General features: G+C 59.3%; 64 protein-coding genes and 1 tRNA gene. 47 read left to right on the top strand and 18 right to left on the bottom strand.

What is annotated here, in order from left to right:
• Positions 1–74 precede the first annotated feature (74 nt).
• Positions 75–1,739, bottom strand: a complete 1,665-nt coding sequence (locus tag SNL23_RS09835) for an electron transfer flavoprotein-ubiquinone oxidoreductase (protein WP_318302139.1) — start codon at positions 1,737–1,739, stop codon at positions 75–77.
• A 554-nt stretch (positions 1,740–2,293) separates the two neighbouring features.
• Here SNL23_RS09835 and SNL23_RS09840 point away from each other — a divergent pair.
• The 14 genes from SNL23_RS09840 to SNL23_RS09905 all read left to right on the top strand — a co-directional run bounded on the left by SNL23_RS09840 (position 2,294) and on the right by SNL23_RS09905 (position 13,976).
• The gene (locus tag SNL23_RS09840) at positions 2,294–3,043 is read left to right on the top strand and encodes an electron transfer flavoprotein subunit beta/FixA family protein (protein ID WP_004371224.1); all 750 of its coding nucleotides are present in this window, start codon (positions 2,294–2,296) and stop codon (positions 3,041–3,043) included.
• Between the two features lie 2 nt (positions 3,044–3,045).
• The gene (locus SNL23_RS09845) at positions 3,046–3,975 is read left to right on the top strand and encodes an electron transfer flavoprotein subunit alpha/FixB family protein (RefSeq protein ID WP_004371223.1); all 930 of its coding nucleotides are present in this window, start codon (positions 3,046–3,048) and stop codon (positions 3,973–3,975) included.
• A gap of 83 nt (positions 3,976–4,058) precedes the next feature.
• Positions 4,059–4,874 (top strand): substrate-binding periplasmic protein, encoded by an 816-nt coding sequence (locus SNL23_RS09850; protein ID WP_076015097.1) that lies wholly within the window; start codon positions 4,059–4,061, stop codon positions 4,872–4,874.
• A 9-nt stretch (positions 4,875–4,883) separates the two neighbouring features.
• Positions 4,884–5,246 carry a DUF4398 domain-containing protein gene (locus SNL23_RS09855; protein WP_076015098.1) on the top strand — a complete coding sequence of 121 codons (363 nt, stop codon included), beginning with the start codon at positions 4,884–4,886 and terminating at the stop codon, positions 5,244–5,246.
• Positions 5,243–6,055, top strand: a complete 813-nt coding sequence (locus SNL23_RS09860; RefSeq protein WP_076015099.1) for an OmpA family protein — start codon at positions 5,243–5,245, stop codon at positions 6,053–6,055. Before SNL23_RS09855 ends, SNL23_RS09860 begins: the two co-directional genes overlap by 4 nt.
• Before the next feature lie 313 nt (positions 6,056–6,368).
• On the top strand, positions 6,369–7,808 hold the full coding sequence (locus SNL23_RS09865; protein ID WP_076015100.1) for an aminotransferase-like domain-containing protein: 1,440 nt from the start codon (positions 6,369–6,371) through the stop codon (positions 7,806–7,808).
• Between the two features lie 104 nt (positions 7,809–7,912).
• A complete protein-coding gene (locus SNL23_RS09870) occupies positions 7,913–8,413 on the top strand; it encodes a translation initiation factor 2 (protein ID WP_318302189.1) in 501 nt (166 codons plus the stop codon).
• Between the two features lie 162 nt (positions 8,414–8,575).
• Positions 8,576–8,830, top strand: a complete 255-nt coding sequence (locus SNL23_RS09875; protein WP_076015102.1) for a YkgJ family cysteine cluster protein — start codon at positions 8,576–8,578, stop codon at positions 8,828–8,830.
• A 44-nt stretch (positions 8,831–8,874) separates the two neighbouring features.
• Positions 8,875–9,480, top strand: a complete 606-nt coding sequence (locus tag SNL23_RS09880) for an START domain-containing protein (protein WP_167663677.1) — start codon at positions 8,875–8,877, stop codon at positions 9,478–9,480.
• Between the two features lie 79 nt (positions 9,481–9,559).
• Positions 9,560–9,820 (top strand): hypothetical protein, encoded by a 261-nt coding sequence (locus SNL23_RS09885; protein WP_167663676.1) that lies wholly within the window; start codon positions 9,560–9,562, stop codon positions 9,818–9,820.
• Positions 9,821–10,033: 213 nt separating this feature from the next.
• Positions 10,034–10,375, top strand: coding sequence for a ribonuclease E inhibitor RraB (locus SNL23_RS09890; RefSeq protein ID WP_003193463.1), 342 nt, complete (start codon positions 10,034–10,036; stop codon positions 10,373–10,375).
• Between the two features lie 437 nt (positions 10,376–10,812).
• The gene (locus tag SNL23_RS09895; RefSeq protein WP_076015106.1) at positions 10,813–12,222 is read left to right on the top strand and encodes a circularly permuted type 2 ATP-grasp protein; all 1,410 of its coding nucleotides are present in this window, start codon (positions 10,813–10,815) and stop codon (positions 12,220–12,222) included.
• A gap of 3 nt (positions 12,223–12,225) precedes the next feature.
• Positions 12,226–13,176 (top strand): alpha-E domain-containing protein, encoded by a 951-nt coding sequence (locus SNL23_RS09900; protein ID WP_063027996.1) that lies wholly within the window; start codon positions 12,226–12,228, stop codon positions 13,174–13,176.
• On the top strand, positions 13,173–13,976 hold the full coding sequence (locus tag SNL23_RS09905) for a transglutaminase family protein (RefSeq protein ID WP_318302142.1): 804 nt from the start codon (positions 13,173–13,175) through the stop codon (positions 13,974–13,976). The genes SNL23_RS09900 and SNL23_RS09905 overlap by 4 nt, the downstream gene beginning before the upstream one ends.
• A 203-nt stretch (positions 13,977–14,179) precedes the next feature.
• Here the strand turns inward: SNL23_RS09905 and SNL23_RS09910 are convergent, their stop codons facing one another.
• On the bottom strand, positions 14,180–14,983 hold the full coding sequence (locus tag SNL23_RS09910) for a c-type cytochrome (protein ID WP_318302144.1): 804 nt from the start codon (positions 14,981–14,983) through the stop codon (positions 14,180–14,182).
• A 681-nt stretch (positions 14,984–15,664) separates the two neighbouring features.
• Here SNL23_RS09910 and SNL23_RS09915 point away from each other — a divergent pair.
• The 3 genes from SNL23_RS09915 to SNL23_RS09925 all read left to right on the top strand — a co-directional run bounded on the left by SNL23_RS09915 (position 15,665) and on the right by SNL23_RS09925 (position 19,855).
• Positions 15,665–16,870: an acetyl-CoA C-acetyltransferase gene (locus SNL23_RS09915; protein WP_318302145.1), complete on the top strand. Its 1,206-nt coding sequence runs from the start codon at positions 15,665–15,667 to the stop codon at positions 16,868–16,870.
• 16 nt (positions 16,871–16,886) lie between these two features.
• Positions 16,887–19,034 carry a 3-hydroxyacyl-CoA dehydrogenase NAD-binding domain-containing protein gene (locus SNL23_RS09920; protein WP_318302146.1) on the top strand — a complete coding sequence of 716 codons (2,148 nt, stop codon included), beginning with the start codon at positions 16,887–16,889 and terminating at the stop codon, positions 19,032–19,034.
• 92 nt (positions 19,035–19,126) lie between these two features.
• Complete coding sequence (locus SNL23_RS09925; RefSeq protein ID WP_318302147.1) at positions 19,127–19,855, top strand: amidotransferase; 729 nt, start codon at positions 19,127–19,129, stop codon at positions 19,853–19,855.
• Positions 19,856–19,985: 130 nt separating this feature from the next.
• Here the strand turns inward: SNL23_RS09925 and SNL23_RS09930 are convergent, their stop codons facing one another.
• The 3 genes from SNL23_RS09930 to SNL23_RS09940 form a co-directional block, all read right to left on the bottom strand.
• Complete coding sequence (locus tag SNL23_RS09930) at positions 19,986–20,957, bottom strand: magnesium and cobalt transport protein CorA (protein ID WP_017475769.1); 972 nt, start codon at positions 20,955–20,957, stop codon at positions 19,986–19,988.
• A gap of 128 nt (positions 20,958–21,085) precedes the next feature.
• Positions 21,086–21,841: a lysophospholipid acyltransferase family protein gene (locus tag SNL23_RS09935; RefSeq protein WP_318302148.1), complete on the bottom strand. Its 756-nt coding sequence runs from the start codon at positions 21,839–21,841 to the stop codon at positions 21,086–21,088.
• A 215-nt stretch (positions 21,842–22,056) separates the two neighbouring features.
• On the bottom strand, positions 22,057–22,746 hold the full coding sequence (locus SNL23_RS09940) for a crotonase/enoyl-CoA hydratase family protein (RefSeq protein ID WP_076015114.1): 690 nt from the start codon (positions 22,744–22,746) through the stop codon (positions 22,057–22,059).
• Between the two features lie 333 nt (positions 22,747–23,079).
• Here SNL23_RS09940 and SNL23_RS09945 point away from each other — a divergent pair.
• The 4 genes from SNL23_RS09945 (at position 23,080) to SNL23_RS09960 (ending at position 24,945) form a co-directional block, all read left to right on the top strand.
• A tRNA-Ser gene (locus tag SNL23_RS09945) sits at positions 23,080–23,169 on the top strand.
• Positions 23,170–24,153: 984 nt separating this feature from the next.
• Positions 24,154–24,465 carry a hypothetical protein gene (locus SNL23_RS09950; RefSeq protein ID WP_318302149.1) on the top strand — a complete coding sequence of 104 codons (312 nt, stop codon included), beginning with the start codon at positions 24,154–24,156 and terminating at the stop codon, positions 24,463–24,465.
• The gene (locus SNL23_RS09955) at positions 24,452–24,697 is read left to right on the top strand and encodes a hypothetical protein (RefSeq protein ID WP_318302150.1); all 246 of its coding nucleotides are present in this window, start codon (positions 24,452–24,454) and stop codon (positions 24,695–24,697) included. Before SNL23_RS09950 ends, SNL23_RS09955 begins: the two co-directional genes overlap by 14 nt.
• The gene (locus SNL23_RS09960) at positions 24,694–24,945 is read left to right on the top strand and encodes a hypothetical protein (RefSeq protein WP_318302151.1); all 252 of its coding nucleotides are present in this window, start codon (positions 24,694–24,696) and stop codon (positions 24,943–24,945) included. The genes SNL23_RS09955 and SNL23_RS09960 overlap by 4 nt, the downstream gene beginning before the upstream one ends.
• On the opposite strand, the gene SNL23_RS09965 is transcribed toward SNL23_RS09960, so the two are convergent.
• The 9 genes from SNL23_RS09965 to SNL23_RS10005 form a co-directional block, all read right to left on the bottom strand.
• The gene (locus tag SNL23_RS09965; protein WP_318302152.1) at positions 24,929–26,113 is read right to left on the bottom strand and encodes an Arm DNA-binding domain-containing protein; all 1,185 of its coding nucleotides are present in this window, start codon (positions 26,111–26,113) and stop codon (positions 24,929–24,931) included. The genes SNL23_RS09960 and SNL23_RS09965 overlap by 17 nt on opposite strands.
• A 106-nt stretch (positions 26,114–26,219) precedes the next feature.
• Positions 26,220–26,390: a hypothetical protein gene (locus SNL23_RS09970; RefSeq protein ID WP_318302153.1), complete on the bottom strand. Its 171-nt coding sequence runs from the start codon at positions 26,388–26,390 to the stop codon at positions 26,220–26,222.
• A complete protein-coding gene (locus SNL23_RS09975; RefSeq protein WP_318302154.1) occupies positions 26,383–26,631 on the bottom strand; it encodes a hypothetical protein in 249 nt (82 codons plus the stop codon). The genes SNL23_RS09970 and SNL23_RS09975 overlap by 8 nt, the downstream gene beginning before the upstream one ends.
• 64 nt (positions 26,632–26,695) lie before the next feature.
• Complete coding sequence (locus SNL23_RS09980; RefSeq protein ID WP_318302155.1) at positions 26,696–26,989, bottom strand: hypothetical protein; 294 nt, start codon at positions 26,987–26,989, stop codon at positions 26,696–26,698.
• A gap of 15 nt (positions 26,990–27,004) precedes the next feature.
• Positions 27,005–29,803, bottom strand: coding sequence for a toprim domain-containing protein (locus SNL23_RS09985; RefSeq protein ID WP_318302156.1), 2,799 nt, complete (start codon positions 29,801–29,803; stop codon positions 27,005–27,007).
• A 4-nt stretch (positions 29,804–29,807) separates the two neighbouring features.
• Entirely contained in the window at positions 29,808–30,041 is a 234-nt protein-coding gene (locus SNL23_RS09990) for a hypothetical protein (protein ID WP_122456916.1), read from the bottom strand.
• A gap of 74 nt (positions 30,042–30,115) precedes the next feature.
• Complete coding sequence (locus SNL23_RS09995; RefSeq protein WP_318302157.1) at positions 30,116–30,352, bottom strand: hypothetical protein; 237 nt, start codon at positions 30,350–30,352, stop codon at positions 30,116–30,118.
• Entirely contained in the window at positions 30,349–30,828 is a 480-nt protein-coding gene (locus SNL23_RS10000; RefSeq protein WP_275263648.1) for a YmfL family putative regulatory protein, read from the bottom strand. Before SNL23_RS10000 ends, SNL23_RS09995 begins: the two co-directional genes overlap by 4 nt.
• Before the next feature lie 29 nt (positions 30,829–30,857).
• Positions 30,858–31,070 (bottom strand): DNA-binding protein, encoded by a 213-nt coding sequence (locus tag SNL23_RS10005; RefSeq protein WP_318302158.1) that lies wholly within the window; start codon positions 31,068–31,070, stop codon positions 30,858–30,860.
• Positions 31,071–31,154: 84 nt separating this feature from the next.
• Between SNL23_RS10005 and SNL23_RS10010 the strand changes: the two genes are divergently transcribed.
• Entirely contained in the window at positions 31,155–31,505 is a 351-nt protein-coding gene (locus SNL23_RS10010; protein ID WP_318302159.1) for a helix-turn-helix domain-containing protein, read from the top strand.
• A 75-nt stretch (positions 31,506–31,580) separates the two neighbouring features.
• On the top strand, positions 31,581–31,766 hold the full coding sequence (locus tag SNL23_RS10015) for a hypothetical protein (protein ID WP_318302160.1): 186 nt from the start codon (positions 31,581–31,583) through the stop codon (positions 31,764–31,766).
• 38 nt (positions 31,767–31,804) lie between these two features.
• On the opposite strand, the gene SNL23_RS10020 is transcribed toward SNL23_RS10015, so the two are convergent.
• The 3 genes from SNL23_RS10020 to SNL23_RS10030 form a co-directional block, all read right to left on the bottom strand.
• The gene (locus tag SNL23_RS10020) at positions 31,805–32,062 is read right to left on the bottom strand and encodes an ogr/Delta-like zinc finger family protein (protein ID WP_318302161.1); all 258 of its coding nucleotides are present in this window, start codon (positions 32,060–32,062) and stop codon (positions 31,805–31,807) included.
• Between the two features lie 74 nt (positions 32,063–32,136).
• Positions 32,137–32,979: a phage portal protein gene (locus SNL23_RS10025; protein WP_318302190.1), complete on the bottom strand. Its 843-nt coding sequence runs from the start codon at positions 32,977–32,979 to the stop codon at positions 32,137–32,139.
• Positions 32,918–34,969, bottom strand: a complete 2,052-nt coding sequence (locus SNL23_RS10030) for a terminase large subunit domain-containing protein (RefSeq protein ID WP_318302162.1) — start codon at positions 34,967–34,969, stop codon at positions 32,918–32,920. Before SNL23_RS10030 ends, SNL23_RS10025 begins: the two co-directional genes overlap by 62 nt.
• Before the next feature lie 162 nt (positions 34,970–35,131).
• Between SNL23_RS10030 and SNL23_RS10035 the strand changes: the two genes are divergently transcribed.
• The 24 genes from SNL23_RS10035 (at position 35,132) to SNL23_RS10145 (ending at position 53,638) form a co-directional block, all read left to right on the top strand.
• Positions 35,132–36,055, top strand: a complete 924-nt coding sequence (locus SNL23_RS10035; RefSeq protein ID WP_318302163.1) for a GPO family capsid scaffolding protein — start codon at positions 35,132–35,134, stop codon at positions 36,053–36,055.
• Position 36,056: 1 nt separating this feature from the next.
• On the top strand, positions 36,057–37,076 hold the full coding sequence (locus tag SNL23_RS10040) for a phage major capsid protein, P2 family (RefSeq protein ID WP_318302164.1): 1,020 nt from the start codon (positions 36,057–36,059) through the stop codon (positions 37,074–37,076).
• Positions 37,073–37,798 (top strand): phage terminase small subunit, encoded by a 726-nt coding sequence (gene gpM / locus SNL23_RS10045; protein WP_318302165.1) that lies wholly within the window; start codon positions 37,073–37,075, stop codon positions 37,796–37,798. Before SNL23_RS10040 ends, gpM begins: the two co-directional genes overlap by 4 nt.
• Positions 37,799–37,895: 97 nt before the next feature.
• Complete coding sequence (locus SNL23_RS10050) at positions 37,896–38,357, top strand: head completion/stabilization protein (protein WP_275967941.1); 462 nt, start codon at positions 37,896–37,898, stop codon at positions 38,355–38,357.
• The gene (locus SNL23_RS10055; protein ID WP_318302166.1) at positions 38,354–38,803 is read left to right on the top strand and encodes a phage tail protein; all 450 of its coding nucleotides are present in this window, start codon (positions 38,354–38,356) and stop codon (positions 38,801–38,803) included. The genes SNL23_RS10050 and SNL23_RS10055 overlap by 4 nt, the downstream gene beginning before the upstream one ends.
• The gene (locus tag SNL23_RS10060) at positions 38,793–39,473 is read left to right on the top strand and encodes a phage virion morphogenesis protein (RefSeq protein WP_318302167.1); all 681 of its coding nucleotides are present in this window, start codon (positions 38,793–38,795) and stop codon (positions 39,471–39,473) included. The genes SNL23_RS10055 and SNL23_RS10060 overlap by 11 nt, the downstream gene beginning before the upstream one ends.
• Before the next feature lie 11 nt (positions 39,474–39,484).
• Positions 39,485–40,606: a DUF2586 domain-containing protein gene (locus tag SNL23_RS10065; protein ID WP_318302168.1), complete on the top strand. Its 1,122-nt coding sequence runs from the start codon at positions 39,485–39,487 to the stop codon at positions 40,604–40,606.
• Between the two features lie 6 nt (positions 40,607–40,612).
• Positions 40,613–41,062, top strand: coding sequence for a phage protein (locus SNL23_RS10070; protein ID WP_099312207.1), 450 nt, complete (start codon positions 40,613–40,615; stop codon positions 41,060–41,062).
• Complete coding sequence (locus tag SNL23_RS10075; RefSeq protein ID WP_099312209.1) at positions 41,062–41,280, top strand: TraR/DksA family transcriptional regulator; 219 nt, start codon at positions 41,062–41,064, stop codon at positions 41,278–41,280. The genes SNL23_RS10070 and SNL23_RS10075 overlap by 1 nt, the downstream gene beginning before the upstream one ends.
• Entirely contained in the window at positions 41,277–41,483 is a 207-nt protein-coding gene (locus tag SNL23_RS10080) for a hypothetical protein (protein WP_063033543.1), read from the top strand. Before SNL23_RS10075 ends, SNL23_RS10080 begins: the two co-directional genes overlap by 4 nt.
• Entirely contained in the window at positions 41,480–42,013 is a 534-nt protein-coding gene (locus SNL23_RS10085; protein ID WP_318302169.1) for a lysozyme, read from the top strand. Before SNL23_RS10080 ends, SNL23_RS10085 begins: the two co-directional genes overlap by 4 nt.
• A complete protein-coding gene (locus tag SNL23_RS10090) occupies positions 42,013–42,465 on the top strand; it encodes a lysis protein (protein ID WP_099312213.1) in 453 nt (150 codons plus the stop codon). The genes SNL23_RS10085 and SNL23_RS10090 overlap by 1 nt, the downstream gene beginning before the upstream one ends.
• A 38-nt stretch (positions 42,466–42,503) precedes the next feature.
• Complete coding sequence (locus tag SNL23_RS10095; protein WP_094949951.1) at positions 42,504–42,791, top strand: putative phage tail assembly chaperone; 288 nt, start codon at positions 42,504–42,506, stop codon at positions 42,789–42,791.
• A 20-nt stretch (positions 42,792–42,811) separates the two neighbouring features.
• Positions 42,812–42,955 (top strand): DUF6890 family protein, encoded by a 144-nt coding sequence (locus SNL23_RS31495; RefSeq protein WP_371132008.1) that lies wholly within the window; start codon positions 42,812–42,814, stop codon positions 42,953–42,955.
• A gap of 6 nt (positions 42,956–42,961) precedes the next feature.
• The gene (locus SNL23_RS10100; RefSeq protein ID WP_318302170.1) at positions 42,962–45,274 is read left to right on the top strand and encodes a phage tail tape measure protein; all 2,313 of its coding nucleotides are present in this window, start codon (positions 42,962–42,964) and stop codon (positions 45,272–45,274) included.
• Positions 45,271–45,588, top strand: coding sequence for a DUF2590 family protein (locus SNL23_RS10105; RefSeq protein ID WP_318302171.1), 318 nt, complete (start codon positions 45,271–45,273; stop codon positions 45,586–45,588). The genes SNL23_RS10100 and SNL23_RS10105 overlap by 4 nt, the downstream gene beginning before the upstream one ends.
• Positions 45,585–46,757, top strand: a complete 1,173-nt coding sequence (locus SNL23_RS10110) for a baseplate J/gp47 family protein (RefSeq protein WP_318302172.1) — start codon at positions 45,585–45,587, stop codon at positions 46,755–46,757. The genes SNL23_RS10105 and SNL23_RS10110 overlap by 4 nt, the downstream gene beginning before the upstream one ends.
• Positions 46,754–47,278: a phage tail protein gene (locus SNL23_RS10115; protein WP_318302173.1), complete on the top strand. Its 525-nt coding sequence runs from the start codon at positions 46,754–46,756 to the stop codon at positions 47,276–47,278. The genes SNL23_RS10110 and SNL23_RS10115 overlap by 4 nt, the downstream gene beginning before the upstream one ends.
• Before the next feature lie 9 nt (positions 47,279–47,287).
• Positions 47,288–49,867, top strand: coding sequence for a phage tail protein (locus SNL23_RS10120; protein ID WP_318302174.1), 2,580 nt, complete (start codon positions 47,288–47,290; stop codon positions 49,865–49,867).
• Between the two features lie 2 nt (positions 49,868–49,869).
• Positions 49,870–50,508 carry a hypothetical protein gene (locus SNL23_RS10125; RefSeq protein WP_318302175.1) on the top strand — a complete coding sequence of 213 codons (639 nt, stop codon included), beginning with the start codon at positions 49,870–49,872 and terminating at the stop codon, positions 50,506–50,508.
• Positions 50,501–51,433, top strand: coding sequence for a hypothetical protein (locus tag SNL23_RS10130; RefSeq protein WP_318302176.1), 933 nt, complete (start codon positions 50,501–50,503; stop codon positions 51,431–51,433). The genes SNL23_RS10125 and SNL23_RS10130 overlap by 8 nt, the downstream gene beginning before the upstream one ends.
• Positions 51,430–51,987 (top strand): baseplate complex protein, encoded by a 558-nt coding sequence (locus SNL23_RS10135; RefSeq protein ID WP_318302177.1) that lies wholly within the window; start codon positions 51,430–51,432, stop codon positions 51,985–51,987. Before SNL23_RS10130 ends, SNL23_RS10135 begins: the two co-directional genes overlap by 4 nt.
• Complete coding sequence (locus tag SNL23_RS10140) at positions 51,984–52,688, top strand: hypothetical protein (RefSeq protein ID WP_318302178.1); 705 nt, start codon at positions 51,984–51,986, stop codon at positions 52,686–52,688. The genes SNL23_RS10135 and SNL23_RS10140 overlap by 4 nt, the downstream gene beginning before the upstream one ends.
• Complete coding sequence (locus SNL23_RS10145) at positions 52,661–53,638, top strand: hypothetical protein (RefSeq protein ID WP_318302179.1); 978 nt, start codon at positions 52,661–52,663, stop codon at positions 53,636–53,638. Before SNL23_RS10140 ends, SNL23_RS10145 begins: the two co-directional genes overlap by 28 nt.
• Here the strand turns inward: SNL23_RS10145 and SNL23_RS10150 are convergent.
• On the bottom strand, positions 53,635–54,585 hold the full coding sequence (locus SNL23_RS10150) for a DUF4238 domain-containing protein (protein ID WP_318302180.1): 951 nt from the start codon (positions 54,583–54,585) through the stop codon (positions 53,635–53,637). The two genes, SNL23_RS10145 and SNL23_RS10150, sit on opposite strands and share 4 nt — an antisense overlap.
• Positions 54,586–54,603: the final 18 nt, after the last annotated feature.

Below are 54,603 nucleotides of genomic sequence, written 5' to 3' on the forward strand. Positions count from 1 at the left end.
CCGAGCCGACTGGTCTTTTTCCGGGCCACAAAAAAAGGCCCCCATTTGGGAGCCTCGTTTTTCAAGCCAATGCATTACATGTTCGGGTAAGTCGGCCCGCCCGCACCTTCCGGTGTCACCCAGGTGATGTTCTGCGAAGGGTCCTTGATGTCACAGGTCTTGCAGTGCACGCAGTTCTGGGCGTTGATCTGGAAGCGCTTCTCGCCGTCTTCCTTGGTGATCACTTCATACACGCCGGCCGGGCAGTAGCGCTGCGCCGGTTCATCGTAGAGCGGCAGGTTGGTGCCGATCGGGATGCTCGGGTCTTTCAGCTTCAGGTGGCAAGGCTGTTCTTCTTCGTGGTTGGTACCGGAGATGAACACCGAGCTCAGCTTGTCGAAGCTCAGCTTGCCGTCGGGTTTCGGGTAGTCGATTTTCTTGCTGTCCTTGGCCAGCTTGAGGCAGGCGTAGTCCGGCTTGGTGTCGTGCAGGGTGAACGGCATTTTGCCGCCGAGGATGTTCTGGTCGAACCAGTTGAAGCCGGCACCCAGGATCGGGCCGAACTTGTGCATCGCCGGGCCGAAGTTGCGGCTGGCGAACAGCTCTTCGTAGAGCCAGCTGTTCTTGAAGCTGTCGACGTAGTTGGTCAACTCGTCGCCGCCTTCGGATTCGGCGAACAGGCGCTCGGCCACGGCGTCAGCGGCGAGCATGCCCGACTTCATGGCAGTGTGGCTGCCCTTGATCTTGGCCACGTTCATGGTGCCCAGGTCGCAGCCGATCAAGGCGCCACCCTTGAATACCATTTTAGGCAGCGAGTTGATGCCACCTTTGGCCAGCGCGCGCGCGCCGTAGCTGATGCGCTTGCCGCCTTCCAGGTACTGGGCCAGCACCGGGTGATGCTTGAGGCGCTGGAACTCGTCGAACGGCGACAGGAAAGTGTTGCTGTAGGACAGGTCGACGATCAGGCCGACCACCACTTGGTTGTTTTCCAGGTGATAGAGGAACGAGCCGCCGGTGTTCTCGTTGCTCATGATGTCCAGCGGCCAACCGGCGGTGTGCACCACCAGGCCAGGCTGATGTTTGGCCGGGTCGATTTCCCAGATTTCTTTCAGGCCGATGCCGTAGTGCTGGGCATCAGCGTCGCTGTCCAGGTTGAAGCGCTGGATCAGTTGCTTGCCGATGTGGCCACGGCAACCTTCGGCGAACAGCGTGTACTTGCCACGCAGTTCCATGCCTGGGGTGTAGACGCCTTCTTTTGGATGGCCTTCACGGTCGACGCCGAGGTCACCGGTGATGATCCCGCGCACCACGCCGTTTTCGTCGAACAGTGCTTCCTGGGCGGCGAAGCCCGGGTAGACTTCCACACCTAGGTTCTCGGCCTGCTGGGCGAGCCAACGGCACAGGTTGCCCAGGGAGATAATGTAGTTGCCTTCGTTGTGCATGGTCTTGGGCACAAAGAAGTCAGGCACCTTGGTGGCCGCTTCGCTGGAGCGCAGTACATAGATGTCATCACGCACAACAGGGGTGTTGAGCGGTGCACCGAGTTCTTTCCAGTCCGGGAACAATTCGTTCAGGGCACGGGGTTCAAACACGGCACCGGACAGGATGTGAGCGCCGACTTCGGAGCCTTTTTCGACCACGCAGACGCTGATTTCCTTACCGGCTTCGGCGGCCTTCTGCTTCAATCGGCAGGCGGCAGACAGGCCTGCCGGGCCAGCGCCGACGATGACCACGTCGAATTCCATGTATTCGCGTTCCACAGGCTATCTCCTACTCAAGGCTCAACGGCTTTTTTTTCTAATGGGTGGAGGTTCGGTAGTCCGTCCCACAATGCCTGCACAAATCTCATGCAAGGGGCAGGGGACGACCCACCTTTCTCTCTAGGTGGCGCATTATATCTACACCACTCTCAGCGTCCAATACAAACGTTTGTTTGAATTGCCCGCAAGCTAGGTAAATCAAAGCAACGCGGCTTATAACTGACCATTTTGCCGTATTGACCGGAATAGGCGTTCCGGTCAATATACGGTCGGTTTTGCGCATCCCGTAGGCAGACTGTGGGTTTCAAGGCCACCTCGAAAAACAGGCTGAAGGCAAATAAGGGTGACGCGCGAGCCACGATGGCGCGCAGTTTACACGCCACGATAATGAATGACCTCTCAGTCACCGCTGACGAACGGTCATCACTCCCGTGAGCAAGGTCCCCCGCCGACGATTGCCGGTGTTTTTGGAGGTGCCCTTGTGTGCCGATGAGCATCAAACCGCCAGGTTCGCCTAGGCGACTTTCTTTTCACCGGAGAGTAACGAGGAATCCATGAAGGTTCTTGTAGCTGTCAAACGCGTTGTCGATTACAACGTGAAAGTTCGCGTCAAGGCGGACAATTCCGGCGTCGACCTCGCTAACGTCAAGATGTCGATGAACCCTTTCTGCGAAATCGCCGTGGAAGAAGCCGTACGCCTGAAAGAGAAAGGCGTTGCGACTGAAATCGTCGTCGTTTCCATCGGTCCGACCACTGCTCAAGAGCAGCTGCGTACCGCCCTGGCGCTGGGTGCCGATCGCGCCATCCTCGTCGAATCCGCTGAAGAGCTGACTTCCCTGGCCGTTGCCAAGTTGTTGAAAGCTGTTGTCGACAAGGAACAGCCATCGCTGGTGATCCTCGGCAAACAAGCCATCGACAGCGACAACAACCAGACTGGCCAGATGCTGGCTGCACTGACCGGTTACGGCCAGGGCACCTTCGCCTCGAAAGTCGAAGTGAGCGGCGACAAGGTTGCCGTGACCCGCGAAATCGACGGCGGCGCGCAAACCGTTTCCCTGAAACTGCCCGCCATCGTCACCACCGACCTGCGTTTGAACGAGCCGCGCTACGCGTCCCTGCCAAACATCATGAAAGCCAAGAAGAAGCCTCTCGAAGTGCTGACTCCGGATGCTTTGGGCGTTTCCACCGCCTCCACCAACAAGACCGTCAAAGTCGAAGCGCCGGCTGCACGCAGCGCGGGCATCAAGGTCAAGTCGGTGGCTGAACTGGTCGAGAAACTGAAAAACGAAGCGAAGGTAATCTAACCATGACTATCTTGGTAATCGCAGAACACGACAACAAGGTCGTGGCTCCGGCCACCCTGAACACTGTCGCCGCCGCCGCCAAAATCGGTGGTGATATCCACGTCCTGGTCGCTGGCCAAAACGTTGGTGCCGTGGCTGAGGCCGCTGCCAAAATCGCTGGCGTGAGCAAAGTACTGGTTGCCGACAACGCAGCCTACGCTCACCAGTTGCCGGAAAACGTTGCCCCGCTGGTTGCAGAGCTGGGCGCTGGTTACAGCCACATCCTGGCTGCCGCCACTTCCAACGGCAAAAACATCCTGCCGCGCGTTGCCGCGCAGCTGGACGTTGACCAGATCTCCGAGATCGTTTCGGTTGAAAGCGCCGACACCTTCAAGCGTCCGATCTATGCCGGTAACGCCATCGCTACCGTGCAGTCCACTGCCTCGGTTAAAGTCATCACCGTGCGTGCCACCGGTTTCGACCCGGTTGCTGCTGAAGGTGGTTCGGCTGCGGTTGAAGCGGTCGCTGCTGCTCACGACGCTGGCACTTCCAGCTTCGTAGGCGAAGAGCTGGCCAAGTCCGATCGTCCGGAACTGACCGCTGCCAAGATCGTCGTTTCCGGCGGTCGTGGCATGCAGAACGGTGACAACTTCAAGCACCTGTACGCCCTGGCTGACAAGCTGGGCGCTGCGGTCGGCGCTTCCCGCGCTGCCGTCGACGCAGGTTTTGTACCGAACGACATGCAGGTCGGCCAGACCGGCAAAATCGTTGCGCCACAGCTGTACATCGCCGTCGGTATCTCCGGCGCGATCCAGCATTTGGCCGGTATGAAAGATTCCAAGGTGATCGTTGCGATCAACAAGGACGAAGAAGCGCCGATCTTCCAGGTGGCTGATTATGGCCTGGTGGCAGACTTGTTCGAAGCCGTACCCGAGTTGGAGAAGCTGGTCTAATCCAGCCGCTTCACTTATAAAGAGCCCGGTCTTTTGACCGGGCTTTTTTTTGCCCGGTAATTTTTGAATGGGAGAACCCTGCCATGGAATTGCGTCCCTGGACTGTACTGCTGGCCCTGTCACTGCTGCCGACGGTGTCGCTGGCGGCTGGCAAATGTGATCGCCTGGTGATCACCGGCAGCCCGGACGCACCGCCTTATCTGTGGCGTGATCCCCAAGACCCCACGCACTTGATCGGCGCCACCGCCGACATGTTGCAGCAAGTGGCCAAAGACATCGGGGTGAAAATCGACCTGCTGTACGGCGGCAAGCGCTCCGTGGCTCTGGACGAAGTGCGCAGTGGGCGCATGGACATCCTCGCCGACGCACCGTTGACCCTCGACGCCTTGGACGCCTTCGATTACATCCACCCGGCACTGGTGCAAACCGATTATCTGGTCTGGACCCGCAAGGATTCGACCCTGGAATATAAACAGCCCGGCGACCTGCATGGCCACAAGGGCGCGGTGTCGGAAAGGGCACGCCTGAGCCGCGACTTTGAAACCTTGGCTGCCGAGCAACTGACCTTGCAACGCTTGCCCAGCCTGACCCCGGCGTTCCAGAAACTGCTGCTGGGGGAAGTGGACTACGTACTCGCCGGACGGTATTCCGGCATGGCCATGGCCCAGACCCTGGGCATGAGCAACGACCTGGTGGCGCGGGAAATACCCATCGACCAACCGGGCCTGTACCTGGCAATTTCCCACAACTCCGCCTGCAACGATCCGTGGTTGCGCGGACAGCTCGCCAAAAAGATGACAGAATTGCCCGCGTCCGGTCTGGCGGAAACCGCGCTGCAGAGCAATCTCGAGCGCTGGAAAGCGCAGTTGCAGCAACCCGTCGGCACCCCAACAAAGTAGGGATTTTCAGTGACTATTCGACCTCTTTTCGCGGCCCTCGCCGTTGTAGCTTTGGCGGGATGTGCAGCCGATCCTGCGCCGAATGAACAAATGCGCCTGACCCAGCAAGCCCTGGAGCAAGCCAATGCCGTGGGCGCCGTGGCCGATGACTCGCCCGAGCTGAAGCTGGCTGAAGGCAAGTTCACCCAGGCCAAGGCCGACATGGCCGATGAATCCTACAAGGACGCCCGCATGCAGGCTGAAGAAGCCGAGCTGGACGCCCGCCTGGCGGAAGCCCGGGTGCTGACCCGCAAAAGCCAGGAGCAACTGAACGTGCTCAACACCCGTATCACCCGCCTGCGCAAGCAGTTGCAGTTGGGAGACGCCCAATGAGCCCGTTGATTCGTGGGTTGAGCTGTGTGGTGTTGCTGGGCAGTGCGCTCGGTGGTTGCGCGACCCATCCCGACAGTAACCTCGCCTTGCAACAGGCGAGCAGTGACTTCCAGAAGGTCAAGGAAGACTCGAATGTGCTGCGTATCGCGCCCAAGGATGTGATTCGCGCGGGTGAGTCCCTGGCCCGTGCCGACCGTTTCTCCAGCTTCTGGGGCAGCGGCGCCGATGTGGCGCATTACGCCTACCTGAGCCAGCGCTACAGCGCGATCGCCCGGGAACACACCGAGCAGGCACTTAACCAGGAGCGCGGGGTCAAGCTGGAGCTGGAACGCCAGCGCCTGCAGCTGGCCCTGCGTGAAGCCAAGCTGGCCAGCGTGCAGCAACAGGGCAAATGGATTGAGGCGCAGATTTCCAGCCTGACCACCGTCCAGCCTGATCGCGGGTTGGTGATGACGCTGGGTGACGTGCTGTTCGACACTGGCGAGGCAGAGCTGCAAAACTCGGCCAACCGCACGGTGCTCAAAGTCGTACAGTTCCTGCAGTTGAACCCCAAGCGCGTGGTGCGCATCGAGGGTTACACCGACAATACCGGTGGCGAGCAGGAAAACCTCAAACTGTCCCGGGACCGCGCCCAAGCGGTGGCGGATCTGCTGAGCGACCTGGGCATTGATGAAAAACGCATCCAGGTCGAAGGCTACGGCGATCAGTACCCGGTTGACGTCAACGCTTCGGAGCGTGGTCGGGCGCAGAACCGTCGGGTAGAGATTGTGTTCTCCGACGAGAAAGGCCAGCTGGGCGCTGCTCGCTAAACCTGTTGTTCAAGATGAAGGGGTGATTCCTGTGGGAGCTGTCGAGCCCCAGCGAGGCTGCGATAGGATCGCCTCGGTGAACCTGCGAGACCTCAGTGCCTGCATCGCAGCCTCGCTGGGGCTCGACAGCTCCCACAAAAGCCCGATCAGTGATCGGGTTTTTTGTGCCCGCGATTCAGTTAGCGACCCTTACAGTTTTTTCTATCACTGCCGCCCGCGCTCGACTATTGTGGCAACTGTCCCCGTACACTTCTAAACTGTGCCGGTATGTTTCACACAAAAATAAAATACCCGTGAAATCGAGTGCTGCGTCATGACCAATCTGTTGCTCTACCAACGTATCGCCCAGCAACTGGCTGAGGATATCCGCCGCGGTGTCTATCAACCGGGCGAGCGCGTGCCTTCGGTGCGCAAAATGAGCTCCCAGCTCAACGTCAGCCACGCCACCGTGTTGCAGGCCTACGCGAACCTGGAAGACCAGGGTTTGATTCGCGCGCGGCCGCAGTCCGGGTATTACGTGCACCAGACACCTGCGCTCACCGCGCCGACGCCGGACATCGCCCGGGTCGAGCGTCCAGGGTTGGTCACCCGCAGCAGCATCATTCAACAGGTGTTGGTCGAATCCCGCCGCGAAGGTGTGTTCCCGCTGGGTGCTGCCGTGCCGAGTGTCGACTACCTGCCGGTGCGTGCGTTGCATCAGCAACTGGCCAAGGTCACGCGCTTCCAGAGCCCGCGGGCGTTCAGCTACATGTTCAGCCCGGGTTTTGAACCGCTGCGGCGCCAAGTGGCAATCCGTATGCGGGATGCCGGGGTGGTGGTCGATCCGTCCGAAGTGGTGATCACCCACGGGTGTGTCGACGCATTGCAAATGTCGCTACGGGTCCTGACCCGTCCCGGCGACTTGATCGCAGCCGAGTCGCCGACGTACTACGGCTTGCTGCAACTGGCGGATTTGCTCGGCCTGAAGGTCATCGAAATCCCCAGCGACCCGGCTACCGGCATGAGCCTGGAAGCCCTGCAACTGGCCGCCAACCAATGGTCGATCAAGGCTCTGGTGCTGACCACGCGCCTGAGCAATCCCCTGGGCGGCACCATGCCCGAAGAGCGGCAGAAACAGTTGCTGCGCCTGGCCTCGGATTTCGACATCCAAGTGGTGGAAGACGATATCTACGGCGAACTGATGTTCGAACTGGGCCGCACCAAGGCGCTCAAAGCCTACGACCGCCTGGACCGGGTCATCTATTGCTCGAGTTTCTCCAAGACCTTGTCACCGGGCATCCGCATCGGCTGGATGATTGCCGGCAAGTACCAGCAGGAAATCCAGCGCCTGCAGATGTTCAGCACCCATTCGGCCTGCAGCGTGACCCAGATGGGCACGGCGGCGTACCTGGAAAACGGCGGTTACGACCGGCATTTGCGCTATATCCGCCAGGAATACCGCAAGAACCTCAGCGCCTTCCAGCTGGCCGTGCAGCAATATTTCCCCGAAGGCACCCAGATGACCCGGCCGACAGGCGGCTTTATCCTGTGGGTCAGTTTGCCGGGACGGGTCAATACCCAGGAACTGCACGTGCGCGCATTGCAGCAGGGCATCAGCATTGCACCGGGGCTGATCTTCAGTAATACGGAACAGTTCAACCACTGTATTCGCCTGAACTGCGGCACGCCGTGGAACCGCGAGGCCGAGCGCGCGCTGATGACCCTTGGCATGCTGGCAAGCCAGTTATGCCAGGAGACTGCAGCGGGTTTATGAGGCGTGGAAAGGGGACACGAAGGGTAGCTGGCTAATTACCATGCTTGTCATACCGTCCTCAACAAGCGAGCATATGGCCTTCTGCCGTTAATGCTGCTGGCGATATGACTTATACCTTTCCTGCTGCGCTGCTGATTTGCCTGTTAAGCCTGGGGAACACGGGTGTTGTACTGGCGGCTCCCGCCAGTGAAACGGCGCCTGCTGCCAGCACCCAGCAAAAAGTAACAGCAAAAAAAGCCGCTCCCGTAAAGAAGGCACCGGTGGCAAAGAAAGCTCCGGCAAAGAAAGCCGCGCCTACTAAAAAACGTGCGCCTATCGCCAGCAAATCAAAATCGGCCCACGAAGTGGCCAAAACTAAGTTGCCGCCGGCAGAGCTGGATTTGAGCCTGCCGTCCAATATGGTCCGGCATCTGCAACCCCTCGGCACCATGCCGCAGCCAAAGAACGTGCCGCTGCTGCCGCCGATGTTTGCCGAGAAGCCCACGGATAACAGCGCGTTCCAGATCAACGGGCGCCTGCTCAGCAATGAAATGCAGTTGCAATTGCGCAACGAAGAACGCCGCGAAGTAGAAGGTGCGGCGCTGGATTTTGAATTCAAGCAATAAACCCGACGAGTAAAAGTGACGCGCACTCCTGACCTTCTGTCGCAGACTGGTCAGTCACTTTTGTTTTCGGTGAAAATCCCCTGTTAAGCCAATTTAAAACGTCTGTTTAAGGGCGTAGTCTTACGTGGCTATCAACACTGAGTTGTCGAGGATCTGTTCGTCATGAAATGCCGTGAAGGCTGTGGCGCTTGCTGCATTGCTCCATCCATCAGTTCTCCGTTGCCGGGAATGCCTGCCGGCAAACCTGCGGGCGAACGCTGCCTGCATCTTTCGGTCGAACAACTGTGCCAGTTGTTTGGTCAGCCAGAGCGGCCGGCGGTGTGCAGTTCGTTCCAGGCGGATATCGAGGTCTGTGGCAACAGCCAGGCAGAAGCGATCAAGTTGATCGGCTGGTGGGAACAGATGACCGCGGCTTAGTGGGCTGTTCAAAGTACTGAACTTCAACAATAAGGAATAAGACCATGGGTTCACTGAAACGAATTGCTGTGTTGTGCGGTTTTACCGTGATGTTTGCTGGCGCAGCGCAGGCTGAAGACTGGCAGACTGCCAAGGATGAAGACGGCATCAAAGTGTCGTTGAGTGAAATTGCCGGCTCCAAATACAAGGCTTATCGCGGTGTGACTACCATCAAGGCGCCGCTGGCCAAGATCCAGGCGTTGCAGGAAGACGTGGCCGGGGCCTGTTCCTGGATCCACGAATGCAAATCGCAAAAACTGCTTAAGCAAGAAGGTGACAAGAGCTGGACCTACACCCAGTTCAAGGCGCCGTTCCCGGTCACCGACCGTGACTCGATCCTGGAAATCACCACCACCAAGGCCGCTGACGGCAGCGTGACCCGCAAGCTATTGGAAGTGCCGACTTACCAGCCCGAAGTCAAAGGCTATGTGCGCGTAGCCCAGGTTGACGGTTATTGGAAGCTGGTACCTAAAGGCGACAACCTGACCGAAGTGACCTACCAGGTGCACACCGAGCCAGGTGGCAGCGTGCCGTCGTGGTTGGCCAACAAGTTTGTGGTGGACGCACCGTTCAACACCTTGAAAGCTTTGAAAGAACACGCTGAAAAATAACTGCAGCTGATCAGTTGCCTCCTGCCTTGAGTGGAACGATCTCCAAGCCCTCAAGGTCCAGATAGAGGTAAGCCCACTCTTGGGTTTTATCGAGGAGGCACTGATGCCAAAGTGGAATGTTTCCTTCACTGATGATGACGGTCAGATAAAGGTCGTGCAGTTCGACTGTGAGCACGAGCCTTCGTTGGAAGAGGCCGCGCACTTGCTTCGCAACCGCGTCGCGCCAGCGTTGAAAGAGCTGGATCTCAACGACCTTGAGGGGCGTACCGAGAAGCCCACGGTCAAGAGTTTGAAGGACCTGAACAGCATCGAAATCCTCACTGTCACCAAAGACGCCTGAACATTTCCTGTACGTCATTCATGACCCTCTGGTGGAGCTGAAAGCTTCGCGTTACTCTGCAATCGAGATCAGCGAATGAATCGCTAAGGTCTGGTCTTGTCAGCTACATGCTTGTCTCCCAGCGGCGACGTCATTGCCGTAACACCCGCGCCGTTACAGCGCGGGCCTTGGGAAGCACGGAAAGTCTATCCATCGGTTTGAGGAGGACGTTTCATGAGCACAGCCTATCAAGAAGACATCAGCACCAACGTGTTGCGCCGCATGAAAGAGGGCGGCTTTGACTTCTCACGTTTCCACCCCATCGAGTTCTACGCCATTTTCCCGGATGAGGAACGTGCGCGCCGGGCTGCGGGTCGGTTTCGTGGGGAATCCCTGAATGCCCAGGTCAGCGCGCGGGATGACGGCGCCTGGTACCTGGAACTGAGCAAAATCATGTTCGCCACCTACGACGGCATAGGAGACTTCGAGCAGGACTTTGAGGCGGTGGTCGAGCCCTTGGGCGGGATCATTGAGGGATGGGGCGTCAAACAGGAGGTGCGTGGGTTACCCATGTAGCGGCATGAGCAATAACACAGCGTATCGGCTGACCTTTGGGTCGGCCGTTTTTGTTTCTGGCTTGGGAAAAATCCTGCACAAAAAAAAGCCACCCGAGCAGGGTGGCCAAAGGGAAGATCGGAGCGAAGGGGAACCGATCGGTACATGCCGTATCACGTTACCCATCAAGCAAAGGGTGAGGCTGTAGGACATGTCCTGTTCAGCCGATGGTGGTGATTATCCCCAGGGTTTGCCGGGCAGTGAAATCAACTCTGACTATGCTGGTGATAGTCATGGCCTGCATTGCAATGAGGCGCCGCCCATGACAGCGGGCATTTGCTGCACCGGGACGGTGCGGTGAGACCTGCGCCTATATCCAACTGATTGATACTTAAGTGTTTATGCCGCTGGCACGGGCCTTGCGATGGTTCTGGCGTCCGGGTGACAAGGAGTACGGCATGATCCGCACTTATTATGATGAGATGTACGATGGGGCAGGGCTTGTGCGCCCCCATTACCGCGAATTCGCCCGCTGGTTGGCCGAGACGCCTGCGGAACTGCTGGCCCAGCGCCGGCGTGAAGCCGATTTGCTGTTTCACCGGGCCGGTATCACCTTCACGCTGTACGGCGATGAGCAAGGCACCGAACGCCTGATTCCCTTCGACACGATTCCCCGCAGCATCCCGGCCAGTGAGTGGCGGATCGTCGAGCGCGGCTGTATCCAACGGGTTAAGGCGCTGAACATGTTCCTCGCCGACCTGTACCACGAACAACGGATCATCAAGGCCGGGATCATCCCTGCCGAGCAAGTGCTGGCCAACGAGCAATACCAGTTGGCGATGCAGGGCCTGGACCTGCACCGCGATATCTATTCCCACATCTCCGGCGTCGACCTCGTACGCGATGGCGACGGTACTTACTACGTCCTCGAAGACAACCTGCGCACCCCCAGCGGTGTCAGCTACATGCTCGAAGACCGCAAGATGATGATGCGCCTGTTCCCCGAGCTGTTTGCTGCCCAGCGCATCGCACCCATCGATCACTACCCCAACCTGTTGCTCGACACCCTGAAAAGCTCCAGCCCGTTGGATAACCCCAGCGTGGTGGTACTCACTCCGGGGCGTTTCAACAGTGCGTTCTTCGAACATGCGTTCCTGGCCCGTGAAATGGGCGTGGAACTGGTGGAAGGCGCCGACCTGTTTGTACGTGATGACCGTGTGTTCATGCGCACCACCGACGGCCCCAAGGCTGTGGATGTCATTTACCGCCGCCTTGACGACGCCTTCCTCGACCCGCTGGCCTTCAACCCGGACTCCATGCTCGGCGTGCCGGGCCTGCTGGCGGCTTACCGCTCGGGCAATGTGGTGCTGGCGAATGCCATCGGCACCGGGGTGGCGGATGACAAGTCGGTGTACCCCTTCGTCACCGAGATGATCCGTTTTTACCTGGATGAAGAGCCGATCCTGAAGAATGTTCCGACGTTCCAGTGCCGTAATCCCAGTGAACTGTCCCACGTGCTGGCCAACCTTCCGGAACTGGTGGTGAAGGAAACCCAGGGCTCCGGCGGCTACGGCATGTTGGTCGGCCCGGCCGCCTCGGCGGCGGAAATCGAAGCCTTCCGCGCACGCATCAAGGCCAAGCCCCACGCCTATATCGCGCAGCCAACCCTGTGCCTGTCGACCTGCCCGACCTTCGTCGAAAACGGCATCGCCCCGCGCCACATCGACCTGCGCCCGTTCGTGTTGCAAGGCAAGGAAACTCGCGTGGTGCCGGGCGGCCTGACCCGCGTGGCGCTGCGGGAAGGTTCGCTGGTGGTCAACTCGTCCCAGGGCGGCGGCACCAAAGACACCTGGGTGGTCGAGGATTGAAATATGTTGAGTAGAACTGCCTCGGATTTGTATTGGATGTCGCGCTATCTGGAGCGTGCGGAAAACCTCGCGCGGATGCTCGACGTCAGTTATTCGCTGTCGCTGATGCCCCAGGACGGGCGCGGCGATGGCTTGCATGAACTGGCAATGCCGCTGCTGATCACCGGCACCCTCGACGATTACCGCGAGCGTCACGGCGAGCTGCACGCCGAGCGCCTGCTGCACTTCTTCGCTCTGGATGCGGCCAATCCGGCGAGCATCTACAGCTGCCTCGGTGCGGCGCGGGCCAGTGCTCACGCCGTGCGTGGGCGAATTACCGCCGACATGTGGGAAAACATCAACGCCACCTGGCTGGAAATTCGCGACATCGCCCAGCAAGGCTTGAGTCGTTACGGCATGAGTCGGTTCTGCGAGTGGGTCAAGGAACGTTCCCACCTGTTCCGTGGCGCCACCTACGGCACGATCATGCGTAACGACGCTTTTCGTTTTATCCGCCTCGGCACCTTTATCGAACGCGCCGACAACACGCTGCGCCTGCTGGATGCCCGCTATGAAATGGCCGGCGACCAGGCCGAAGCGGTCACCGATGGCACCGCCCACGCCTACTATCAGTGGAGTGCGCTATTAAGGGCCTTGTCCTCTTTCGAGGCCTACACCGAGATCTACCGCGACGCCCCCGGCGCCCGGCAAGTCGCCGAGCTGTTGCTACTACGCGCCGACGTCCCGCGCTCGCTGCGGGCGTGCAGTGAAGAGATCGACCAGATCCTTGGCAGCCTGCCCGGCATCAACGGTCGCCCGGCCCAACGCCTGGCGGCCGAAATGGATGCGCGCCTGCGCTTTACCGCGATCGACGAAATTCTCGAGGAAGGCCTGCACGCTTGGCTGACCGACTTCATCCCGCTCGTGCGCGAGCTGGGCGATGCTATTTACAGTTCCTACCTGGAGGCGGCATGAGACTTTCCATCAGCCACGAAACCACCTACCACTACGAAGACCAGGTGCGCGCCAGCATCCAGTACCTGCGGCTCACGCCCCACGACAGCGAGCGCCAGCACGTCCTTAGCTGGCAACTGGACTTGCCCCGGCCGGTACGGGCGCAACTGGACCCGTTCGGCAATATCCTGCACGTGCTAACCATGGACGAGCCCCACGAAGCCATCATCATCGGCGCCCGTGGCCAGGTGGATATCGACGAATTGCGCGAAGCCGAACATGAGAGCCAGTCGGCGTTTCCGTTCCTGCGCTGCACCCGTTTGACCGAGCCGGACGATGCCTTGCGCAGCTTTGCCGAAAAGCATTGCCACCAGCGCCGCGACCGCAGTGCGTTGATTGATTTAATGCATGCGCTGAACCAGTACATGACCTACTCGCCCGGCTCTACCGAAGTCGACACCTGTGCGGCCAAGGCGTTTGCCGGGCGCGCCGGGGTGTGCCAGGACCACACCCACGCCTTCCTCGCCTGTGCTCGCAGCCTGGGTATTCCGGCGCGGTATGTGTCGGGGTATTTGTACAGCGAAGACTGCGAGCACCTGGCCAGTCATGCCTGGGCCGAAGCCTGGCTGGATGACGCCTGGTACAGCTTTGATGTGACCAACCAACTGGCCCGGCCGGAACGGCATTTGAAGCTGGCGGTGGGCCTGGATTACCTGGACGCCTGCCCGGTGCGGGGCATGCGTCGTGGGGGAGGGCATGAGCAGATGCATGCCAAGGTATTTGTGGCGCCGACACCGGTGATTTCGGTGCAGCAGCAGTAGGATTCCGGGAGAGGGAGCTTTGTGTAGCAGGAAAGCTCTCTGTGCCAGGAAAACTTTTGTGGCGAGGGAGCTTGCTCCCGCTGGGCTGCGAAGCGGCCCCAAAGCATGCCCCCCGAGTTCTGTCTGGAGAAATGTGATTGTCTGATTGGGGCTGCTGCGCAGCCAGCGGGAGCAAGCTCCCTCGCCACAGATTTACCCGAGCCTTAAGGCTGCTTTCTGCCTGCCATATACTTCAAGTACCCCACCAGCAGATCCAGGTCCGCATCCGGCAGCACACTGGCCGAAAACGCCGGCATCTTCGCCTGTGGCCAATGCCGCATGCCTTGCGGGTCGCGGATATAACGCTTGAGGAAATCCCCGGCGAAATATTCAGTAGGGTTGTAGGGAATATTCAAATCCGGTCCCACCTGCGCATCGCCGGCCCCGTTGAGGCGATGACACGCCAGGCAGTTCTTCTGGAACAACGCGAAGCCTTGATTTACCGGATCATTCGCCGCCAGCTTCGGGTCCGGTAACAACGCCGGGAAGCGCTCCGCAACCGTTGTCATTTGCTTGATTCCGGAGATCTGAAACGGCCATTGTTCAGGGCTGATATGCCCGGCCTGCGGGTCCGTCCACACCAGATAAAACGGCCCGGCACTGGGTTTGCCGTCCGCCAGCGGCGGCCAGGGATGCGCCGGGTCTTCTACCGCCAACCAGGCCTGCGAGCCGCTTTTTGACAGCAGCGGCGCCGCCGTCAGTTCCGCGGCAAAGCCGTCAAGCGCCACCGCCTGCAGATGATTTTCCGGCTTGATGCCGGGCAACAGTGCGGCCAGCGGTACCGCGCGATACGTCATGTTGCGCTTGTAGGAAACGTCATCAACGATCTGCACCGTCTGCGCATCCGGGCGCTTGAGCAGCTCGGCGGTTTCCCAGGTTTTGCTGGTGTGGTCCAGCTCGATGGTCAGTTGTGCGGCAGACGCCGGCAGGGCCAGCAGCAGGGTTATAACGACGATGATCTGTTTCAAGGATGGGCCCGTGTTTGAGTGACGATGCGGGTATCACGATACCGCAAAACCACCTGAAACCGGCGCGCAAAACGGCAGCCCCTGACGGGATCGCTATGCGCAATATCCCGAAAGGCGCTGCCAAAGGCTGCGATCCTGGCGCTGTGTCTGCGCAGAATGTGGGGTGTGAGAGGTCACCCAATAACCTTGGTTAGATTGGGCAATATCAGAATCAGTGTGGTGGCGAAAAGAATAAGTCCCGCCTGACGTACTTTCGATTGTTTGAACATGGCTGACTGCCTTTTGTTGTTATTCCTGAGCGTCAAATGCGTGCCGGTCGATTTCACTATGACGGTGCTACATGACTCTTTTCTTACAGTTCTTACAGGTGCTCCAGCAAAACCCGGCAGCAACCTTTTACTTCTCCTACAGATTCAACCTTAGAGCCCTCGTTCTGCTTGGCTTAGATCCATTTCATCTCATTACCTGAATAAATCTTATTAAAAAGGCATGAGGCCAATTGCCAGCCAGACGCCAGCCCTAGGGCTAGACAGCTAAAACGATTAATCAGCCGATTCCCGTAGCCTCCTACCGTTCGTCTGAGCGTGAGCGTCAAGGTCAATGAGCGGTTCGGTCATTGAATCCGGCGCCGCGGCGCCTAAGGTAGGAGCACGATTCGTTGCCCAGTGATTCGAGGACGTCATGACCGAAGCTTTGATCTTTGATGCGATACGCACGCCCCGTGGCAAAGGCAAGGCCGATGGCGCCTTGCACAGCGTCAAGCCGGTGAACCTGGTGGCCGGGTTGCTGACCGCGCTGCAACAGCGCACCGACCTCGATACCCGGCAAGTGGATGACATCGTCCTGGGATGCGTCACGCCGGTGGGCGACCAGGGCGCCGACATCGCCAAGACCGCCGCCCTGGTGGCGGACTGGGACGTCAGCGTCGCCGGTGTGCAGATCAACCGGTTTTGCGCGTCGGGTCTGGAAGCCGTGAACCTTGGCGCGATGAAAGTGCGCTCCGGCTTTGAAGACCTGGTGGTGGTCGGCGGCGTCGAGTCCATGTCCCGCGTGCCCATGGGCAGCGACGGCGGTGCCTGGGTACTCGACCCGCAAACCAATCTGCACAGCCACTTCACCCCGCAGGGCATCGGCGCCGACCTGATTGCCACGCTGGAAGGCTTCACCCGCCAGGACGTCGATGCCTTTGCCTTGCACTCACAGCAGAAAGCGGCGCGGGCAAGATCAGACGGTTCCTTCAACAAATCGCTGATCGCAGTGCAGGACCAGAATGGCATTGTGCTGCTGGACCAGGACGAATTCATCCGTGGCGATTCCACCCTCGAAGGCCTGGGCAAACTCAAGCCCAGCTTCGAAATGATGGGCCAGATGGGCTTCGATGCCACGGCCTTGCGGGTCTACAGCCACGTCGAGCGTATTAACCACGTGCACACGCCGGGCAACAGTTCCGGGATCGTCGATGGCGCGGCGCTGATGCTGATCGGCTCTGAATCCAAAGGCCGCGAACTCGGCCTGCAACCCCGGGCGCGCATCGTCGCCACGGCGGTCACCAGCACTGACCCCACCATCATGCTCACCGGCCCCGCACCGGCCACCCGCAAGGCCCTGGCCAAGGCTGGCCTGCGGGTTGAAGACATCGACCTGTTCGAGGTTAACGAAGCGTTTGCGTCGGTGGTGCTCAAGTTCATCAAGGACATGGGTATCGACGCCGCCCGGGTCAACGTCAACGGTGGCTCCATCGCCATGGGCCATCCGCTGGGCGCCACGGGCTGCGCGATTCTCGGCACCTTGCTCGACGAACTGGAAGTGCGCCAGCAGCGGTATGGCCTGGCCACTCTGTGTGTCGGCGGCGGCATGGGTATCGCCACCATCATCGAACGCCTCTGAGCCTAAGGAATCAGTCATGACCGATGCCATTCGTTACGAAAAAGGCCAGGACCAGATCGTGGTGCTGACCATCGACATGCCCGGCCAGAGCGCCAACACCATGAACGGGGTGTACCGCGAGGCCATGGCGGCCACCGTTGCCCGCCTGGAGGCCGAGAAGGATTCGATTGCGGGCGTGATCATCACCTCGGCGAAAAAGACCTTCTTTGCCGGCGGTGACCTCAATGAACTGATCAAGGTCGACAAGCCCCACGCCAAGGATTTCTACGCCAGCGTGCTGGTGCTGAAGGCGCAACTGCGCACCCTGGAAACCCTCGGCAAACCGGTAGTGGCCGCCATCAACGGCGCGGCATTGGGCGGTGGCTGGGAGATTTGCCTGGCGTGCCAGCACCGCGTGGCGCTGGACCACAAGTCGGTACAGATCGGCCTGCCGGAAGTCACCCTCGGCCTGCTGCCGGGCGGCGGCGGTGTCGTGCGCATGGTGCGTATGCTCGGGCTGGAAAAGGCCTTGCCCTACTTGCTGGAAGGCAAAAAGACTACGCCGCAACAGGCGCTGCAAGCTGGATTGATTGACGAGCTGGCGGCAGATCGTGACGAGCTGCTGGCCAAGTCCCGGGCATGGATTCTCGCCAATCTCGAGGCGAAACAGCGTTGGGACATCAAGGGTTATCAGATCCCTGGCGGCACGCCGTCCAACCCGAAAGTCGCGCAAATGCTCGCCATTGCGCCATCGATACTGCGCGCCAAAACCAACGGCTGCTTCCCGGCCCCGGAGAAAATCCTCTGCGCCGCCGTGGAAGGCGCCCAAGTGGATTTCGACACCGCGCACCTGATCGAAACCCGCTACTTCACCGAGCTGGTCACCGGGCAAGTGGCGAAAAACATGATTGGAACCTTCTGGTTCCAGCTCAATGAAATCAACGCCGGTAGCTCGCGACCCAAGGGCTTTGCGCCGTATGTGACACGCAAGGTCGGCGTGCTTGGCGCCGGGATGATGGGCGCGGGCATTGCTTACGTCAGCGCCTCGGCGGGCGTTGAAGTAGTGCTGAAGGACGTCAACCTGGCGGCGGCGGAGAAGGGCAAGGCCCACTCGGCAGCGTTGCTCGACAAGAAGGTCGGCCGTGGGCAATTGACCACAGAGCAGCGGGAAACCATCCTCGCGCGGATTATTCCGACCGAATCCGATGCCGACCTCGCCGGCTGCGACCTGATCATCGAAGCCGTCTTCGAAGACCGGGAACTCAAGGCCAAGGTCTCGGCTGCTGCGCAAAGCGTGGTGGGGGCCGACGCAGTCATTGCCTCCAACACCTCCACCTTGCCCATCAGCGGCCTGGCTACGGCGGTGCCCGACCAGGGCAAGTTTATCGGCCTGCACTTCTTCAGCCCGGTGGACAAAATGCCCCTGGTGGAAATCATCAAGGGTGCCCACACCAGCGACGAAACCCTGGCCCGGGGGTTCGACTTCGTACTGCAAATCAAGAAAACCCCGATTGTGGTAAACGACAGCCGCGGCTTCTTCACCTCTCGGGTGTTCGGCACCTTCACCAACGAAGGCATCGCCATGCTCGGCGAAGGCGTAGCAGCGCCGATGATCGAGACCGAGGCGCGCAAGGCCGGCATGCCTGTGGGGCCGCTGGCGGTCTCTGACGAAGTTTCCCTCAGCCTGATGAGCCATATCCGTCAACAGACGGCCAAGGACCTACAGGCCGAGGGCAAGCCGTTACCGCAGCACCCGGCTTTTGCCGTGATCGACCTGTTGCTCAACGAATACAAACGCCCGGGCAAGGCAGCGGGTGGTGGCTTCTACGATTACCCGGCGGGCGGGCAGAAACACCTGTGGCCGGAGCTGAAAAGCCGCTTTGAAAAGCCCGAGCAACGGATCTCGGCCCAGGACGTACGCGACCGCTTGCTGTTCATCCAGGCCATCGAAACCGTGCGTTGTGTGGAGGAGGGCGTGTTGATGTCGACGGCGGATGCCAACGTCGGCTCGATCTTCGGTATCGGCTTTGCCGCCTGGAGCGGCGGGGCGCTGCAGTTCATCAACCAGTACGGCCTGAACGACTTCATCGCCCGCGCCCGTTACCTGGCCGAGCAATACGGTGAGCGCTTCACGCCACCGGCGCTGCTGTTGGAGAAAGCCGCACAGGGTGAAGCGTTTCGGTGATCGAAATGTGGGAGCGGACTTGCCTTGGAAGGGTATTTCAAGGCAGGCTCTGGGGGTGTTCATTATTCCCATCGCCGTGTCAGGTATTTTTTATGTCGTTACGCGTGTGCATCCTGGAAACCGATATCCTGCGTCCTGGGCTGATCGATCAGTACCAAGGGTACGGGCAGATGTTCAAGCGCCTGTTTTCCAAACAGCCGATTGCCGCCGAATTCGTCATCTATAACGTGGTGCAGGGTGAATACCCAGCGGATGAAGAAGTGTTCGACGCGTACCTGGTGACGGGCAGCAAGGCCGACTCCTTCGGCACCGATCCCTGGATCCAGACCCTCAAGACCTACCTGCTGGAACGCCATGCACGCGGCGACAAACTGATCGGCATCTGCTTCGGCCACCAGTTGCTGGCGCTGCTGTTGGGCGGCAAGACCGAGCGGGCGACCAAGGGTTGGGGCATGGGCATCCATGACTACAAACTGAACGCAAAGGCACCGTGGATGAGCCCGGTGGTGGAAGAATTGACGCTGTTGATCAGCCACCAGGACCAGGTCACCACCTTGCCGGAAAACGCCACAGTGATCGCTTCCAGCGAATTCTGCCCGTTTGCGGCGTACCACATCGAAGACCAGGTGCTGTGCTTCCAGGGCCACCCGGAATTTATCCACGACTATTCCCGCGAACTGCTGGAGATTCTTCAGACAACGCTGGGAGAGAAGGTCTACACCAATGGTGTGGCCAGTCTGGAAAGAGATCACCACGGTGTGACCGTAGCGGAATGGATGATGCGGTTTGTGGCGCATAAACCGAAAGCGGGCGTGGCCTAATCAATTCGGGTTTGGACAGCTTTTTGTGGCGAGGGAGCTTGCTCCCGCTCGGCTGCGCAGCAGCCGCAAGATTTTGGGGGGGCTTCGCACCCCAGCGGGAGCAAGCTCCCTCGCCATAACAGCAGTTTTCCTACAGCCAGCCTGAACGCTTGAAACTCGCCCACAAACTCGTACATCCCACCGCAATAAACCCCAGCACCGCAAAATAGCCGTAGTGCCATTGCAGCTCCGGCATGTTCTGGAAGTTCATCCCGTAGATCCCGGCCACCGCCGTCGGGAATGCCAGAATCGCTGCCCATGCGGCAAACTTGCGTTGCACCACGCTCTGGCGTGAGGCCTCCAGCAACACCCCAATCTCGATGGTCTGGCTGGCGATATCCCGCAGGGTGGTCAGGTCTTCCATCTGCCGCGTGACGTGAATCTGCACATCGCGAAAGTACGGGCGCATGTTCTTGTCGATAAACGGGAAGCTCAGTTTCTGCAATTCCTGGCTGATCTCCACCATCGGCGCCACGTAGCGCTTCAGCCGCAGCACATCGCGGCGCAGGCCGTGGAGCTTCTGGATATCCGCTTCACTCAGGGAGTTGCACAACACGTTGCGTTCCAGCTCATCGACCTCGGCATGAATCGCCTCGCTCACTGGCTGGTAGTTCTCGGTAACAAAATCCAGCAGCGCATAGAGTACGAAATCTTCCCCATGCTCCAGTAACAATGGCCGCGCCTCACAACGCTGGCGCACGTAGCCGTAGGACGCCGAGTGGCCGTTGCGGGCGGTGATGATATAGCCGCTGCCGGCAAAGATATGGGTCTCGATAAACTCCAGCTTGCCGTTATCGCGTACCGGCGAGTAGGTCACGATAAACAGCGCGTCGCCGAAGGTTTCAAGCTTGGGGCGGCTGTGTTTTTCCAGGGCGTCTTCGATGGCCAGTTCGTGCAGGTTGAACTGGCGTTGCAGGTTGGCCAGTTCCAGGGCGCTGGGCTCTTCCAGGCCGATCCACACAAAATGGTCGGGCTTGGCGGCCCAGGCAGCGCCTTCGTCCAGGGTGATATCGGTGACTTTCTTTCCGGCGCTATAGACGGCGGCCGCAACAACTCTACCCATAGTGCTGATCGCTTCTTTATTGGATGACAGTTGTTGCGCAGCTTAGCCTGAACGCGCCCTCTGTAGGAGCGAGCTTGCTCGCGAAAAACCTGAGAGCGGCGGGTTAATCCAGAATGAGCGCGTAATCGTTAACGTCCTTCGCGAGCAAGCTCGCTCCTACTGGGGGTGATTTCCAGCTCTCGGTCCATTGCTTCAATACAATCTTTCATTTGCTCGCGGCAGGTCTGCATCAACAGCGGCATGTCATCCATTGTCAGCCCCGTCGTAGGAATCGGCGGCAGCGAGCGAATCAGAATATCGCCACTGTTCCAGCGGTTGAGCTTCATCTGCTTCACGTACGTGCTGACACACACCTGCACAATCGGCACGCCCGCAGCGATCGCCATCTGGAACGCACCTTTCTTGAACGGCAGCAGGGTTTCGCCGAAGTTGCGCGTACCTTCCGGGAACACCCAGATCGAGGTGTCTGCATGTTGCAAGGTATGCGTTGTAGTTAGCATCGAGCGCCGCGCCTTGTGGGCGTTGCCCCGGTCAATCAACACATTGCCCGCCAGCCAGAACAGTTGCCCAAACAACGGCACCCACTTCAGGCTCTTCTTGCCGATACACACCGTGCGGTAGGGCACCACGGTGCCGAACACAAACAGGTCATAGTTGGACTGATGGTTGGCGATGATCACGCAACTGCTGGGCTTGTTGCGTAGCGAGTCGACCTCAGCCTTCACCCGCAGGCGCAACAGCCACATCGCCGGCACGGCATACAGGCGCGCGCAGTAACGGCTGTTGTCCGGATTGAACGGCCGACAGATCCCGAGCAGCACGCCCAGTACGCCCGCAATCATAAAATGCAGGCCCATCAACAACATGCGTAACAAAAAAAGCATCGACACAGCCCGTCGGGACAAAAGGTGGCGCAGTGTACGGATGTGCACTGTATTCGGCAATTGCCCCTATAGAGTCGGAAGATAGGCGATGTTTAAGCGCATGTTTCAACGCGCCGTGACAGACACTGTCTAGAGCGGTTGTAGGCAATCCGGAATTCTTTGTAAGAAAAAGCCCGACTCAAGGTCGGGCTTCGATTCAGCAGGCGTAGGTTTGATTAACCCAGGTGGCCTTGGTCCTGAATGATCGCGTCATCCAGGGCTTCCAGCAGCGCCTTACGCACCTTCAGCTTGGTGTGCTTGTGGGCGTTCATATTGATCTTCTTCAACTGGCGAGCTGCTTCCAGCGCTGCTGCCTGTAATTCTTCCGGCGCGACCACCTTATCCAGGAACCCGGCGCTCAACGCGTCCTGCGGGTTAAACATCTCGGCATTGATCACCGAACGGTGGAAGGCCGACTTACGCAGACGATCCCGCGCCAGCTCGATCCCGGCGTGGTGCATGGTCATGCCGATCATCACTTCATTCAGGCCAATGCTGAACGGCCCGTCCACACCAATCCGGTAATCCGCCGACAACAACAGGAACGCGCCCTTGGCCACCGCGTGCCCAGGGCACGCCACGATCACCGGGAACGGGTGCGACAACAGGCGGCGGGCGAGGGTCGAACCCGACGTCACCAGGCTCACGGCTTCTTTAGGGCCTGCGGTCATCACCTTCAAATCATAGCCACCGGACAAAATCCCCGGCGTGCCCGTGATGATCACCACCGCCCGATCTTTCTCGGCCTGATCCAGCGCTTCATTAAACGCACTGACCACTGCCGGCGAAATGGCATTCACCTTGCCGTTGCTCAGGGTCAGGGTCGCGATACCGTCTTCGAGGTGGTAGGCAATCAACTCACTCATGACGCGATTCCTTGTAATGCTTGTAATAGAAGGACAGACGGCAGACGTTACCCACCGCGCCCGCCCTGGTAAAGCGCCGTGACTGACTACCCAGTCAGACTTTTCCCCCATGCCCGCCCGCAGGCGGCCTTCGGCAAGGCGCAGCAGCTACTATAGACAAGCGCCGTGAGTGCCCGAGAATGGCAGAATCGCCTTGGTATGCATGGCGCCACAGAGGGCTGGAACGGTATAACCGCCTAAGCGCATGAAAATTCTGAAAAAAACCTTTGCCATCGGAAAAGCTTTCGACTACATTAGCGCGCCTCGACAGACTGAATCAGTTTGACGAGATACGGTGAAGTGTCCGAGTGGCTTAAGGAGCACGCCTGGAAAGTGTGTATACAAGAAATTGTATCGAGAGTTCGAATCTCTCCTTCACCGCCAAATTACGAAAACGCAAACCCCTGATTTTCCTAGAGAAAGTCGGGGGTTTGTGGTTTTTGACGTCCAAAAAATAGCCCCATGGGACCACCATGGGACTGGTGCGTCATTTTGGTGCGGAATTGAAGGGGGCGACGCCGAGGCTTGAAAGTCAGTGAGTTGGCCTTAATTCCCAGCATTCATCGGGGATATGCGTTCAAGACAATTTCCGATAAGTGAGGGATGAGCATGGAAGAAATAGGCATGCGTCTAAGAGAGGAGCGCATTCGGTTGGGGTACAACCAAACGGGTTTCGCTGCTGTTGGCGGTGTGTTGGTAAATGCGCAAGGTAAATATGAGCGGGGCCAGCGAAGCCCAAATGGTCTTTACCTTGCTCGCTTGGCTGATATTGAGGTCGACCTCGTCTATGTGCTGACGGGGCGCCGCTCTCGCCGGCCTGACTGAGGTCGAGTGCATGGACGCTTCCTTAAGGTCATCTGCGCTTAAGCGATACGGCGTTAGTATTACTTTTTGAAATGAGCGTACAGTTATCTTTCAACTGTTAGACGACGGTGAGCACAGCGGGTGATCCATGATCGACTTAACAGCCGAAGTTCACCTAGACAAATCTGAGGCGGTTGATTTGCTTGGCAAGATCGCTAATGCAAATACGAGACTCCAAGTGTTCAGTTGTGAATGGGAGGTCCTTGCCTTTATGTGGAGGCTTGAGACAGATGATGAGGTGTCATATATCGACATTAACAACCTTCGTATCGTGTTCAGCATGGCGTCAGAAAAACGCCTCCATGAGTTAGCGTTTCTGAAAGGTTGAGGTTGGACCCTCAGTAGACATAACACCGCTTATGTTCAAAAGGCCCCCACACCGAAGCCAGGTCTGGGGGCTTTTTTTTGTAAATATGGAAACCACGCCTCCCACCGCTGGTCTACCAGTACCCCGGCTGCTGGTTTTACATACCAGCTTCACTTCTCCAAAAAAGGAGTTCCGTAGTGGGAAAAAATATTGCCAACCCTAATGGGCCGCAATACGGAAGCGGTCGCCGCGATCATTCGACCAGTCAGATCACGCTACCGTCTGCCTTTTTAACCCAGGCTTGGAACGGTGAGTTGAACCGGATTGGTCGCACCCTGAGCATGCCGGTCATCCTGCAGCAGGCGGCACGTGCAGCAGGGTTTGCATGGGCAGTCAGAGCGGCTGACTTGATTAATGAGGACACGCATAAAGCGATGGAAGAAGCCATCCGTCTGGCCGAGCAAACAGCCTTTGCCCAGGTTGATAGAGGTAGCAATGAGCGTGAATGATTGCATGAACGACGTAAGCCTTCCTGTGTTGATCCGCACGCACATGGCCAGCCATTTTGCCTGCCTGGCACGTGCCAAGGACCTGCCGACCCTGAGCCTATCGGCGGAACGCGCAGAAGGTTTTGTGGAAGGCGTGGAAGCCTCGCGGGCACTGACGCCTGCGACGATTGAAGTGTTGTTTTTGGTCATCGATAACGCTGCCACGGCTCGTCGTAAGGAGCTGACGGAATGATCGGGGAGGCGATCCAGTCGGATACGCTGAAAGCCTTGGTCAGCCAACATGCCGTACGGGAGGTGGTGGTGGGCCGGGTCGCAGGAACCGACAGCAAATGGACCTTATCCATCCGCCTCGGTGGCCCCACGGCACGTCTGTTACCAGTGCGCTCGCGGCGTGAGCCGCTACGCACCTGGTCGAGCTTAACGGCCGTGGGGCGTTTTGCCGAGGCCGTGGGCCTCACTGGTTTTAGTGTAGAACTGTGACCGGCGAAAGTTTTAATGCCAACTGCAGCATGCCCACAACGTCTGGCCCGTCCTCATTGATCCACGTTCCGTAGTGCTGGCGAATCATGTTGCCGTTGGTATGCCCCATCTGTTCAGCGATCCAATCAATTGAGGCAATGCCCGTCGTCAATAGCTGGCTGGCGTATGTGTGCCGGCACTGCCCTGGTCCTCGGTAGCGAACGCCGGCAGCCAGCAGATGAGCTTTAAAGAACCGGTCACGCACGACAAAATCGTTAGCGTGTGGCAGGCCGCTTTTGGTGTTCACGAACACGAAGTGCAGTTTGTGTTTGCGCACTGTCTTGTTGTCGCGCTCGACGATATCAACGGTTTCCGCCTTCCTATTCCGGTTCAGTGCATCGACCTTGCGCAACGCCTCCCACGCGGGGGCGAGCAGCCGAACCTTGCGCATCGAACGTCGGGTTTTTGTGACTCGGTAGGCGCCGCGTACCTTCGATCGGCGGAAGGTCACCGTGCCCTGTTCCAGGTCGACGTCCTCCCAGGCCAAGGCGATGGTTTCAGACACCCGAGGCCCAGCCCATATCATGAACTGCACCATCAACAACTCATGCGTGCGTGTCGTGGGCGTTTCCAGGATCTGTTTGATTTCGGCCCGGGTAAACGGGTCCGGCGCCTCGGGATCGGGCAGGCGCACCATCAAACCTTCGGTGGGGTCGTGGGCGACCTTCATCCGAGTGCGGTAAAGCCGGAACACCTGGCGCACATTGCTGATGATGTCGCGGATGGTCTTGTTTTTGAGGGTTTTGGACAGAGTGCCCTGGATCCACTCTTGCAGGTCCAGGTGATCAATCGCGTTGATCTGCACCTTGCCCCAGCGAGGCCGCACATGCACTTCGGCTTTGTTGGCGTAGCCCCGGTAACTCGACGCGGCTACGCTGTTGACCTTGATCCGTAACCACAGGTCCAGGTAGTGACCGAAGGTGTTTTCCACTAGCCTGGCCGAGTTCGGGAAGTGACGGGCGTAGTCAAAGGTGCCGGAATCGATCTCGTATTCAATGATGGCGAGCAAGCGTTTTGCCTGAGCCACTGTGGCCGGCTTGTTTCCTCCTGGTATTGATTCGCGGCACTTTTCGCCGTCGTATTGAAAATAGATTCTCACGGAATTGCCGCGAGCTTCGACCCCACTCATGTAAACCCCTAACGCTGTACTCGTATAGCGACAGTCTGACGATCGGAAACAAAAAGGCCCGTTTCCGGGCCAAGTATCTGGAAGCGCATCTTCTGGTGGACGCGGCTTATGGCTTGGGCTTGTGGTTGCGCAGATGAGCATTCAGCCGTTGGCGTTGCCGGCTGCATTGCTCGTGGTTGCCCTGGGCGCGCCAGCGGCCGCACAGGTCGCAAACGCTGGTGTAGTCGATGTTCCAGGGAAAGCGTCGTGCGCGTGTTACATGGGATTGTTTAGGCATGGCGCGGCGTCCCCCGGGATGAGGTGTTGGCCAGCAGCTGCGCGACGACAGCCGCATCCGTTTCGCTCAGCTCGCCCAGCGTGCTGGCCATCTGACTGAGGCTTGCGAGGCGGGTGCGTGATTCAGGGGTTTTGTGCACCAGGTAGCCAATGACGGCCGCGCCGATAATCGCGGTGGCCACCAGGTGCCGCGCCGGTGTGGTAGCCTTCGCGGCGCTGCTGCTTAGGTTCTGTGCTTGCATGGTATAGCCCTCTGTTGCGGTCGGGTGTCGAGGAGCTGCAACTCCTCGGCACTGTTTTTAAAGGTCAGTCCTTGCGGGCCAGGTGGATCACCAGGCCATCAAACTTCGGCTCATGTTCACTGCATGATTGCCATTCCAGCACCCTCAAAATCTGTTGCCGGCTGCAGTCGTCCACCAGGATTTCGCGTTGGCCACCGGCTGCGCGAACCTCCAAAATCTCCAGCAAACCATCCTTTCCATATGCCCCGGCCTGGATGATCGGCGCGCTTTCTCCCGTGAAGTCCAAACGGTCCTGAACTGACTGGAGCTTGCTGGTTTTGCCGTCGCCGGCACTGCCCATAAACACTTGGATTTGCATCGGTCTTACTCTCCTTTACGCCTTGAATGTCCAGCACTTAACTGTCGTCGGCCGGGGTTGTGAACACGGGTTGCGGTTGTTGAAGGCAGCACGTACAGCGCTGTGCACCGCCTTGTTGCTGTCCAGAAACTTGCGGGAACGGGACTCTTTGAGCAGATCGCGCAACGTGGCCACATCGGCCAACTTCTGTTTGTGTTCGGCGGCGCGCTCGCAGAATTCGTTGAGGTTGATAGCGATCACAGTGGGGTCGCTGCTGTGGTCAACCACCGGGTCTTCGCTCAGGGATTCGAGGTAGTCGTAGACCTCCCAAAACTCGGCCACGGCCGAATGGTCGGAACTGATGGATGCCTGGCGCTCTATGGCCATCCGCACGATCTGACGCTGAGTGGCAGCGACCTGGGGATCGCTCAATTTCAACACCAGGCGTAGGCAATCCAACAGCGAGAGCAGTTGCGCGTGGTTCTTGCTGATGCGTTCGACACGGAGGTAACCGCGCAAGTCATAGCCGCAGCTGCTGCAGTTGCCCTGGTCGCTGGTGTAGGCGGTACCGCAAGCAAAGCAATGGGTATGCAGGCGGCGCAGCTTCGCTTCGTGTTCGGGCATACGCTGGGCGAACAACTCAAGCACCGCGGATTCTTTGCCCACCGCCCGCAACAGGAAGTGGCTGAGGGTGCCGCCATCCAGCGCGTTCATTTGGTCAGCTGCCGCACGGCTTTGCGGTGTGACGACCGGGCGCACAAAGTGCAGCTTTACGATGCGCGTCATGATCGCTTCGTGGGCGACTACGGCCGCGTTCTGGCTAATAGCGATCGTTCCTCGGAATGGTGGCTCGTACGTCTCGTTACCGGCCGTCTTGACGCCCTTAGTAGCCAGGGTGCCCCCGCCAAAGAAGTCTTTCAGCTCGTCCCATTCAAAGGTTTTAGCGTGCGCTCGATCATCGCTGTGGCGATCGGCTTCCAGGAACACAACCGGCATACCAGAGACCTGGCCCATCAGGCGCGAGCGTCCGGCCTTGGTCGATTTCATGGGGTCGAAGCCCTCATAGCCTTCGCGGCCGAGTAACTTCCAGAGCAAGTTCAGCAGGGTGGTTTTACCGGCGCCGGCCTCACCGGTGGCCTCCAAGAACGGGAAGGACTGGTAGCGGGCGCGGATCTGCTCGCAGAACAGCGAGCCGAAGAAGAACACCAGTGCGACGAAGCCTTGGGCGCCGAAGCAGGTCCACAGCAACTGCACCCACTTTTCATCAAAGCCCTTTGCTTCGCGCTGCAGCTTGATGGGGACGCCTTTCTGCAGGGTTTTCAGGCGCAGCTTGCCGAACTCGAAATAGTCTTCGCTGTTGACCTTGTAGGTGGTGCCGTCCTTGATCGCGATGTCACCGTAGACGTAGCAGGCGTATTCCTTGCTGTAGCCCACGTAGTCGATGGTCGACACCGTTTTGATGCCGAACAGTTGGTCCTTCATGAGCTTGTCGAGCTGCTGGCCACTGCCGGTAAACATCGCACCTGCCGCCATGCCGAGCAGTCGCTTTTTGAATTCGCTCGCGGCTGACAGTTGGCCACTGGTAAAGGTGTTTTTCACGCTTTCGGAATCGTGCGGGAAGTCCACGCGCAGGTAGTACCAGGACTCGTCCGTTACTTCGTTGCGCTGGAAATAAAGGGCTTGCGGGTAGCAGTTGGCAATCTCCACAACACTGCCGGATTGCTGCAGCGCCTTTTCGCGCTGTTGTGCCTGGTTGAGCAACTGGTCGTCGTGATTCTCGCTGTCCTCGATGTCGGACATGGCCCGGTTGAATTTCTCCATGTCCAACTTGAACCAGTACAGGCGGTTGGCAAAGCCCAGGTGAAATTCCCCGCGCTTGTTCCAGTCGTACATCAGCAAGGCCTTTTCCGCTGCGCTCTCGGCCAGCAGCAGGGCTCCCTGGTGGCGGGCTTGCTTGAGGTCAGTAGCGATCTGTTCGGCGCGCTTAGTGTCGTCTTGGATGAAGCTCCAGCGCTGATGGAGATCGTTCCAGTCCGACTTGCGACCGTCGCGCTGCGGGATCTGCGCAGACTCGCAGACAAAGCCCAGGGCGCGGGCTTCGCGTACCCAGCGTCTGGTGTAAGCGTTGGCGCTGGGCTCGTTATCAAGCGCCCAAACCAGCTTGGGCAACTTCCCGCCCTCGCGGGTCTTAATCAGTGCCTTGAGTGAGTCACCAGGGAACGCATTGGACGACATGGCCGATACGGCCGCGATGTCGTTGTGCACCAGGGCGATGGCGTCGAAGATGCCTTCAACAATCCAGATTTCCTTGGCTTCAAGAAGGTCGACGCAGGGCGGGCACCACCAGACGCCGCGATAGCTATCCTTGGATTTGAAGCGGGCTTTCATCTTGCCGAAGCGGTGTGGCTGATCGATTAGGCGTTCCCACCAACCGCCTTTTTCTAAGGAGAAGCGCACCGTTGCGCTGCCGGCGTTGTGTTCAGCGGAGTAGAACGTTTCCTGGGTGAACCAGCCCTGGATCAGCTCAAACCGAAAGCCCCGGGCGAACTCCAGGTAGGCGCGTGCCGTTGCGTTGGGATGCTGGTCTGTCGCCGGCGCTCGCTTGCTCCAGTCTTCGAACAGATCGTCGTACAGCTCTTTCACGTGCAGGGTGTGGCCACACTTTTCGGGGCGACCACAAATCACCATCCATGGCGTATCAAAGCGGGAATACAGCTCTTTCTTTTTGCACTTCGGGCAGGTGCCGCCGCGCATGTAGTCGGTGCCCGTGCGGTGCTTGAGCCCAAAGTCGGCCTGAAGGCGTTGCAACACGTCGTGACGAAGGTCTTCTTTCATGGGGTTACTTCACTGCTTTGAGGCTGTGGGATAGGGCTGCCATGAGGCGTTTTTGCGCAGCCATGACCGGGATGTGGGCGAGAATCGCGCCGTGGCGCAGACCGGCCGCAACAAGGCGGAATTGGTCGGCGTACCAGTGTTCGTTGAGGCTCAAGCGATACTGTTCACGCAGGTTGGCCAGCAACGCTTCGGCCTCGGCCGGGGGCAGTTGTGTGGTGACAATTACGGCGTTTGCCATCGTTAAACCTCAATTTCGGGCGCAGCTCACCCAAACCCACGGAAGGTGGGGCCGGCGATTGGTTGGGGTGGGTGTTACGAGTTCGCGGAGAGTCGGCGGCGCGTCAGGTCCAACAACTCGATGTGGGCAAGGTCGGTCAGTTTGATTGCAACCGGTTCGGCCACGTCGAGGTTTTCAACCAGATGAAAGATTGCCCGTTTGCGTAGCGCCGATAGGTCGCCTAGGTGTTCGGCTTGATGGCGATCAAGAAACGCCAGTGCAGCGTTCTGCATGCACTGCTTGTAGTCCAGGGTATTGGTTTGAGTGTTCATTGGCCTTTACCTGACTTGGCGCGGTAGAGATCGATGGCGGCATGAATTTCGGCAGTACGTGCAGCTATGTGCAAGACGTGCGCGTTCAGGATCAATTCGGCCTCGTCTTCGGTGATTACGCCGTCTTCGATAGCCTGAGCGATAACCTGGTCGACCGTGCCCTGTTTGGCTGAGGTCTGCACTGCCCGTGCGTACATCTCAACGTTGTCTAGGTTTTCCGGTTGGATGACCGGCACGAACATGCCGCCGTACATGGCCGCTACGTAGTTGGCTAAGTGCTGGGTGCCTGTGACTTGTTCCAGCTGATAGATCTGTAGGTCTGTCAGCGGACGGCAGTTATTGTTCTCGTAAGCGTGGTTATCAAACTTCTTGAGAGGTAGGCCGATGCGAGCGGCGGCGCGTTCGCGGCCACCTTCAAAGGTGCAAATAATTGCACTGACGACTTCACGTCGTGTTTTTAGAACCTGACTTTTCATCTTCTGCTGTTCCCTCAGTGCACCGGCCATTACTGTGCGATTTCGCCGTCTTTGATTCCGAGTAATACGGCCGCGCGATGAGCTTCCCCACGACGGCATTGGCTTTGCCCGCTCAGGACCGCATAGACGGTGCTGGGGTTGAGTTGATGTTGGGCAGCGAAGTCTTTGGCTGACTGGCCGCGTTTTTCTAATGCTTCCCGTGCTTGATGACGGGCTTGCTCGGTAACGCTGGTGTTCGGCATAGTGCAGATCCGTGCAATTTCATGTGGTGTGAGATGCACAATGATGCACTTAGGTGCACTTGTAAATAGTAAGGATGAAAAAAAGTGCATCTTTCGGAAGATATCGGTTCTCGGCTGCAAGAAGAACGGAAGCGATGCGGCATGACACAGAACCAGGTCGCGGAAGCACTTGGAATTGCAAAGCGAACACAGGCGAACTACGAGGCAGGATCTAGCGATGCTACGGCGTCCTATCTGAGTAAGGTGGCGGTCCAGTTCGAATTCGATGTGCCCTACATCCTCACCGGGCGGCGTAGCACGCTGGCCCTTGATTCGCTGAATGAGATTGAGGACAAAATTATTCAGCAATATCGCAATATCCCGGCAGATGATCAGAGGGCGATTCGACGCTTTATCCAGGCCATGGCTGACGATGCTGTCAAAGGAGTGAGCTAAGCCCACTGTTCCTGTGTTACCACCGGCTTGCCCCCATATCTCTGTGTCAGCAATGGATTTTATGGAGTGGTAAGCATGTTGGATCGCACAAACGCCGATGCCGGTTACGTTGAAATAGCTGCATCTGCGCGGTATGAGCTTTCGCACATTGAACGTCGCCTGATTGGTTTCTATCGCCAGTTGAGCTTTCGTGATCAGGAGCAATTGCGCCGGCTGACCGAAGCGCTGATAAGCAATCCGGACCAGTCCGACGAAGATTGATTCCTGAGCCGCCGGCATGCAGTTGTCGGCGGTTTGCATCATGCGACTGCCTGCGATCCGAGCTTTTCGAATAGCTCCCGCTGCTGGGCCCTGGGCATGTCTCGAAGACGATCAATCAGCATCCTGTCGAAAGTCTGTGCAGACGGGCTGAGTGTGTGAGAGAACGTGAGATTTGCAACCCAGCTGTGCCCACACTTCGCGTCAAGGCACTGGCAATAAAGCTTTGCGAAGTCGGTAGATAGCACCTCACGCGAAGCAATCCGGCCTTTGTGCCCGCATTTACATGTAACTCTCATACTCCCTCCCCAGGGTGCAGCTATTTGCCACTATTTTCGCATGTGGTGCAGGATATTTCTCTATTTTTAAAGCGTCAGATAGCGCTTTCCCCTGTGTTATCTATCTTTTTCCAGTTGATACGCCTGTCGCGTCGAAGGCTGTCATTCAATTGATTGAACAGCTGACAGATCGGTCTGATCTCGTTGCTGGTATACACGCGATCGATCTTCTCGATATCGCCAAAGCCGCCGTTGTTTTCCGGGATGATGCCCGCCAGCGCGGGGTTCATGCGCCAGGCTGCGATCACGTCGTTGCGGGTGATGTTCTTCACTTTTTCCAGTTCGTCCTTCGCCTGGAAGTCGCCCACGGGGATGATCTGGATCGCGTTTTCCTTGCCATTGGGGATGTTGACGAACATCGAACGGAAGTTGCCCACGCCCTTGCTGGCGCTGATCTGTGCGCGCAGGTTCTCTTCGTCTTCCTCGGTCAGGTCCGGGTCGTTGGTGTAGAAGATGTAGCCCGCGTGCGCGCCGTTGCTGTAGTAGCGCCGGCGGAACAGGGTCGCCGCTTCGTTGAGCAACAGCGCCTGCAGGCCGCCCAGGTAGTCGGGCACGCCGTAGATGTTCTGTTCCACGTCGTAGTCCAGGACGTGTTCAATTTCGTCCTGGTCGAAGTCCATGAATTTGCTGTCCGGCAGCAGCATCCTGAAACCGCCGTCGACTCTCACCCGCATGTTGATCGCCGGCAGGTGCTGCATCTCCAGCACCTCGCCGAAGGCATTGGTGTCGCGATAGAAATACGCCTCGCCGAACACCATGTAATCCAGGCTCGCCCGTCCCATGGTCTGCGTGCTGCAGCCCTCGGAAGGGATGAACTCACGCAACAGCAGGTTGCGTTTGAACTTGGGAATGGCGCCGTGGTGCGCGTTGGCGCGCAGCAACTTGGCCAGGCCCGCCCGCGATACCGGCGGTTTGTAGATTTCGCCGTCGTCGCTGAGAAACACCCCCAGATACTCGCCGATGTTGCCGGACAGCACCTGTTCGGGTTCCCCGAACGTGAACGCCCGCATGGGCTGCTGCTGTCGTACCTGCTGACTGGCTTGGGGCTTTCTGCGTTGTGGTTTGGGCATTGTTTCCGCTCGTGACGTAGCGGCTACGGCGCCGCTTGTTGGTATTCAGGGGTTCGTTGGCCAGGGCGTGCATGACGGCCCAGGCGATATCGGCGTGACCGGTGGCGTCTGTGCGCGAAGCGCTGTAGGTGACCTGGCCGCTGTTGGTGGTGCCGCGCTTGATGGTCAGGAACGCCTGTGCGATGTCCGTCCAGCCGGCGTCCCACTCGATGCGGCTTCCCTGGATCGTGTCCTGGGCCTTAAGTACCAGGGTGTTTTTGGTTTCAAGGCTGTAGTGAATCGGCGTTGCCTTCGCGTAGAAGTCGCGCACCAGGTCGAACACGCCATAGCCCACGCCGGTGATATCGATCCCGATGTGTTGGACGTTGAAGCGCTCGGTAAGCTTTTTGACCTGGGCGGCTTGGTAGGTGAACGAATGCCCCCGCCAGCTGTGCTTCTCCAGGATTCGAAACTTCGCCCCGGGCTCCAGCGGCGGGGCAACCACTACGCATGTGGCGTCGTCGCGGGTCCGGCTGGGATCGTAGCCAAGCCACACCGGGCTGTTGCCGAAAGGGCGATCCAGTTCCGGGTTGTAGTCCTCCCACAACGACAGATCGGAATAACACCGCTCCAGATCCTTGAGGCCGAAGGCGCTCTGGCTGCTGTCGATGAACTTGCAGTAGAACAGCTGCTGGAATTTGTCTTCGTCGTACTCCAGCTGCAGTTGCTCCAGGTCGAACAGATCGCAGCCGCCGGCGATGGCGTCGTCAATGGTAATAGTCTTGCGCCATTGGCCATCGGGGCACAGCGCGCCCTGGGTGTAGGCTGCCTCGGTGGGCCAAGTGCCGCCGGCCTTCTTGCCGCGTTTGCTGTTGCGGAATTCCTCCCCGGACCAGAACGGATAAGCCTGGTGCGACACCGCGCTGGGCGTTGAGAAGTAGGTTTTGCGCCACTTCTTGTGGGTGCCCATGGCGCTGGCCACGGTGCTGAGTTTTTCGAAGTCGCGGATCCAGAAATATTCGTCCACATACACATGGCCGTGGTAGCCCTGGGCGGTGCTGCTGTTGGTGCTGAGAAACCGCAGTTCGGCGCCGTTGCTGAGCGCGATCGGGTTGCCGGTCAGCTCGATGTCAAACCACTGCTTTGCAAACTGGATGATGTAGCTGCGGAAGATTTCCGACTGCGAGCGGCTGGCTGACAGGAACACCTGGTTGTCGCCCGTTAGCACCGCGTCCATGAACGCTTCGCCGGCGAAGTAATACGTCAGGCCGACCTGGCGGCTTTTCAGGATGTTGCGGATTCGGCACGTCAGCGGGTTTTGTTTTGCTGCGAACAGCTCCTGCTGATACCGGTACATCTTGCTGATGAACTTATCCAGGAAGTCGACTTCGGTCAGTTCGCTGACGTCGTTCTTTACTTTCTTTTCGCGCTTCTTGCCGCCGCCATCGCCACGGCTGGAGCGCTCGCCGCGCTGCCCCGGGCGACGTTCCTGGGGCTCGCCGGCAGATTCCCCGATCGGTGCCGGTGCCGGTTTAACCGCCTGCTTTAACAGCCGCTCGCGAACGGTAGTCAGCCGGTCCAGTTCGTTCAGCTCGTCCTTGGTCAGGTTGCTGGCTTTGTCCAGGAGCAGAGTGATTCGCCGGCCAACGGCGGTCAGCGGCTCTTCGTCCGACAGCATGTCCTCCCACCCGCCCTGGCGAATCCAGTAGTAGACGATGCGGATGTTGGGCAGGTTGAGCTGCGCCTGAATTTCCTTGGCCTTACAGCGGCGCAGAAACAGACGTTTGGCGGCTTCTTTAACTTCGGTCGAGTAGTACATGGGCCGCAGTCTATGCGGCGAAAACGCTGGAAACGTGGGGTTAAATTCCGCGTTTCTCCTATATCTCGAATATAGGAGAAACGCGCATTTGAACCGTTTGTTTAGGGCTTGGCGGCTCCCTATCTTGGCGGCTCATTCAACCGATTGAGCGCAGTTAAATCCATGCCCCGTTCCCTTGTTTCGTTCTGGAAACGTGTCGCCACCAGCGGCGCCACCGTTGATGGGCGCGTGATCCTTCCCCAGGAACTGCGCGACATCGCTGAAACCTACAAGCCGTCTTTCTACACCGCCGTGATCTGGTGCGATCACGAGCGCTGGCCCGGCTCCCACGGCACGGTGTACGCCGTGCGCCTTGTGGAAGAAGCCGAAGATCTGGAACCGGGCGAAGTGGCGCTGGAAGCGCAATTGAAGCCGAACGACCGTCTGCTGTACCTCAATGACCAGGGGCAGAAGCTGTTCACCAGCATTGAGATCACCCCGGACTTCCGTGGCAAGGGCAAAGCCTACCTGACGGGTATGGGCGTTACCGACCAGCCAGCCAGCGTGGGTACCCAGGAACTCTACTTCTCGCACAAGAACAACCGCGCCTCCTATTACGCCGCGTCGGTCGAACTTGGCCGCCTGCAGGACGACAGCCCGAACACCGCGGAAACCGGACTGATCAACGCCTTGACCGGCTTTTTCAAGCGCTTCGCCGCCGAATCCCTGCCCACTGAAACCACTCCACCCCAAACAGAGAGCAAACCCCCAATGGATGAAGCTACAGCAACGGCTTTGACAGCCCTGGTGGCGCAGCTGCTGGTTGTCGCTGCCGGCCTTCAGGCCGTCATTGAACCAGCCGCCGAAGATGCACCAGCCCCCGACCAGGACCTGATCGACGACGTGGGCGCAGCAGTGGACGAGATCGTCACCACCGCCGAAGAAGAACGCGAATTCCGCCGCAAAGGTGGTGCGTCAAATAAGGCTGTTCTGGCGAGTCTGGCGAAGCTGCACCAGCAGTTCGCCACCCTGCAGAACACCCCGACCGGTCGCCAACTGCCGCGCAATGCCGGTCCGGTAATCCCAGCCAAGAAGCGGGTGCTCTGACATGGCCCATTCCCTGAGCGCATACGGCGCCAAGATGTACGCGGAACTGCAGCTGGCCATCGCTGAAAGCTACGGTGTCGAGCTGTCGAGCAATCACTTCAGCGTGGACCCTACGATCGCGCAGGAGCTGAACGACGCGATCACCGCCAAAGCTGACTTCCTGGAGCGGATCAACGTCATTCCGGTGACCGAGATCAAGGGCCAGAAGGTGTTCATTGGTGTTTCCGGTCCGGTCACAGGCCGCACCAACACCAAAACCACCGACCGCGAAGCCAAGGACGCGTCATCGCTGGATCAGACGACTTACGAACTGTCGTCTACCGAATCCGACGTGGGCATGCCATACGCCAAGATTGACGCCTGGGCCAAGTTCCCGGACTTCCATCAGCGCTACTCGGCTGCAGTGCAGAAGCAGATTGCCCTGGACCGCATCATGGTTGGCTTCCACGGCACCCATGCGGCGCAGCAGACCGATATCACCAAATACCCAATGCTGCAGGACGTGAACAAGGGCTGGCTGCAACAGGCTCGCGAGCAGATTCCGCACCAGGTACTGAGTGAAGGCAAAGCCGTCGGCAAAATCACCCTTGGCGCCGGTGGCGACTACGCCAATCTTGACGCCCTGGTACACGACACCAAGCAGTTGGTGGACGAGCGCCTGCGTGATGGCGGCGACCTGGTCGCAATCATCGGTACCGATCTGCTGGCCGCTGACAAGGCGAAGCTGTACGCCAAACAGGGCGACGTCCCGACTGAGAAGGAACGCATTGAGGACGCCCAGGTGATCGCTACCTATGGCGGTTTGCCGGCCTTCAGCGTGCCGTTCTTCCCGGTCAACGGTGTGGTGGTCACCAGCTTCGACAACCTGTCGATCTACTACCAGGACTCCAGCTGGCGCAAACAGACCATCGATAACCCGAAGCGCTCGCGTGTTGAGGATTACAACAGCCGTAACGAAGGCTACGTGATCGAGCAGCTAGAGAAGTTCGCCATGACCGAAAACGTGGAGCTTGTAGCGTGAGCCTGGCCCTCTCGCACAAGCGCCGCACCCTGGCGCTGGGTGGTGCAGCTGTAGCGGCGGCATTGTCAGCCGCAGCTCTGCCGTACTCCCCGGGCGAAGCCCTGAGCAGCCCCGCCAATGCGCGCAAACACTTGCTGTTGCAAGAAGCGGCATTGGACCAGGACCTGGAGCGCATCAGCGCAATCAACGGCCTGGCCGGACGTCAGGCGCTCAAGCGTGAAGAGCTGCTGCCCAAGTATCAGGAATACGTGCAGCGCTACTGCGAGTCGGGGCTGAACTTTCCCAACCGCGTCGCGGTGCAGGTGATGGTCTGGCTGTTCGACACCGTCCAGTTCGAAGACGCCCTGGAGCTGGCCGACTTCCTGATGGAGCAGGGCCAGGAAATGCCGGAGCGCTTCAAGCGCCGGGATATCCAGACCTTTGTTGCAGACGCCGTGTGCGAGTGGGCCTACGCCGAATACAACGCCAGTCGCTCTCCAGAGCCATACCTGTCCGACCTGCTGCCGCGTGTAGACGGCGAGTGGAACCTGACGGAGCAGATCCCGAGCAAGTACCACAAGTTGATCGGCATGCGCGCCATGGAAGCCGAGCAGTGGGAAACCGCACTCAAGCATTTGGAGCGCTCCACTCAGCTGTACGCGCAGGCCGGCAACGACACGCGCATCAAAAAGGTCCGCAAGGCCTTGGCAAAACAAGCGGCCGCTACCCCGGCTTCCGAATAAACGACTACCCCCCCAGCGGGGACCTGTGGAAGTGAGCCGCCCATTTATGGACCGTCCCACTGAAAACAGGCTCCCCGCCCTATTTGAGCGCCCAGCAATGAGCTTTTCCGGGAAACCCACCACCTTTGTGGAACAGACAATCGAGAACGACGGCTTCTGGCCGAACCTCTCTCTGTCCGAATTCCAGAAGGAATACCGCCTGCCGGCGGAGTACCTGGTAGAGCTGCTGGGCGGTGACATGACCATGGCCATGATCGAGGTCAATGGTGACCTGGCCAAGTGCAAAGCCCGGTGGCAGGCCTTCGGCATCAACAACGTTGAAGCCGCAGACACGGTGCTGCTGCCCGAGCGTACGTTCAAGGTGAAGCTTTACAAGCGCGCCGTTTACTGCCGCACCAAGGCCAATTTGCTGCCGCAGTTCGCCACGGTCACCCGCAGGGAAAGCGCCGAGAACACCGGCAAGGAAGCCCCAGAGCGGGCGGAAACGTTCTTGGCGTTCAGCCAGCAGGCGGTTCGCGCTCTACAGGGCCGTGGCCGCATCACGGCGTCATTGCAGTGATCCAGCTGCAGGCGCTGACCGCCTACCTCATGGCCCGCAACCTGGTTGCCCCGGAGCAGTTCGACAGCTGGACCGAACAGGTCAGCCTGGAATTGATCTGGAAGCCCGACCGCGACGGCCTGCACATGAGTGACATGCGCTATCGCGCCGTGTTCTCCCTGGAGCGTTTCACCGATCACCCGGCCAGGCTGATGGCCCTGGTGGGCAGTTGGCTGGAAACACACGATCCCGATCGGTACCGCCACGACCTGCCGGCGCCACTGTTCGCCGTTGAGCCCCTGGACCAGGACAGCTTCGACGTTGAGCTGTCGCTGGAATTCGTTGAGCCGCAATACCTGGCCGAGGATCCCGCCGGCGAGATCGAGGCCTTTGGCAAGACCTGGGCCTTTGTGCCGTTCGATCTGTGGACCGCTGAGCAGGGCGAGGTGGGCAGTCATGACCGATAGCCCGCTCGACCTCGATGTCAGGGGCTTGCTCAACGTCGATGCCCAGTTGGCGTTGCTTGATCTATCGCCCCAGTTGCGCCGGCGGCTGTTGAACAACGTGACCAAGCGCGTGCGCTCGATGAGCCGAAAGCGGGTACGTGAACAAAAGAACCTGGATGGCAGCCCCTTCGCCGAGCGCAAGGGTTCTACCAAGGGCAAAAAGAAGATGGAAGCCGGCCTGGCCAAGCTGCTGCAGGTCACCCGTGTCAGTTCCGATGAAGCCGAACTGGGCTGGAAAAACGCACTTACCCGGTGGGTCGCATCCCAGCAGCACAACGGCGTCAGCGAGCGGCGTACCGCTGCACAGATGAGGCGCTGGAACAAAGTCCCGCCGGGTATCGCCTGCACCGATAAACAAGCCAAGCGGCTGCGCCGGCTGGGCTTTCGCACCCGCCAGAAAGGCAAAAAGACGCTGACCAGGCCGTCAGTGGCATGGATTCAAAAACACGTGAACTACGCCAAGGCCGGCTTGCTGATCCGCATTTTGAACGACGAAAAGGCCGAGACATCGGGCTCACAAAGCTGGGACATCACCCTGCCGAAACGCCAGTTCCTCGGCGTGGAGACCGGCAACGAAACCCGCGAGCTGGTTAACCAGGTCTTTCAACAAATCCTTAATTCACCCCGCTAACGAGGCACAGCATGGCACTTGGCAAAGTCAGCGTTAACAATCTCAATCTGGGCCAGGGCGCCGTGACTGAGATCGAACGCTATTTTCTGTACATCGGCCCCGGTCCGAAAAACACCGGCAAATTGATCGCCCTCAACACCGACAGCGACCTGGATGCCGCCCTGGGTGTTCCAGCCAGTGACCTGAAAACTCAGATCACTGCAGCACGCTTGAATGGTGGCGATCGCTGGGCCTGCCTGGCGGCGCCGATCGCAGCGGATGGCGACTGGGCCAAGGCCCTGGAAATGTCCCAGCAGCAGGGCTTTTCCGTCGAAGCGGTGGTCATCACCAAGCCAGTGGCCACCGGTGCCGAACTGTCGGCAATGCACGATGCAGCTGTGTCGATGAATGACACCTATGGTCGGCGCGCTTTCGTCATGGCGGCCACGGCAGGCCTGTCGCTGAGCCCTTTCCAGAGCTGGGCGGAATACCTGGTAGCCCAGAAGGCAATCACTGCCGGCCTGGCTGCGCCCCGGGTGTTAGTGGTGCCGCAACTGCACGGTAACGACCTGGGCGTGTTGGCCGGTCGCCTGGCCAACGCAGCAGTAAGTATTGCTGACAGCCCGATGCGTGTGGCCACTGGAGCGCTGCTTGGCCTGGGCCCAGTGCCTGTCGACTCCGAAGGCGTACCACTGCCGTCCTCGATCCGATCGGAGCTGGATAAGGCGCGTTTCTCCGTCTCCCAGACCTATTCCGATTACCCGGGCGTGTACTGGGGTGACGGCAACATGCTGGACGCCCCTGGCAGTGACTACCAGGTAATCGAATACCTGCGTCTGGCTGACAAGGCCGCTCGCCAGGTCCGTCCGCTGCTGATTCGCCGCGTAGGCGATCGGCGCCTGAACAACACCCCCAACAGCATGGCCGTGAACATCACCGCGCTGATGGCGCCTCTGCGCCGTATGGCCAAGTCGGTGAAGTTCGCCGGCGAGGTGTTCCCGGGCGAGATCGAATCGCCGAAGGACGGCGACATCGTGCTGGTCTGGAAGAGCAAAACCGCCGTAGAGGCGTTCATCAAGATCAAGCCCCACAACTGCCCGAAAGACCTCACGGCGAACATCGCCCTGGACCTTTCCAACGACGATTCGGAGTAACCCCCCATGTCACGTATTGGCGGCAAGAACTTTGACGTGAACCTGGGAGACCTGCAGGTCCACGTCGAAAGCTGCACCCTGGACATCACCGACAACAGCAAGACCGCGCAAACCCGGGGCGTGCCTGACGGCTACGTCGACGGCGATGTGGCGGCTGCTGGCGACCTGGAGCTGGATTCCACCAACTTCAATCTGTTGATCGAGGCGGCACGCAGTGCCGGCAGCTTTCGCAAGCTGGAGGCCTTCGACGCGGTGTTTTTTGCCAAGGCTGGCGACGACGAGCTGCGCATTGAGGCCTTCGGCTGCAAGTTGAAGGTTTCCAGCCTGCTGAGCATCGATCCCAAAGGTGGCGAGAAGACCAAGCACAAGGTGCCATTCGAGGTCACCAGCCCGGACTTTATCCGTATCAACGGCGTGCCGTATCTGGATGCCACCGAGATCGAGGGCATTAGCTGATGGTCTGCCCGTTCGATCGCGCCCAAGCCCTGGAACAACGTCAGCGGGACCAGGCTATCAACGCCCAGTTGGCCCAGGCCCGGCGTGAGTCAGCGGGCCCAAGCCTTACCCACTGCCAGGACTGTAATAACGAGATTCCTGCAGCGCGCCAGGCGCTCGGCGGCAAAACCCGCTGCGTCCTGTGCCAGTCCTTTTTCGAGAAAGGAGTGCAGCGATGAGCACGAATCAGGCGGCCCAGGACACCGCCATCGCACTGGCGAAGGCGTCACCTGCGATCGGTGTAGCGGCAACTGGAGCGACAGGGGCCGTCGACTGGTCGGCTGTCGCCTACATGCTGACTGCCGTTTACATGGTGCTGCAGATCCTGCTGTTGGTTCCGAAGTATCGCCAGATGTTGCGCGACTGGAAGGTGAAGCCATGAGCCTGCGCGGCAAGATCGCCGCCGGCGCCATTGCGCTCTGCAGCTCCACGTTGGTGCTGTTCCTGGGTACTTGGGAAGGCGACGGCCAGAACACCGTCTACGCCGACAAGCTCGCCCAGGGCCTGCCAACCGTGTGCAAAGGCATCACCCGCCACACCAGCCCTTATCCGGTGGTGGTCGGTGACTACTGGTCAGACGCGCGGTGCGACGAGGTCGAGCAACTGGTGATCAGCAAGGGCCAGTTGCAGTTGGCGGACTGCATCACCAACCAGGACGTGGGCCAGAACACCTTCGACGCTCTTAGCAGCCATAGCCACAACTTCGGCGTGCCCAGCACCTGCGTCAGTCGTGCCGTCGCGCTCATCAATTCCGGGCGCATCAAGGACGGATGCAACGCACTGGCGTGGGCCGCTGACGGCAAAACCCCAGTCTGGGCTTACGTCACTACCGCGCCGGGGCAAAAGGAGTTTGTCCGGGGCCTGCACCGGCGCCGGTTGGCCGAAGCACAGCTGTGCAAGGCGGGTTTGTAATGCGCGAAGCCATTTTCCCCTTGGTGCTGTGCCTGGTGGCCTGGTTCGCCTTTGACCTGCTGGAAGGTCAGCGCGACACCGCCCGCAGCGAGCGCGACAGCGCCTTGTTCGAAGTGGAGGGCCTGCGCGAAGCGGCCCGCATCGCCGGCGAGAGGCTGGCCGAGCGTGACGCTATCGACCTTCAACGTACCCAGGAACTGAACAATGAACGCGCCCAAAACGACGGTCTGCGCCGTGCTGTTGACGATGGCCTTAGCCGGCTGCGGATCAAAGCCACCTGCAGCGCCCCCAAGCCCGGCGATGCCGGCGCCAGCGGCGTGGCTGATGGCGGATCCGCCGAACTCTCAGCAGACGCTCGATCGGATTATTTCACCCTCAGAGATCAGCTTGCCCTCAGCAAGCAAATGATCCTGGGCCTGCAGGACCACGTGCGCCGGGTTTGCCTGCGCTGACACCACCCCACTTTCAATCCCTGAACGGAGCAACACCCATGACCGATAAACGCGAGATCACCCTGGAAGTAGGCGACAAGGAATTCACCTTTGAGCTGACCCCGCAGGACGTGACCAAGTACTTCAACGCGGTGACCCAGGCCAACAAGGTCGCGCCGGCGAACAACCTGCTGGTGACCACCGTTAAACAGGAAGAGCGCGCCACGCTCAAGCCGATGCTGGGCAACCCGGTATTCGTGATGCAGTTGGCCGGCGCGCTGCTGGAGGAATACAGCCCCGACGTTGAAATCACCGTAAAAAAGCCCTCGACCACGCCGAACGACTGACCGAAAACGGCCTTGGCCAACTGGTGGCCCTGGCCGGTCGTTGGCTACCAGGTGCTGAGCCCACCGCCGAGGTGATGGGCACGGCCAAGTGGCTTGAGGACGAACACTGGCGGCGGATGGAAATCGCCATCGCCAACGGCATCGCCCACGCATTGAACGGATAAACACAGATGGCTGACCAAAGCGCCCGCCTGGCCTTCATTTTGAGCCTGACCGATAAGGTCACCGCCCCGTTGGGCAAGGTGAAAATGGGCTTTTCTGACCTGGCGGAACAGAGCGAAAAGCACATTAAGACCATGGGCCTTGGTCTGGCGGGCTTGGTCGGCGCCGGCGTGGCCATCACCCAGTCGCTGGAACCCGCTCTGGAGATGAACCGCGCCCTGGGCGAAGTCCGATCGCTGAGTGTGGCCGAAGATGCGTTGACCGCACTGAATCGCAAGTCCCTGGAGTTTTCGGTGGCCTACGGGGAAAACGCCCGGGATTTTGTCGCCTCGGCGTACCAGGTTGAAGGCGCCATCAAAGGCCTGGCGGGCAGTCAGTTGGCCACCTTTACCAATGCCAGCAACCTGTTGGCTAAGGCCACCAAGTCCGATGCGAACACCATGGGCACCTACGTTGGCACGATGTACAACCTGTTCAAGGGCCAGGCCGACGCCATGGGCAAAGGCCAGTGGGTGGAGAACCTGGCCGGTCAAACTGCCACTGCAGTGCAGCTGTTTCGCACCAGTGGCGAGCAGATCGGCGAGGCATTCAAAGCCGCCGGCGGACTGGCCAGCACTGCCGGTGTGAGCCTGGCCGAGCAAATGGCGGTACTGGGCACACTGGGCAGCACCATGGACGGCGGGGAGGCCGGTGGCCTCTATAAATCGTTCTTTGAGAACGTCAGCGGCGCATCGGAAAAACTCGGCATGTCCTTTGTCGACCAGCAGGGCAAGTTGCTGCCGATGATGGACATCCTGGACAAGCTCAAAGGCAAGTTTGGCGATCTGTCGATTGAGGCCAATGGCAAGAAGCTGCGCGATGCCTTCGGTGGCGAAGCGGCGCGACTGATCACCACACTACTGGGCGATACCGACCGCCTGAAAAACGGCATGGATCGACTGGGTAATGTGCACGGGTTGGAGAACGCCGAGCGCATGGCCAAACAGATGGTTGACCCGTGGCAACAGTTCGGCGCCGCTGTGCAGGCATTGCGTATCGCTTTCGGGCAGTCGCTGATCCCGATCCTGACGCCGCTGATGGATCGCCTGGTGGCCATCGCTGCCACACTCACCCGCTGGACCCAGCTGTTTCCCAATATCACCCGCGTGATCGGCATCACCACGTTGGTGGTGTTCGGGATCATTGCGGCCATGTCGTTGCTCACGCTGACCGTGGGTATCTCGAAAATGGTCTGGCTGGGCCTGGTCACTGTGTGGAAAGTCCTGACCATGGCCGGCCTGCGCAGTATCGCCATGTTCCTGTATCACACCGTTATGGTGATCGGGTTCGTTGCGGGCCTGGTGCTCATGGTCGCCTGGATGGGGCTGGTCAAGGGCGCGATGCTGCTGTGGCAGGGCGCCATCTGGCTGGTCAACACCGCGTTGCTGGCCAACCCGGTGACGTGGGTCGTGGTCGGTATTGTCGCCCTGGTCGCGGCAGTGGCGGCAGCGATCATCTACTGGGACGAATGGACCAGTGCACTACTCAACAGCGAGGCGTTCCAGTGGGTTAGCGGCCAACTGACCGCACTGTCGGAGTGGTTCGACTCCATGGGCGGTTGGTCGGGCATGGCCAGCGCTGCGTGGGACGGCATCGTCAATATCTTTAAATCGGCCATCAATGGCTTGATCGAGATGCTGAACAAGATCCCGGGCGTGCAGATCGATGCCGCGTTTGGCGATATGCCGGCGGCACCGCAACTGCCAACCATCACCGCCCCGACGGTCGAGGCACCGTTGCTGCCGCAGCTGGTGAGTACTCCCCAGCAACCCATCCAGGCGCCGCCACTGGTGATGACTGCCGCACAGAAGACGCCCGCGCCGGCCATGCCCGCGCTCAACGCATTGCAGCCCCAGGCACAGCCGCCAGCGCTGGTGCTGGCCCCGGTACCGAAAACGTCGGCGCCGATCCCCCAGCCCCTCACGGCTCCTGAGCCACCGCGCACAGCGCCGGCACTGGTGGCCGCGCCTGCCTTGAAGTTACCGGCGCCGATCGGGCTGCAGCTCAACATTCCGCAGCCGAAGCAGCCGCCGGCGCTGGTGACTGCGCCGGCACCCACTGAAAAGGCCGAGCAAAGCCAGCAGCGCATGAATGGATCTCTGGCCAGCCTGTCACCGAAGCGGCCCGACGCCGTACCCCGGGGCGGCTTGCTGAGCAGCATCCAGAACAACAACCAAACCCAGAACAAGGGCACCCACGTGGAGAACGTCAACATTCACACCGGTAAACCGATGAACCCGCTGGAGCTTGAAGGCATGTTGGCCATGGCGGTGGGCGGATGAGCGAATACATCGACCTGCTGATCATCGACAACGACCTGTCGCTGGACCCGTCCCGTCAGCCATTGCTGATCGAGGACCGGGCCAGTATCGCCCAGGACATCGCGCACATGATCCGCGAAAGCGGCCTGCTGGTAACGCTGGTGGCTGAGCGCAGCCGCCTGCGTCAACGCGACTGCATCCAGCAACTGGAGCTGCTGGTGGAGGCTGATGAACGCCTGGTACCAGGTACCGCACTGATTCACCAGGTGCAATCCGGCCAGTACCTGGTCACGGCCAAAACACTGAAGTTTGGCGACATCGAGGTGACCCTGTGAGCGACGTAGATTTTAAACAGGCGCTCGCTGACGCCGGCATTCCCACCACCGAGGACGGCTTGCGTAAGGCCTGGGAAAAGGAAGTAGCCGCCCAAGGCAGCAAGATGAGCAACACCAGCGCTTATTCACCGTTCTGGCGTGTGATCACAGCCCTGGTGACTAAACCGGTCATGTGGCTGATCAGCTTTGTCAGTGACACGGTCCTGCCCAACTTCTTTGTAAAAACTGCCCGGGACAAGTGGCTGGACATGCTGGCCTGGGCGGTTAACGTCGAGCGTAAAGGTGCGACCAAGGCCCAGGGCATGCTGTTGTTTACCCGGGACGTCGCCGGCGGCGTGCTGGAGCTGCCCGCCGGCGTCCTGGTGCAATCCGCGGCTATCAACGGCCATATTTACCAACTGATCACCACGCAGGCTGCAACCTTTGCAGACGGCCTGCAGCAGCTGGAAGTCCCGGTAGAAGCCCAAGAGGTTGGCAGCGGCTACAACCTGGCCCCGGGTTACTACGCGATCCTGCCGGTACCCATTGCCGGCATCGCCCAGGTGGTGAACGTCGACGGCTGGTTGATCGCACCTGGTGCAGATCCTGAACCGGACGATCAGCTGCGTTTGCGGGTGCGCAACCAGTTCTCGGCGGTCAATCAGTGGCACACCGATTCGGTATACCGCGCCATGATTTCAGCCTTCCCGGGCGTGCGGCCCGATGGTGTGTATTTCCTGCACGGCGCCCCCCGGGGCCCAGGCAGTGCCAATGCCTACGTGCTGTTTGATGCAGACGTACCGGCGGCGACATACCTGGAGCAAATCAACGCGCATATCCGCGACCAGGGCAACCATGGCCACGGCGATGATCTGTTGGTCATGGTCATGCCTGAGACCCAGCACGCGTTGAGCTTGACTGTATGGCCACGTCAGCTACTGACCGCAGAGCAGCGCACCAAGCTGCAGACGGAAGTGGAACTGTTCATTCGTGCGGCCTTCCGCGAAAGCAGCGCCGGCGACTATCAGCCAACGCTGACTTATCCACAGTCGCGCTTTTCATTCAGTCGCCTGGGCGAAGAACTCCACCAGCAGTTCGCGGGCATCGAGTCGCTGCACTTCGATAACGCCGACATCGTGTCAGAGCTGACCATCCCCCGGATCAGCAGCCTGCAGGTGGTGTTGGCATGATCAAACTGAATTTGCCGTTCTGGCTCGATGGGCCACAGCTCACCAAGCTGAAAGCCGCCGCCCAGTCCTGGTGGGAGAAAGTCGAAGGCTGGCTGCAATGGCCGCTCCTGCAGATGGACGCCGAGACCTGCCACCTGACCGTCCTCGATCTGCTGGCCTGGCAGCGGGACACCACCCGCTTCAAGGACGAGCCTGAAAGTTTGTATCGCTTGCGGGTCAAGTTCGCCTTTATCAACGCCGTCGACGCCGGCAGTACAGCGGGGCTCAAACGCATCCTGCAGCGTCTGGGCGTGGGCTACGTCGAGATAGACGAGCGTATGCCCGATCGGGACTGGGACGTGGTGCTGCTGCGCCTTTCCGACTCCCAGCTATCGCAGAACCCCGAGCTGCTGCGCGTGCTGATTCAGCAATACGGCCGCACGTGCCGGCGCTATGACTTCGTGACCATTACCCCCGTATCGCTGCGCATCGTCGCGGCTGACTTTAACGACGATCAGCAAACGCTGGTCGCCCGCCTGTAGGAGTCCCCCATGGGAGCCAGTATTACCCTTGCAGGTGAAAGCCTGATCGCCCAAAAAACAGGAGCACAACAACGCCTCGATGTCGTGCGCTTCGTCTTCGCCAACGTGCCAGGCCTGAACCCAAATGCCCCGGTCGACCGCGCAGCCGGGAAACCGCCGGCGGCGCAGATCGTCCACACCTACACGATCCCGAAACAGAACATCGGCTTTGTGAACCCCAACCAGGTGGTTTACAGCTCGATGTTGGGCAGCGATGTCGGCGACTTTGATTGGAATTGGATCGGCCTGGAAACCGTCGAGAATGTGTTGCTAGCCGTGGCCTACGTGCCTGTGCAGCAAAAGCGAAAGAACATTCCGCCGCTGCAGCTGGGCAACAACGTCACCCGCAACATCCTGGTGGTGTTCGACGGGGCCCAGGCGCTGACCGGCATCACCATTGATGCCAGCACTTGGCAGCATGACTTCACCGTGCGCCTGAAGGGCCTGGACGAGCGCGAGCGCCTGAGCAACCGCGACGTATTCGGTCGAGCCTGTTTCTACCGTAGCGGCCTACAGGTGGAGAAGGTTGGGGCCGGGTATCAACTCAAGCCCGGGCTTGCCTACATCGAAGGCATCCGCGTGGAGCTGGCCAGCGCCTTGCCGATCGCGCCGCCGGCGGTACCGGCACCGGTGTGGCTGCATGTGTCATTGCGCCGTGAGTTGAACGACGTACAGGCCAGTTGGAAAGTGGTTTTTGATCCCAACCAGGTCGACTACCTGGACACCGACGGTGCCTGGCACTACTGCATTCCCCTGGCGCACCTGGTGAACGCGAACCAGATCAACGATCTGCGCACGATTGCGCCAATCGACGGCCCGCTGGTGGATCACTTCGCCGCCAAGGTGGGCCATTACCCTGACTTGCGGTCGGGGTCCGCTACAAGGCTGGCCATCCCTCGCGCGATCAACGGTGTGGCCTTCGACGGTACGCAGGACATCACCGTGCAGGACGCCACCAAACTGCCGCTGACTGGCGGCACGATGATCGGTGATGTGGTCTACGCCGCCGGCAACTATTTCGGCAGCGCCTGGGCACGTGGGATGACGTTCACGTCCGGCGGCAACATCGTGGGCAGCATCGGCGGTTACGGCTCGTCTACCGGCTTTAAAACCCTGTTCATGGGCCTGGGCACTGATGGGTATATCTACGGCAACGGAGTGCGTGTTTCTGACGCCGGCGTAGCGATTACCGGAAAACTGTCTGGTGACGGTGGCGGACTGGTTAACCTCAACGCCGGCGCCCTTACTGCAGGAACGGTGCCCCGGGTAAACCTGTCCGGCTCCTATGACATCCAGGTCACCGGCAATGCTGGTACGGCCACCCGTTTGGAAACGGCCCGCCTGATCAACGGCGTGGCGTTCGACGGTACCCAAAACATCGCGATTGGCGACGGCTCCAAGTTGCCACTGAGCGGCGGGACGCTGACCGGCGGCGTGCGATTCAACGTGCCGTTGATCGGCGGGTCATTTGTCAGTTGGCAGGAGCGTCAAACCGCGATCCAGATTGATTGCGCGTCCAACGGCGCCGCGTATTCCGTGTGGAAGGGCACCAATTGGAGCGAGCGACACTTGGCTGCAATGGAGGTGTACGCCGGTGGCACGTCGACCTCTGTCCCTTCGGTGGTCATGCATGTGGGTGGAACCGTCTCGGCGTTCACCTTGGACGGCTCTGGACACCTGAGCATCAAGGGATCGTATTTCGGTGACGGCGGACAGTTGAGCGGCTTGAACGCCAATGCACTGACCCTTGGCACGCTGCCCAAGGCTCGATTGAGCGGCACCTACGACATTGCTGTGTCGGGCAATGCCGCTACCGCTACCAAGCTAACCACACCTCGACTGATTAACGGTGTGTCGTTCGACGGGACCGCCAACATCGCGATCGCGGATAACTCAAAGTTGCCGCTCAGTGGTGGTTACCTGACCGGAACGGCGCGGTTTGATTTTCGTGCAATGGCGGGTGCGTTTGTTGACTGGCGTTCGCGCTCCCCAGCTGTACAGGTCGATTGCCCTGACAACGGCAACGCCTACTTGATATGGAAGGCAACCAACTGGACCGACCGTCACTTGGCATCCATGGATGTTTGGGCCGGCGGTGGCTCTACTACACCGGCAAGCGTGGTCATGCATGTCGGAGGTACCAACGGTGCGCTGACGCTCACTGAAGGCGGCAATCTGCACGTGTCAGGTATGTACAGCGGTAACGCGGCAGGCTTGACCAACCTTCCCCAGGCCACGCCCGATACTCCCGGGGCAGTCTTCAAGAATACGGCTTCCCTTAGCCCTAACGGCTGGTGGAAGTGTGCACAGACCGGCCTGATCCGGCAGTGGGGTATGACTTTGGGCGCCTCTGACTCGGTGACGCACCGTAGTTTCCCAATCGCTTTTCCTAACCGTTGCGTGTCCCTGGTTGCATCCCGAACAAGCCTTTTTTATTCGGACGTTGCCACCGGCACTAACACCCTGATCGTCAGCAATGCCCAGTTCTCGGTTATTTCTGGCCCCTTCAACTCACCAGATGAAATCTATTGGGAGGCCACCGGCTACTAATCATGAGCATATTTTTTCACGCCACAACTGCAGGCTTCTACGACACCCGCGCCCACGGCGAGCGCACCTTGCTGGTAGCAGACCCGAAGTGGAAACATCCGATGATCAGTGTCCCGGACCCCAGCTGGATGGCTGCCGAAGGTTCGAAGGACAAGGCCCCGATGATCAAAGTGAAAGACCCGAAAGCCATACCGCCCCTGGTCGAAGTTGCCAACCCGGGTTGCAGCCTGCCACCTGCCGGCGAACTGTTGGAAATTACCCTGGGCGAGTACCAATCGTTGTTTGCCTCCCAGGCTATGGGAAAAGTCATTCAAGCGGTGAAGGGCCGGCCCGTGGCTGTCGACCCGCCGCCGTTGACCTGGGAGCAGCGCAAATCCGAGTACGTGGCCAGCGTCCAGATGTTCCTCGACAGAACGGCGAAAGCCTCCGGTTACAGTGATCTGAAGGACGTGATCACCTACGCGGATGAACCTTCGGTACCGAAGTTTCAGGCGGATGGGTTGGCGTTCCGCACTTGGCGCTCACTTTGCTGGGCCTATTGCTATGAGCAGTTGGCAGCCATCGAGCAGGACAAGCGCAAGGCACCGACCAGCGCCGAGTTGGTGGCCGAATTACCTGCCCTGGTACTGCCCAATGCCTGAAACGAACTGGGCACCGGTGACAATGCGCTGGCCCGCGCAGGCCACCGAATGGATGGGGCAATTGTCAGCCGCCCAGGGCCTGGCCGGCGGCGAGCTGGCCAGCACGGCTAAACGCCTGGTTGATTTGAGTGGCAAGACCAGTACCAGCCCGGGGCCGGTCGGTGGTGCTGCCCAAGGCGCGATCGCTGCAGGTCGTGCCGCACTCGCTGATCAAATGGGCGAGGCCCCGGCCTGCCTGGTGGTGACGCCATTTCAAAGTGGCATCGGGCAGGGCCGCGGCTACCAGCGTTTTCTGTCTGCACCGAACATGCTGCAGCAGTTGGCCAGCAAATTGGTGGACGTGAGCGACACAGGCCGGCCCGATGGTCAGCAGTACGCCCTATGCCTGATGTTCCTGGCTACTCGCTTTGATCAGTTAGCCGAGAGCCTGGCGCGGTTCAATGCTTTGCTACCGATGCCTGACCTGGTGCGCGCCGAGCGCCGAGCGCGGCACCTGTCCAAGCTGGAGACGGAAAAGTGGGAGATCCCCACCGCCGGCGCGTTGCCGCGTTGGCAGGATTTGCCCCTGGAGCGTTGCACAGTGGTTAAGGCGGCGCAGCAATCCATGGCCGGACAGATCGCCGTCCTGGAGAGCTACGCCGCCGACAGTTCGCCCATGGCGGACCTCTCGGCCTTGGCCAACCGCAAGGCCGCGCAGCAACAGGGCCGTGACAAGCAGTTGGCAGATCTGAAAGCCCTGCTGGCCGATGGCAACCCTGACAGCAGCATGCGTGCGCGGCTGATCGGCCCGGGCAACGCTGCCGAGCTGAGCCGCCGGCTGCTGGCCGGTGATGCACCGGGACACGAATGGGTCCTGTGCGCCGGCGCGCTGCTGGTGGGATCTGAGCAGGGTTTGAGCTTCGTCCGTGAACTGGTGGGCCTATGACGCTGTTACTCGACGGGCAAGAGGTGCGCGGGAAGAACCTCAAGGTCACCGGCAACCTGCGTATTGAAAGCGACGATCTGTCAGGGCAGACCAGCAACACCGACAAGGGCCACAAGGGCTTCAAGCCCAAAACCCTGACCGTCAGCCTGATGATTCCTTTTGTTGACCAGGTGCAATTGCGCGACCTGATGCGCCTGGTGGAAGCGACCGAAGGCGGTGGCCAGCTCAAGACATACCGCATCGTCAACGACACCGCTGCCGCGTTCGGCATGCGCCAGGTGACGTTCACCGAAGGAGTGAGCGCCCGAGAAGACGACAACCTGCGCGGCTGGCTGATCCAATTCACCCTGACCGAAAAGCTCTCCAACCCAGAGAAAGTCGAAGGGCGCCGATCGGGCAACCCGGTAACGGCACAATCTGGCCCGGGCGGTGCAGTCGGCGGCGCAGTCGGTGGAACTGGCGGTGACACCCCTGGTGGCCCCGAAGAGCTGACCGGCTTTGAAGCCACGCTGAAAAAGGTGGATACCTGGTTAGGCGGGAGTCCCAATCCATGAAGCTGCACAAGGAATTGACCATCAGCGGGGTGCCTTATGTCCTGGTCAAAAACGAAGTCCGGCTGGATGCGAAGAGCCCAGGCCGGGCGACGTTCACGATCCAGGCTACGGCGCCGGTCAAGGGGCTGGTGACACTCGATATCGGCTACAACAGCAGCACGCTGCAGCGACACTTCATTGGCTACGTCGAGCGCAGCAGCACGGCCAGCAGCACCCAGCAGGTGCTGTTCTGTCGCGAGCTGGCCGCGATCCTGGCCAACCCGCTGCCGCTGAACCTGCGTCACGTCGACCTGCGCGCCGTCCTGGTCGAGATCGGCAAGCACACCGGTTTGCGCTTTCGCGTCCCGGAACAGCCGTATGCCAGCGTCAAGGCGCCGTTTTTCTACAGCCTGGCTGCCGGCTATCAAGCCATGGACAGCCTGGCCCGGGTTTTCAACATCCCCGACTTCATCTGGCAGCAACAGGGTGACGGAGAAGTGTTCGTGGGCAGTTGGGCCGACAGCTTCTTCGGCGTTCGCTCGCCGCTGCAGCTGCCGGTGGAACTGTTCGACGACTACCAGGGCAACCAGAGCGCGATGATTGCAGCCCTTCCCGGGTTGCGACCAGGTGCAACGATCAACCACGGCGAGCGCATCACCAGTGTGGCGCTCATCGACAACCAGATGGCCATCCGATGGACGACGCAATCCGCCGCAGCGTAGAACGACAATTCCCCGAACTCACCGGTGGTTACCACCTGCCACGCTTTGCCCGGGTTGTCGCCGTGGCAGACGCGCCCGCCGGCGCTGGGATCTGCGACGACTTCCGCCCACGCTACGCGGTCGACATCGAGGTCATGGGGCCGGACGGCGAGCCAGATACCAAGCTGCCGATCCTTGCCGGCGTGCCTTTGCCGCTGCCCACTGGTGGCGAGGAAATGGGCATCTATGCGTTCCCCGAGGAAGGCACCCAAGTGGTGGTGTGCTTTGCCTACGGCCTGCCGCACAAGCCGTATATCCAAACCATTCTGCCCCACGGCTTGAGCATGCCCAGTGTCCCGAAGGGTGACCAGGTGTGGCAGCACAGCGAAGCCTGTCAACAGCGTGTCGACGCGGACGGCAACTGGCTGCGCCAGACTGACGGCAAGATCCTGGACAAGGCGATCGAGCGGGAAGTGGAGGCGATGGGCAACACCGAGCGGTACCAAAGCCACACCAGGACCGTGGACGATCATTCAACCGAGTCGGTAGGGGGTACCAAGACCCTTGAAGCCCTGGGCGCGCTCAAGCTGTTGTCGGGAGGATCTGCGAGCCTGGCGGCGGTGGATGACTTGCACCAGGCGACCGGGCGGGACTTGAACCTGGTGGTGGGGCAGAAGCACAACGCCACGGTTGGTGGCGACATGGAGGAAAGGATTCAGGGGCTGCGTAAGAGTGTGGCGGCGGTCAGTCAGCGACTGGTCGCGCCCAAGACCTGGTTGGGATCCGAAGATGTGAACGTTCTACAAGTTTTATGTGATTTGATTTCTATAGTGGAAAAAATGAACACCCAGTTAATTAGTCATACTCATTTGCCAGGTCCTGCCGTTAGCACTATCGATGCAATAAAACTAGCTGAGCTAGCAGAAAGCTCAAACTCCTTGCATTTAAAGCTTAAATCTATAGCAAGTTAAGGTTTTGGTTTTCTAACTTCTTGAGTGAAATGTTGAAGGCTTCCAGTTTTGGTTTGTAGTTTGACTAGAATTGGCTCAATTCGGTAGTTAGAGTTTTTTCTAATGAATTGCTCAGTCCAGTCGTTGTTTTGGCTGGAAAATACGATGGACTCAGCGCATCGTACAAATAATCTGTTTAAGCTTTTGACGTCTGATAGTGAAAGCTTTTTATATTTGCAGTTGAAATGTTCAAAGTCATGGTTTAGCGATTTTTTGTCTAGGTTTAAGTTGGGTTTTATACGGATGGCAATTTGTGGGGTCAGTGGTAGAATTCTGTTTAAAGCTCGTTTATCCGATCCTTGCTCAATCGCGACAGGAAAGTCGCTACTAAAAAATGGATTCTCAGAATGCGGATTCTCAAGTACTTCCCAGGTGGAGTTCCCGAAAGTAGATACGTGATTAAGTATTGACCTTATGCCGAACGCTTGGGGGTACTTTCCGTCTATGTTGATTTTTATTTTCCCGGACTTTAGCAGTTCTGTCATTGAGCCTGCACCAAGTTGCGGAGGAGGTTGAGAGAATTTATTTTCACTGTCTAGCATTATTGCTTGATGTTCAACAACGCCTCTGAAAAGCTCTGAGTGAATGCGCATTGCTGCAGGAGAGCAAGTTATGATGTATGAAATAAAACCAGAAATTGTATATATTGCTTCTTGGTCTATTGCTTTGTTTTTTATTTTTTCTACAGCTGAATTGTACTTAGGCTCAACTCCTGCCAAGAACTCCTCAATTACTCTGTTGTTTTCAAGATACTCATTGGTGCTACCTTCATCACTTCTGCATACGGATTTGGCATTCGGAGTGAAGAATTTCAAATCCGACTTCCTGTACGCATACATTTGCTTGTCTAAGTCTTTGGAGTAAAAATTCTTTAAGTGTACTTGTGACACGTAATGATCTAGCGCCACTGGATGTCTCCTTAAAAA

The sequence above is a fragment of the Pseudomonas sp. SED1 genome, assembly GCF_034044025.1.
Classification (GTDB): domain Bacteria; phylum Pseudomonadota; class Gammaproteobacteria; order Pseudomonadales; family Pseudomonadaceae; genus Aquipseudomonas.

Coding starts and splice junctions, on each gene's coding strand:
- SNL23_RS10115 (WP_318302173.1), top strand. CDS start 46,754: ATGATCAAACTGAATTTGCCGTTCTGGCTCGATGGGCCACAGCTCACC.
- SNL23_RS09915 (WP_318302145.1), top strand. CDS start 15,665: ATGACCGAAGCTTTGATCTTTGATGCGATACGCACGCCCCGTGGCAAA.
- SNL23_RS09995 (WP_318302157.1), bottom strand. CDS start 30,352: ATGAACACTCAAACCAATACCCTGGACTACAAGCAGTGCATGCAGAAC.
- SNL23_RS09875 (WP_076015102.1), top strand. CDS start 8,576: ATGAAATGCCGTGAAGGCTGTGGCGCTTGCTGCATTGCTCCATCCATC.
- SNL23_RS10070 (WP_099312207.1), top strand. CDS start 40,613: ATGTCACGTATTGGCGGCAAGAACTTTGACGTGAACCTGGGAGACCTG.
- SNL23_RS10125 (WP_318302175.1), top strand. CDS start 49,870: ATGAGCATATTTTTTCACGCCACAACTGCAGGCTTCTACGACACCCGC.
- SNL23_RS09990 (WP_122456916.1), bottom strand. CDS start 30,041: ATGGCAAACGCCGTAATTGTCACCACACAACTGCCCCCGGCCGAGGCC.
- SNL23_RS10080 (WP_063033543.1), top strand. CDS start 41,277: ATGAGCACGAATCAGGCGGCCCAGGACACCGCCATCGCACTGGCGAAG.
- SNL23_RS09865 (WP_076015100.1), top strand. CDS start 6,369: ATGACCAATCTGTTGCTCTACCAACGTATCGCCCAGCAACTGGCTGAG.
- SNL23_RS10015 (WP_318302160.1), top strand. CDS start 31,581: ATGTTGGATCGCACAAACGCCGATGCCGGTTACGTTGAAATAGCTGCA.
- SNL23_RS10120 (WP_318302174.1), top strand. CDS start 47,288: ATGGGAGCCAGTATTACCCTTGCAGGTGAAAGCCTGATCGCCCAAAAA.
- SNL23_RS09905 (WP_318302142.1), top strand. CDS start 13,173: ATGAGACTTTCCATCAGCCACGAAACCACCTACCACTACGAAGACCAG.
- SNL23_RS10085 (WP_318302169.1), top strand. CDS start 41,480: ATGAGCCTGCGCGGCAAGATCGCCGCCGGCGCCATTGCGCTCTGCAGC.
- SNL23_RS09960 (WP_318302151.1), top strand. CDS start 24,694: ATGATCGGGGAGGCGATCCAGTCGGATACGCTGAAAGCCTTGGTCAGC.
- SNL23_RS09975 (WP_318302154.1), bottom strand. CDS start 26,631: ATGCAAGCACAGAACCTAAGCAGCAGCGCCGCGAAGGCTACCACACCG.
- SNL23_RS09970 (WP_318302153.1), bottom strand. CDS start 26,390: ATGCCTAAACAATCCCATGTAACACGCGCACGACGCTTTCCCTGGAAC.
- SNL23_RS09845 (WP_004371223.1), top strand. CDS start 3,046: ATGACTATCTTGGTAATCGCAGAACACGACAACAAGGTCGTGGCTCCG.
- SNL23_RS09965 (WP_318302152.1), bottom strand. CDS start 26,113: ATGAGTGGGGTCGAAGCTCGCGGCAATTCCGTGAGAATCTATTTTCAA.
- SNL23_RS10130 (WP_318302176.1), top strand. CDS start 50,501: ATGCCTGAAACGAACTGGGCACCGGTGACAATGCGCTGGCCCGCGCAG.
- SNL23_RS10050 (WP_275967941.1), top strand. CDS start 37,896: ATGAGCTTTTCCGGGAAACCCACCACCTTTGTGGAACAGACAATCGAG.
- SNL23_RS09850 (WP_076015097.1), top strand. CDS start 4,059: ATGGAATTGCGTCCCTGGACTGTACTGCTGGCCCTGTCACTGCTGCCG.
- SNL23_RS10075 (WP_099312209.1), top strand. CDS start 41,062: ATGGTCTGCCCGTTCGATCGCGCCCAAGCCCTGGAACAACGTCAGCGG.
- SNL23_RS09925 (WP_318302147.1), top strand. CDS start 19,127: ATGTCGTTACGCGTGTGCATCCTGGAAACCGATATCCTGCGTCCTGGG.
- SNL23_RS10135 (WP_318302177.1), top strand. CDS start 51,430: ATGACGCTGTTACTCGACGGGCAAGAGGTGCGCGGGAAGAACCTCAAG.
- SNL23_RS09935 (WP_318302148.1), bottom strand. CDS start 21,841: ATGCTTTTTTTGTTACGCATGTTGTTGATGGGCCTGCATTTTATGATT.
- SNL23_RS10145 (WP_318302179.1), top strand. CDS start 52,661: ATGGACGACGCAATCCGCCGCAGCGTAGAACGACAATTCCCCGAACTC.
- SNL23_RS09890 (WP_003193463.1), top strand. CDS start 10,034: ATGAGCACAGCCTATCAAGAAGACATCAGCACCAACGTGTTGCGCCGC.
- SNL23_RS10090 (WP_099312213.1), top strand. CDS start 42,013: ATGCGCGAAGCCATTTTCCCCTTGGTGCTGTGCCTGGTGGCCTGGTTC.
- SNL23_RS09870 (WP_318302189.1), top strand. CDS start 7,913: ATGACTTATACCTTTCCTGCTGCGCTGCTGATTTGCCTGTTAAGCCTG.
- SNL23_RS10060 (WP_318302167.1), top strand. CDS start 38,793: ATGACCGATAGCCCGCTCGACCTCGATGTCAGGGGCTTGCTCAACGTC.
- SNL23_RS10020 (WP_318302161.1), bottom strand. CDS start 32,062: ATGAGAGTTACATGTAAATGCGGGCACAAAGGCCGGATTGCTTCGCGT.
- SNL23_RS10040 (WP_318302164.1), top strand. CDS start 36,057: ATGGCCCATTCCCTGAGCGCATACGGCGCCAAGATGTACGCGGAACTG.
- SNL23_RS10095 (WP_094949951.1), top strand. CDS start 42,504: ATGACCGATAAACGCGAGATCACCCTGGAAGTAGGCGACAAGGAATTC.
- SNL23_RS10065 (WP_318302168.1), top strand. CDS start 39,485: ATGGCACTTGGCAAAGTCAGCGTTAACAATCTCAATCTGGGCCAGGGC.
- SNL23_RS10105 (WP_318302171.1), top strand. CDS start 45,271: ATGAGCGAATACATCGACCTGCTGATCATCGACAACGACCTGTCGCTG.
- SNL23_RS09930 (WP_017475769.1), bottom strand. CDS start 20,957: ATGGGTAGAGTTGTTGCGGCCGCCGTCTATAGCGCCGGAAAGAAAGTC.
- SNL23_RS09940 (WP_076015114.1), bottom strand. CDS start 22,746: ATGAGTGAGTTGATTGCCTACCACCTCGAAGACGGTATCGCGACCCTG.
- SNL23_RS10100 (WP_318302170.1), top strand. CDS start 42,962: ATGGCTGACCAAAGCGCCCGCCTGGCCTTCATTTTGAGCCTGACCGAT.
- SNL23_RS09980 (WP_318302155.1), bottom strand. CDS start 26,989: ATGCAAATCCAAGTGTTTATGGGCAGTGCCGGCGACGGCAAAACCAGC.
- SNL23_RS10140 (WP_318302178.1), top strand. CDS start 51,984: ATGAAGCTGCACAAGGAATTGACCATCAGCGGGGTGCCTTATGTCCTG.
- SNL23_RS09955 (WP_318302150.1), top strand. CDS start 24,452: ATGAGCGTGAATGATTGCATGAACGACGTAAGCCTTCCTGTGTTGATC.
- SNL23_RS09985 (WP_318302156.1), bottom strand. CDS start 29,803: ATGAAAGAAGACCTTCGTCACGACGTGTTGCAACGCCTTCAGGCCGAC.
- SNL23_RS10035 (WP_318302163.1), top strand. CDS start 35,132: ATGCCCCGTTCCCTTGTTTCGTTCTGGAAACGTGTCGCCACCAGCGGC.
- SNL23_RS09895 (WP_076015106.1), top strand. CDS start 10,813: ATGATCCGCACTTATTATGATGAGATGTACGATGGGGCAGGGCTTGTG.
- SNL23_RS09840 (WP_004371224.1), top strand. CDS start 2,294: ATGAAGGTTCTTGTAGCTGTCAAACGCGTTGTCGATTACAACGTGAAA.
- SNL23_RS09900 (WP_063027996.1), top strand. CDS start 12,226: ATGTTGAGTAGAACTGCCTCGGATTTGTATTGGATGTCGCGCTATCTG.
- SNL23_RS09880 (WP_167663677.1), top strand. CDS start 8,875: ATGGGTTCACTGAAACGAATTGCTGTGTTGTGCGGTTTTACCGTGATG.
- SNL23_RS10005 (WP_318302158.1), bottom strand. CDS start 31,070: ATGCCGAACACCAGCGTTACCGAGCAAGCCCGTCATCAAGCACGGGAA.
- SNL23_RS09860 (WP_076015099.1), top strand. CDS start 5,243: ATGAGCCCGTTGATTCGTGGGTTGAGCTGTGTGGTGTTGCTGGGCAGT.
- SNL23_RS10000 (WP_275263648.1), bottom strand. CDS start 30,828: ATGAAAAGTCAGGTTCTAAAAACACGACGTGAAGTCGTCAGTGCAATT.
- SNL23_RS10030 (WP_318302162.1), bottom strand. CDS start 34,969: ATGTACTACTCGACCGAAGTTAAAGAAGCCGCCAAACGTCTGTTTCTG.
- SNL23_RS09920 (WP_318302146.1), top strand. CDS start 16,887: ATGACCGATGCCATTCGTTACGAAAAAGGCCAGGACCAGATCGTGGTG.